Consider the following 57,671-nt stretch of genomic DNA (forward strand, 5'->3'; position numbering starts at 1 on the left):
GACATAAGTTGCCCCATCGGCAATCGCCTTTTCAGCCAATTCCAGTGAGTTTAAGCAGGTACGGCCAATAATCACACCTTTCGGTAAACGTGCAGCAGCATCGCTTATTTCCCCATCGGACTGCCCCAGATGTACACCCAAACCAAATTGTTCAGCCAGCACCAAATCATCATTAATGACGAAAGGAACCTGATGTTGTTCACACAATGCTTTGATCTGCTCTACTTCATGTGGCTGTTCTGCTTTTTCTACTTTCTTACGGCGATATTGCAGAATCGCAATCTGTCCTGTTGCCAAAGCAACATCTAGTTTTTCGAGTAAGAGCTGGATTGGGTCATCATTGGTGATGAGGTAAAGACCGCGCATGAACGTTTCACTATTCACTATAATTACATTAGCTTCAGGGTATATTTTCTTATCTAAAATTTAAAGAGAGGGAGTGTATTTACATCAATAATCGTTATACATCAGAGCAAATAAAAAAGCTGCCCAAGCAGCTTTTTAAATATCAAAACCATTTTAGGATTCAATTTTATCAAACTGACGATCGATCAAACTCAAACGACCACGGGTAATATCCGACAGCATCCGCCAATCAGAAATAAAGCTATAAAGTGGTTGCTTAAAGCTGGCAGGCTTATTATGTTCAAAAAAGAAATGCCCGACCCACGCACAGGCATAACCCGAAACCAAACCATATACCGCATATTTGGCCTGACGCTTACGAATGGCTTTGCTAAAGAAATATAAACCGATTGAGCTGCCCGCTGCATGCAAACGTCGACTGGCAATATTACGGTGTTCAGTTAAATAAAAGCGATAAAATTCATCATAGTTTTTAATTGGTAATGAAAATTCCACTGGCTGGGTGATATTGGCTGGTGCATTCATTTCTAGATCATCCTAATCCTGCAAGACTCTACACACGTTAATGCATTTTTTGTACAAAATAAAGTCATTGTGTACCCTGCTTTCAATCCTTAAAACAACTTTACAATAATTTTTCAGATCAACAGTTTATACTCATTTATATATTTATCATTCTCGCTGGTCAGGAGTCATAACATCATGGAAATAGAGCTAAAATTTCAACTTCCTGAGTCTAAGAAAAAAAATGTTTTACAGGCGTTAAGCAAACAAAAAGCACAAAAAATTCAGTTACAAGCAAAATACTATGACACTGCTGACCGTTTGCTTGCTAAAAATTATGTGGCTATTCGCTTGCGTCAAGAAGGTGAGCATTGGGTGCAAACCTTTAAAGCTGCCAGTAAAAATCATTTACAACGTATCGAAGAAGATATCTATTTAGGAAAATGTGCTCAAGAACCTGAGCTTGATCTGTCCCTCTATAAACATAATCAAACCGTTCAAACTGTACTACGTGAGGTTTTAGGCGAAGCGCCAGCCGAGCTACAATTACAATTCCAGACCAATGTACAACGTACTTTTCATGTGTTTGAGTTTGAAGGTTCACAAATTGAAGTGTGTCTGGATGATGGTGAAATCCGAACTCCAACTGACCACGCCAGAATCTGTGAAGTCGAATTTGAGTTAAAACAAGGTTCAGCACAAGAGCTGATTGATTTTGCCAAGACTTGGGTGGATAAATACCAGCTCTGGCTTGATGTGCGCAGTAAAGCTGAACGCGGCAATTTACTGGCCCAAGGCAAAGTCGTCTCTGCTGCTACCAAAGCGAAATCACTGAATTTGGATAAAGATGTCAGTGCTGAACAGGCCATCAAACAGATTATCGAAAATACGCTCAATCATATCCTCCCAAATACTGCTGCAATCGCCGATGGTGTAGCAGAAGCCGACCATATTCATCAGGCTCGTGTCGGTTTACGCCGTTTGCGTTCAGCTTTAAAGCATTTTTCCAATTGGTCGACACAGATTGATCCAACTTGGGAAAGTCAATTGGCAGAAATCTTTAGAACACTAGGACAATCACGCGATAATGATGCGATTCAAGATTCAGTCATTCCCTTAATCAAGGAAATCTGTGATTTTGATTTTCCCTTCCCTGAAAATGTCGATGCCAATATTGCTGAATTATTAAGTGGCAGCAAAACAACCCAACTGTTTTTATCCTTATTCAGCTTTAGCTACAGTGAGCATCAATCAAAATCCAAACTTTCTAAACAAGCTGCCAAAAGCTTAACCAAGCTGTATCAAAAGATTCTTAAAGATGCAGGTCAATTTTCAAGCTTAGCAGTGGAACAACAGCACTGTACCCGTAAGCGCGTTAAACAATTGCGTTATTGCATCGACTTTATTGCAGGGATTTACCCAGAAAAACAGGTTCAGCAATTTTTGAATAAGCTACAACCGATTCAGGAATACTTAGGTTTCTATAATGACCTATTTGTGGCTGAGCAGATCTTTGAGCAACAAGCTGCTGAGCATCCGCAATTTTTATTTGCTTTAGGTTGGGTTAAGGCTCAGCAACCACATGTGGCAAAAAAAGCAGCGAAAAAGTTACAAGGCTTATCTGCTCAGGACACTTTTTGGGATGAAAAGCGATAGCTCCATTTCCTTAAATCGCTATCGCGCTTGGCGGCATGGATGCCGCCGTTAAGCTGTGGCATCAAGGATGTGCCATCAGCTTAACAAAGGGGTTTTGTTACTTTTGCCCAGTCAAAAGTAAAGAACCACCTATACAAAAGGTATTAGGTTATTCATAATTTTTGAGGTCGTGCTAATCTAAAAGGGAAATGAAAATCAATTCTTTAGCAGGCAGATAATATCTTCATATTGAGCTTAAATCATTTACCGATACTTCCCAAAAATCTTCCACGTTCCATTATCTGCAATCGGATCACTATAGCTATCATTACGCTGCTTACGTGGCTTATCGCGTGCATCCACCAATTTAAAATGTGGCTCAACACTGAGAATCATGCCATTCATATAAAAACGGGTACGGGTATATTCACTCTGCCCATGTTGAAATACGTAAGTCCGTAAATCGATAAATTCTCGATGCGCAACTAAGGCAGCAGTATCATCACTCCCCAACCACTCTTGCATAGCAAAAATCTGATCCGTTTCAAACTGCCCGCATTTTTCCAATAAGGCCGCGACACCACGAAAGGTTTTCGATTCTTTAGCGCGGGTTTTATTTATCCGAATTCGATCCACATGAAAGAAAAATAACGGCAGATTTAAATGACTAGGCAAATGAATCGCATCCACCACTTCATCTTCCATAAAAGGCTGACACAATTGCTGTGCCCTCTCAATCAAAGGCTGCCATTGTCGATAATACTCATCAACCTCATCCTTTAGACCATAATAAATAGGCAAGCCCTCAACATGCTCTAAAGATTGCGGTGGATAGATATGTTGGCGTAGTAAGGCAATATCCGTTTTTAGGCTTTGAATCGCGATCGCATCTTGCATAGTGATTATTCTAATTGCTTAGGCTATTTTAGATTAAGGCAAAGGTTTAGTTTCGACAAGGCTTTGTCTATAATAATGTGTCTTTACTTGTCGCTGGAAAATCTCATGTCTCAAAAAATTAACGCTACCGATGTGACGGAAGAAGAAGCTTTAAATGCCGTATTTTTTGAGCGCGCCGATGAATTTATCAAACTCGCTAATGATTTTTGCCGCCCACCAAAAGGTCAACAAGCTAAACCAGAAGAGTTACGTGGCCAAGTGAGCGCAGCCATGTTATTTGCCACTGCCCGTTTTAACACATGGGTCGCAGCTAATAACTTTAAGGATGGCGAGGAAATGCGTGAGGCAAAAGAACAAGTGATGTCTTATCTGCTGCAACAATTCCAAATGATGCTGGAAGATAATTTTGACGAATATTGCGAACAGTTCGAAAACTACTTACGTTTCCGCAAAAATGAAGATTTTCATGCACACAAACATGATCATTAATGATTAATACAAAAAAGAAAGCCACCGATCAGGTGGCTTTCTTTTTGTTTGCTTATTTCAAGTTTTGAGGCTGACCATACTGATCTGCCATTACTTCGACAAACTGATCAAGTTTGATGTATTTTTTGATTGCTGCATTCACATCTTCTTTGGTCAATTTGGCAAGTTCCTGATCACGTTCAGCGCGATCCAGCAAGGTTTTGTTGCGCTCTAACTGACCTGTCAACATGCCATGAATATTACGTTCATCTTCCAAAGCTGTGACGCGTTTTTTCATGATGTCTGCTTTCGCCGCTTCAACTTCCTGCTCGGTCACGCCTTTGCTTAACAGCTCATTCAAGACTTTATGTACCGATTGTGATACTTGCGCTGAACGCCCTGACGTGTAGTTTGCAGTAATACTTAACGTACCATCATTGATATCTGGATCTAAGTCTAAACCACTACCAAAACCATAAACCAAGGCATTTTTCTCACGTAACTCTTGTGCCAAACGCGATGAAAGCTGCGAGTTACCCAAAATATGGCTCAAGATAATTAACGCTGGTGCATCTGCATGATAAGAACCGACTGGCAGCGCTAACACGCTTTGGTAACTACCAAATTCACGTTGTTCCGATAAAGCATGCACTTTCTGTGCTTTATAAACCGTATATTGACCTGTTACTTTGGTGTAAGGCTGTTTTGCTTTCCAAGAACCAAATGCCTTTTGTAAGGTCTTTTGCATTTTCTTGGCATCAAAATCACCCGTCACTGCAATTTGTGCATGATCAGTCACAAAGAATTGATCATAGAATTGCTTCACTTGCGATTGAGTCACATCACTGATCTGTTTTTTCGTGAAATCAGGTTCGAAGTGATAACGCAAATCGCCGGGTTGGTAGATTTCCAGAATTTTAGAGAGCGTCATTGAAGCCACAACCGCAGGCTCGGTATAAGGACGATCGAGTACAGATAAACTTTGATTTTTGGCAAGATCAAATTCTGTTTGCGAGAATTTTGGCTGCTTCAACACATCGACAATAAAGTTGAAGAAGTCTTCAAACTTGTCTTTTTTCGCCTGAACCACAATAGTAAAACCATTGCCATTTGAGCTAACAGATGCGCCACCACTAGCAGCAATAGCTTTATCGGTAATTTCTTGCAAAGTATGCTTTTCTGAACCGCGCAACATCAGGTAACTGGTTAGGTCCAACGTTACACCCTTACCAAATAACGCTTTTTCATCACCAAAATCCAGACTAATCGTGGCATAGGTTTTATCATCACGGGTTGCTGTTGGGAATAAAGCATAGCGAATGCCATTCTTCAACTCACCACGCTGGATCTTCTGCTCATTTTTCTGCAACTGCTGAGCAGACTGTGCCATAAACTGGGTCACTTCCTGTTTATACACACTTGGATCTTTTAAAGGTTCAGGCTGTTCATTGCTTTGATCTAAAGTTTTTGGCTTCTCTTCAGCCTTCAAAGTCATCGCTTTCTTTTGATCTTCTGGCGTTGGCAAAATATCACCAGAAATACGATGTGAAGCGGTTAAAAATGCTTTGAGTGTTTCATTGGTATCTTTCAGCTTTAATGCTTGAACTGTTTTTAAGTCCTTAAAATATTGATCCCATTGTCCCTGAGAAGAGACGGCGTAGTCACTGAGACGTGAACCTAAAGCCACCGCATCATTGGCAATGGTATCAGCCGTATTCTGGGTAATATTCTTGATACGCTGTAATTCAGCCTCGGTAAATGGCTGGCTATTTTCCACGCCCGTTTTCAAGGCATCATCAACTTTCTTTGGATCATGGCTTGGTGCGTAAACTGCGCCCATAAATACCACGTTAAAGTCCTGATCTAACCATGTTGCAGATTGAACTGCGGTACTGATGCCTGTCTCGACCATATTTTTATATAAAGGCCCGCTAGGCTGCATGGTATAGAGAGAAGGTGCGAGCGCCAAAATCGGTTGTAATTCGGTATTTTTTCCATTCATATAAATATGGAATTTGGCCAGATCACTGCCCTTTTTCACGGTAAATTGACGTTGTTCAATCTTACTCGCATCAAGAACTGGCACTTTCACCTGAGCAGGTACGGCGCGTGCAGGAATTGGACTGAAATACTGATCAATCTTATTCAATACTTCGGTTTTATCAAATTTACCAGAAATGACCATGACCGCATTATTCGGCGCATACCATGTCTTATAGAACTGATTCAGTTCATTCAACTGAATTGATTTTAATTCAGGTAAGTCGCCAATCGGTAATCGACCTAAATACTGGTTGCCATAAGCGGCTTTCCACACCTGATCTATTAAAACTGCAAACGGCTGATCCATACGGATTTCACGCTCACGTTTTACGATTTCAATTTCAGAGGGTACAAATTTTTCTTGTAACACCAATTTATCCATACGCTCAGATTCGAGATACAGGATTTCATTCAGTGCATTTTTTTCAGGACGAACAATGTTTAAGTATTTGGTTGAGTAATAATCCGTACTGGCATTGGTCATCAAGGTATATTGATCTAAACGGCGCTGAAACTCTTCACCTTTAACGTTTTGAGTCCCTTTAAAAGCCAAGTGTTCTAATAGATGTGCCAGCCCACCTTTTCCTTTTGGATCATTCAGTGAACCCGTCAGGTAAACTGTATTTACATAGACTTTATTTTCTTTATCGTTTGGCGCAAGAATAACTCTGAAACCATTATCTAATTTATATTCTTCAATATTTTTTTCACTTTTTACGAGCACTGTCTGAGACCAAGACGTCGCACTCAACCCAATCAAACAAAGCGAGAGAGTAAGCTGCTTAAAGCGCATTAACATAATTTATCCAAGTATTTATGGTGATTTAAATCATACAGACAAGCTATGGTAGAGAATGATTCGCATTTTTAATAGTTACGTTTTGAAAAAAGCTGTTTATTTAAACAGCTTTTATCTTTGTTTTTGCACAAATTAAGCTAAAAATCAGATTGCCAGTTCAGCCTGCATATACAATTTTGCATAACCTGAAATTTCGATCCGTTCGTCAGACTCAATCCCACAGTCTAAAACTCCACCGCGTGCTGACGCCTGAAAAGCCACGAGTCGCGTCTGGTTCAACTTCTCGGCCCATAGCGGCACAATCGCAGTATGAATAGAACCTGTTACAGGGTCTTCATCAATCCCAATTGCAGGTGCAAAGTAACGAGAAACACAATCAAATTTCCCCTCACCTCGCGCTGTAATCGCTACATCAGGTTGAGAGGCTGTAATCGCTGTCCTGACTTTACCTAAACGTTTTAATACTTCCAGATTAGGTTGTTCATCCAATACATCCTGTACCGTTTCATATTCAATAATATAAGCTTGAGGATTGCGATAGACGGCTTTGAATGGTTTTGACAACCCTTCACGTAGTTCTGACGGGTAGTCAGACACTTGCTCTGCTCTACGAATCGGGAAGTTCATTTTGATTTTTCCATCAGCATCTTGGCTAACGATAAAAATACCCAGATCACGTACATGAAATTGAATCGTTGTTGCTTGAGTAAAATCCTTAAAAAGTACAAAAGCACTGGCTAAGGTGGCATGCCCACAAAAAGCAACTTCTTCTAAAGGTGAAAACCAGCGAATCTCGTAATTACTCTCATCGATTGTCTTTACAAAAGCAGTTTCAGAAAGATTATTTTCCATTGCAATATTCTGCATCAACTGCTGATCCAACCATTCATCTACTACGATAACGGCTGCTGGATTTCCTTTAAATAATTCTTGGGTAAAAGCATCAACTTGATACATCTTCATGGCATAACGCTCGCTCTATTTTTCCATCATTTTGAACATCTGCTTGATAAATGATAGATACAGATTTTTCTAAATTTACGATACACCCATTATTTTGTCTTAATAGGCTACTAAATGCCTAAAAAACAAACCTAAATCAGCATCCGCTTGCTAACAGATCAGGCAAAAAGTCCAATGATTTAGCATAATTCAAAATAAGCCATACACAATATTCACAAACAAAAATTCACAGCTCTCTATGGTAGTACGCAGATGAAACTAGCGAGAAAAGAAATGCGTATTCCTGTTAATGCCATTGTATTTGAAGACTTTGAAACCCTCGATATTATGGGGCCTGTCGAACTATTCGGTTTGCTGCAAGAACATTATCAAGTGCAGTTTTATAGCCTGAATGGTGGTCTGATCTCCAACAAACATGGCGTTATACTGCAAACACAGCCATTTAAAGACATGACCGTCAATCAACACAGTATTTTGTTGGTTCCAGGCGGAATTGTCACCTTTGATTTAATCCAGAATCAGCCACTTCTCGATCAACTAAAAACGCTTGCGCTGCACAGTGGACATGTACTGACCATTTGCACAGGAAGTTCTTTACTGGCTGCCACGGGTGTACTAGATGGCGTCCAGGCGACTTCCAATAAAATGGCGTTTGAGTTTGTGCAAAAACTCAATGATAAGGTGCTCTGGCAAGCTCAGGCACGCTGGGTAATTGATGGCAAATTTTACACCTCATCGGGTGTAAGTGCGGGTATGGATATGACCCTTGCTTTTATTCGTGATACACAAGGCGAAAAAATGGCGCAACTTTGTGCCGAAGAGGCTGAATATATCTGGAATTGTAATCCTGAAGTTGATCACTTCTGTAAAGTAAAAGCGGACTGATCAAGCGTAGTTTATGAAGATTTACCTGTTATCACTTGCAGTAGGTATATTGGTGGGTGTGTTGTATTACGTTTTAGATGTCAAAGCGCCTGCACCACCAATTGTTGCTTTACTGGGTTTATTGGGCATCGTGATTGGTGAGCAATTTATCCCTTTTATTCGGCTTTATTTCTCTTAAAGCAGCAATTTTTACTCAATCTCCCCAAACATGAGTGGCTCATAACCACTCATTTTGAGCAAAAAATCATTCAACGATCCTCAGTCAATTCGGACATCAAAACCTAAATTTTCAGCAATCATCAAAGTTTGATCAAGGTTGATAATCGCCTCTTTAATTTGAGTCTCTTTCGGATCTAATGCACTTAAATCACTGCCTCTTAAATCACACTCTGTAAAATCTGCGCTGTGCAACCATGCACCCGATAAGTCGCTCTCTCGAACTGAACTTCCATGACAACGTGCCCCTGTCAAATCGGCCTCTCTTAAACGCGTTCGAAGAAAAGAAGCTTTTTCTAAATCAGCACCCGGCAATCCAACAAAGGCCCAATCACTGTCTTCGACCCGCATATGATGAAACTGGCAATCACTAAACATGCTGCCCACAAACTTACAGTCAGTAAATTTACTATCAAAGAAATTACAGAAGGCAAAGGTACAATTGATAAAAGCACTACTTTGATGAGTTGAACCATTGAAGCGCGCACGGCGAAAAGTACATTCATTAAATACCGCACCAGTACTGTGAGCCTCAGACATGTCTAAATCGACAAATAAAGTGCGCTCATATTTTTGGTTACTGAGCACTTGCTCATACCAATCTAAACTGGCAATGCTATCTGTCGTTTTAGGTGCAGCTTCACCATATTTTCTTTCAGCCATGATGCTCATTTTTTTATTTTAGAAGATTTAAAAATATGCCATGCATTCAGATTTGTACATGCTTTTTTCATCACATCTTTAATTCTTGATTAAATAAAAAGAGCGGAAAAAACCGCTCTTCTTGTGAAAACAAACTATCAATCTTCCATGTGCTCAATAATAGCTTGTGCGAACTCTGAACAGCGTAGCAAAGTTGCATTTGACATGAGACGTTCAAAATCATAGGTCACAGTTTTAGCGGAGATCGCACCTGAAATCCCCGTAATAATTAAATCCGCAGCTTCTGTCCAGCCCATATCACGCAGCATCATTTCCGCAGACAAAATAATCGAACCGGGATTCACTTTATCCTGTCCTGCATATTTGGGTGCAGTCCCATGCGTTGCTTCATATACGGCAATGGCACCACCAATATTGGCACCTGGTGCAATGCCAATCCCTCCTACTTCGGCTGCAAGTGCATCGGAAATATAGTCGCCATTTAGGTTCAGTGTGGCAATGACAGAATAATCTGCTGGACGCATTAAAATTTGCTGTAAGAATGCATCAGCAATCACATCTTTAATAATGATCTCTTTGCCTGTTTTCGGATTTTTAATTTTTACCCAAGGCCCACCATCCAGCAACTGCCCACCAAAACGTTCCATCGCAAGTTCATAGCCCCACTCTTTAAACGCACCTTCGGTGTATTTCATGATGTTGCCTTTATGAACCAAGGTCACAGAAGGTTTATCGTTATCAATCGCGAACTGAATCGCTTTACGAACTAAACGCTGAGAACCTTCTTTAGACACGGGTTTAATCCCGATTCCACACTCTTTGGGGAAACGAATATTGGTTACACCCATTTCTTCCTGTAGGAATTTAATCACTTTTCTCGCTTCAGGAGAGTCCGCTTTCCATTCAATCCCCGCATAGATATCTTCCGAGTTTTCACGGAAGATCACCATATCGGTCAGTTCAGGATGTTGTACTGGAGAAGGCACACCTTTAAACCAGCGAACTGGACGCACACAGACATATAAATCAAGTTCCTGACGCAATGCGACATTTAAAGAACGAATTCCACCACCTACAGGTGTGGTTAAAGGGCCTTTTATTGATATAATAAACTCGCGTAAAGCATCAAAAGTTTCTTCGGGCATATAGCTGCCGTAAATTTTGTCTGCTTTTTCACCGCAGTAGACTTCCATCCATTCGATCGAACGTTTGCCACCATAAGCTTTTAGCACGGCGGCATCTACTACTGCTTTCATTGCTGGTGTAATATCCACACCAATACCATCACCTTCAATAAAAGGAATGATCGGACGATTTGGAACATTCAGTGACAGGTCTGCATTTACTGTGATTTTGTCTCCGTCTGCAGGAACCACGATCTTCTGATAACCCATTTTGCAGGTTCTCCCTCATGTATTTAATGATTATGTCTATGCCTTCTATGGCATGCTTTTCGTTTTTTATTACATGAAACAGTTTAGTTCAAAACTGGTTTTTTTGAGATTTATACGGGAAATAACAACATTTTCCCATTAAATAAAAACCTTTATTGTTATGATGCCGCCCATAGCCAAAGCAGTATACAGATATGAAAATAGTCGTATTTAATAAACCTTATGACGTTTTGTCACAATTCCGTGAGGATTCCGCTCACCTCACCTTTTCGCACTTTATCCATGATCCTGATTTACGTCTTGCGGGCCGACTTGATCTCGATTCAGAAGGCTTAACCTTCCTGACGGATCACGGCGGTCTGAATCAATACATTACCAATCCAGCCAATAAGAAATTTAAAACCTATCTTGCGCAAGTCGATGGCGATGTGACTGAAGAAGCATTAGAGCAACTTCGTAAAGGTGTGGAACTGGCTGATGGTATGACTTTACCAGCAAAAGCGCTGAAAGTAGACCAACCAGAATGGTTATGGGAACGTGATCCACCAGTACGTTACCGCGCCAATATCCCGACCAGCTGGATTGAGCTACAAATTTGTGAAGGCCGTAACCGTCAGGTGCGTCGTATGACTGCTGCTGTGGGTTTCCCAACACTACGTTTGATCCGTACTAAAATTGGTGCAATCGATCTGATTCGTCTGGGCTTACAACCCGGTGAGCAAACTGAAATTGAACCATTGCTTTATCCTGATTTTAAAGACCTGCCTGAAGATAAACCTTATCGCTCTCGCTCTTATGTGAAAAAACCAGGTGGTACGGGCGGTAAGCCGATGCACCAGAAAAAGAAAGAAGGTGATAAAAAAGACGGCGACAAGAAAAAATCAGGCACTAAACGTATCTGGCAAATGGATGAAAGCGAAAAACCACGTCGTAAGACCAATGGTACGACGCGTCCAAATACCAAAGCACCGCGCGGTCGTAGCCGTAATGGTCGTTAATCTTTAGAGATGATTTTAAAGCCCACAGAAGTGGGCTTTTTTATAGGAACCATCTAAGTCCTCATACACAAAAAAGCCGATGCTTTCGCATCGGCTTTTTTCACTACCAACAAAACTGTCAGTAATATTTAAACTTAAGCTGTTTCAAGTGTTGCATTAAGCGTAGCACTTGGACGCATCACTGCGTTTACTTTTGCAGGATCAATTGCATAGTAACCACCGATATCAGCAGATTGACCTTGTACTTGAGCAAGCTCAGCAACGATCTTCTCTTCATTTTCAGCAAGTGCTTTTGCAAGAGGCGCAAACTTCTCTTTTAACTCAGCATCTTCGTCTTGAGCAGCCAATGCTTGAGCCCAATACAATGCCAAATAGTAGTGACTACCGCGGTTATCAAGCTCACCTGTACGACGTGATGGAGACTTGTCGTTATCAAGAAGTTTACCTGTTGCCTGATCAAGTGTCTTCGCAAGCAATTTCGCGCGGTTATTGTCTTCTTTAAGACCAAGTTCTTCTAAAGAAACAGCTAACGCAAGGAACTCACCAAGAGAATCCCAACGCAAGTGGTTTTCTTCTACCAACTGCTGAACATGTTTCGGCGCTGAACCACCCGCACCTGTTTCATACATGCCGCCACCCGCCATTAACGGCACGATTGACAACATTTTCGCTGAAGTACCCAATTCCATGATCGGGAACAAGTCAGTTAAGTAATCACGTAAGATGTTACCAGTCACAGAAATGGTATCTAAACCACGTGCTACACGCTCAAGCGTATAACGCATTGCACGTACTTGTGACATGATCTGGATATCAAGACCTGCTGTGTCATGATCTTTCAAGTATTTTTCAACTTTCTTGATCAATTCATTTTCGTGTGGACGGTATGGGTCTAACCAGAAGATTGCTGGCATGCCAGAGTTACGTGCACGTGTTACTGCAAGTTTCACCCAGTCACGAATCGGTGCGTCTTTCACCTGACACATACGCCAGATGTCGCCTTCTTCCACATTTTGGCTCATCAACACTTCGCCAGTGTCTAGATCTGTGATGTTGGCAACGCCTGCTTCTGAAATTTCGAAAGTCTTGTCGTGTGAACCGTATTCTTCTGCTTTCTGCGCCATCAAACCAACGTTAGGCACTGTACCCATTGTACGTGGGTCGAAATTACCATTCCACTTACAGAAATTGATCATTTCCTGATAGATACGCGCGAAAGTTGATTCAGGCATAACTGCTTTACAGTCGTAAGGTTTGCCATCAGCACCCCACATTTTACCGCCACCACGGATCATTGCAGGCATTGAAGCATCTACAATCACGTCATTTGGTGAGTGGAAGTTCGTGATGCCTTTTGCAGAATCAACCATTGCAAGTGCAGGACGGTGTTCTTGGCAAGCATGTAAATCTTCGATAATTTCTTCACGAAGTGAAGTCGGTAAAGTTTCGATCTTCTCGTAAAGACCCGCCATACCGTTATTTACGTTGATGCCTAACTCGTCAAATAATTTGCCGTGTTTTTCGAAAGCATCTTTGTAGTAAATTTTCACACAGTGACCGAATACGATCGGGTGTGATACTTTCATCATGGTTGCTTTTACGTGTAACGAGAACAGGATGCCCGCTTCACGACAGTCTTCAAGTTCTTTCTCATAGAAATCGCAAAGCGCTTTCTTGCTCATGAACATTGAATCGATGATTTCACCATCCTGAAGTGCAACTTTTGGCTTAAGCACAATCGTTTCACCAGACTTGGTGATGAGCTCCATTTTCACATTACGCGCACGGTCTAAAGTCATTGATTTTTCACCGTGGTAGAAGTCGCCTTCATCCATGTGAGAAACGTGAGTTTGTGACCATTGTTTCCACTCGCTCATTGAGTGCGGGTGTTTTTTCGCATAGTTTTTCACAGCAGCTGGTGCACGGCGGTCAGAGTTACCTTCACGCAATACTGGGTTTACTGCTGAACCAAGGCATTTACCATAACGCGCCTTAAGTTCTTTCTCTTCTTCAGTTGCTGGATTTTCTGGATAATCAGGAATCGCATAGCCCTTCGACTGGAGCTCTTTGATACATGCGGTTAACTGAGCAACAGAAGCACTGATGTTTGGAAGTTTAATGATGTTTGTATCTGGGTCTTGCGTAAGACGACCTAACTCCGCAAGGTTGTTGTTTACCTTTTGTTCATCTTTAAGGTAATCTGAAAATTCTGCAAGTACACGTGCTGCAACTGAGATATCACTTTTCACAATCTCGATGCCAGCAGGCTTGGTAAAGGTCTCAATGATCGGTAGCAATGAATAGGTCGCCAATAACGGCGCCTCATCAGTCAGTGTATAAATGATTTTTGACTTTCCACCAGCCATATATAGCCCCTTGTGTTGGATTGAGTTATGGAAAACTGCGCTTGTGGCCCAGCTCCTAGAACCGATTTGCTTAAAACAAACTTGAGAGTATCAGTCTTCATAGCATACTAGTCAACGCCCTATCCCGTGATAACGACATTTCGCTAAAAAATACTACAATTTTATATAATAGATACTGTTAGTTCATATAATTTGGGCCAAATGTTGCCTTTTCAACTACCAAAGCGTTAGCGACCTGAAAATGCCCAGCAAACTGATCATTTAGCAAACAAATAGGTGTTTACCTACAAATGTGCCTTATTTTGTCAGAATTTTATGAACCTTAGGTTAATTCTTTAGTGGTAGTCTCAACATAAATGCCACACCTGCTGTCTGATTTTCAACTTCAGCACAACCACCATGCAACTGCATGATGGATTGAACAATCGCGAGTCCCAGCCCACCTGTTTGTGCTCTCTTATGTCGACTCTCATCAATTTGATAAAAACGGTCAAAGAGATAAGGCAAATGTTTTTCTTCGATCCAGATGTCATGCGTCACAATACGAATGACACAATCAGTCTGTTCCCGTTTTACCTCTAAAGTAATTCGTCCCTTTTCTACACCATAGACAACCGCGTTACTGATTAAATTCGCAATCGCACGCTGGATAAGGGCTTCATTCACTCTCAAATTCATTTCATCAGGAAGTTGAAGCATCAAGCTCATCTGCCGTTCTTCGATCAGATAATCAAAATAATCCGTCACATCCCGAATCAATTGCAGAATATCTACGCTGCTTTTTTCAAGCCCTGCTTCCGTATATTCAGAACGTGCAATAAATAGCATGCTCTCAATCATTTTGGTCAATCGCTCGTATTCTTCCAAGTGCGAGTACAGGAGATTTTCCAGTTCCTCAATTTGACGAGGTTGAGACAGCAAAATCTGTGTTTGGCCCATCAAATTATTGAGCGGCGTTCTCAATTCATGCGCAATATCTTCCGAAAACTGCGCCAGCTTTTGATAATCCTGCTGAATCTTATCCAGCATCTCATTCATGGCATGGCTGAGTTGTTGTACCTCCGTATTTGTGGTCTCGATCTGAATGCGGTGATTAAGTTTTTGCACGTTGATTTTACTGGTTTCTGCAATCAATGCCCGCATCGAACGGAACATGTAATGGCCCACCATAAAACCTAATAAACTCGACAATAAGATGCCCAGCCCAGTATAAAAGGCGATTTTCCAAAAATATTGCTTCAGGGTTTGATTCGCGGCATACCATTGTTGACCTGCAATCAATTGATAATGCTGATCGCCATGTTGTACCGATTGAAATGCAAGCCGTGTCGTTGGCTGTTCAGGGCTATTATTCGTAAACTGGATTTTACTGGAATAATTTAAGCTCGGGATTTTGATGTTTAACGGATTGATTCGAATCAGGTCTTTACCGGCCTCTTTGACAATAAAAATACTGTCCTCATGCCCCACCATATTTTCATAAAGTTTAGGATATTTGCCCAAGATCTGAACGGTATAGGCATCCGTCAAAAACACTTCCATGCGCTTAATTCGTGCGGCAAGTGCTTTGTCTTGCTGGATATAGACCATTTCACGAAAACTTTGATAAGACAATGTCCCAATACTGATAAAAACCACACATGAAATCAGGCTGAATGCGATTCTCAGACGCGAAGCCAAAGACAATCTATTCATCAGCATAGTCTTCTTTTAAATCAACTTTATAGCCCATCCCCCGAATCGTATAAATCAGCTTGGGAGAAAAATGGTCATCAATTTTTGCACGTAGACGACGTATCGCGACATCGACCACATTGGTGTCAGTATCAAAATTAATATTCCAGACCATAGAGGCAATTTGTGTGCGGGTTAACACCTCACCACGATGCTGTATCAATAATTGCAACAGCACAAACTCTTTGGCGGTTAAATCGATCTTGATCTCTGCACGATGGACTTCCCGACTTAAACGATTCAGGCTGAGATTGGCAATGCTATAAATTTCTTGTTCAACCTTGGGAACACGGCGTAATAGGCTTTTGATGCGTGCCAATAATTCAATATATGAAAATGGCTTAACCAGATAGTCATCTGCTCCCAATTCCAGACCTTTCACCCGATCCATGACCTGATCTTTAGCCGTGAGCATGAGCACAGGGATTTTTGAAAATGTACGAAGCGTCTGCAACACTTGCCAGCCATCCAGTTTCGGCAACATCACATCCAAAATTAATAAATCAAAAGTTTCATCTTGCAACCGTGACAAAGCCTCCATACCATCTTTTGCGATCGCACTGGTATAGCCTGATTCATTTAATCCTTTTGCCAAAAACTGCGCAATTTTGGATTCATCTTCGACAATTAAAATATGCATCCCACATCTTAACCTTTTTTATTCAGCGCAAAGATTACAAATCGGTAATTCAATTGTCATCATGACCAGATGCATTTCTTCCTACCATGTGCTGAGGAAATAAAGATTTTTATCACCAAACACTCCTTCACGAATTTTGGAAAATTGTATATGGACAAAGGATTTACCCGCTTCGCTATTGGCTCTGTTTTACTTGTGACTGGCTCATTAAGCTATGCTCAAGATGCTGCTCTTTCTGGCTATTATCTCTCAGCAAAAGTCGCAGCAGCCCAACTCAAAGCTGACAATATGGAAACCAGCTTACGCCCAGGGATTGGCAAATTTATCGCAGGTGACGATCAAAAAGATCTAACCAATGCATCACTAGGGTTCGGTTATGACTTTGGCAATGGCTGGCGTACCGAAGGAGAATATACCTTTAAAAATGATGCAGAATTTACCAGCGGTTCAACTAACTTTCCAACCAGTCTCAACCATCATAAAGTCGAGACGCAGCGCCTGATGCTGAATGCTTATCGTGATTTTGAAGTCATGCAAAATGTCGCTGTATACGGCAATCTGGGATTAGGTGTTGCACGTACAGAATCTTCAGGCTGGCAAGGTAATGCTTCTCGCCAATATCTTTCAAATACCGAAACCCAACTGGTGTATAGCGTAGGTGCTGGTGCAAGTTATAAAGCAATTGATAACCTAAACCTTGATTTAGGCTATCGTTATGTCGACTTGGGCAAAGCCGATAGCGGTTTAAATAACTTCACCAATGCACGTAACTTGCAAGATGAGCAGATGAAAGCACATCTTTATTCAAGTGAGTTCTATCTCGGTGCAAGATACTCATTCTAAATTTGAAAGGCACTGATCAGCAGTGCCTTTTTTTGCGCTCGTATCCCATGTATTGCCCTCACAACAACTGATGGCAATACATACCAAAACATTAATCAAGAAAGGTAGAATATTGCGATGTATAAAAATCTATTCGCCATCGCCGCACTATCGGCTTCAAGCAGCTTATTCGCAGCGACAAACCCATTAAGTGTACATGTTCTCAATCAGCAAAATGGTCTACCTGCTACTGATGTCACCGTTGTGCTCGAAGCACAACAAAAAAATCAATGGGTAAAAATCAATCAGACCAAAACTGATCAGAATGGACGAATTACAGCGCTTTATCCGACGCAACAACAATTAAAGTCAGGTGTTTATAAAGTAACTTTTAAAACAGGTGACTGGTATAAAGCACAAAAGCAAAGCAGTTTTTTCCCTGAAATTCCGGTTATTTTTGAAGTTGACGGCACTTTACCGCACTATCACATTCCATTACTGCTCAGCCCTTATGGTTATTCGACTTATCGTGGCAGCTAATAAAAAGGACGCTTGTCGCGTCCTTTTTATCTATTCTTAACCCTTCAACCAGCGATCAACTTTTTGCTGGTCTTCAACTTTTAATTCAACCGTGGTCAATTTACTTTCACCCGCTTGAAGTTCAAATTGTAAAAGCTCATCACGACGGAATGCATAAACCGTAAATGTGCCTTGTTGTTTTGCATACTTGGCTAAAAGCTTCTCGGAAGCCTTCACACCATTAATCGCAAGGATCACATCATTTGCAGATAAACCTGCTTGAGCGGCTGCGCTGTCACGACGCACTTGCTGTACCACCACACCTTCTGCTTTATCTACCACTTTCAAACCAAAAGCCAGAGCCTTGTCATTTTTAAGCGTGTAACTCAATCCAAACTCTGGCAACAACTGATCGAGTGGTAATTCATCGGTGGTGTTGATCAAGTGATTGATTTGCTCAATCCAGTTATCGCCCGTCAGTTCATTACATAATTCAAAAATGGTTCGTTCATTGACCTGAATACCCTGTTGGGTATTTTCATATAAACGACGCATTAAGGCATCAAGATTTGAACCACGTAAACGTAAGCCCAAATCTAAACAAAGTGCCACTAAACTGCCTTTGTTATAGTAACTAGTGCCTGCATTATTTGAGTTTTCATCCTGGCGGTAGAACTTGATCCAAGCATCAAAACTCGACTCTGAAACCGATTGAATCAAACGGCCCGGATTCTGCAAATAACGATCAAGCTGTGCTTTTAAGAGATCTAGATAAGACTTCTGTGAAATCACACCGCTGCGCAATAAAATCAGGTCATCATAATAAGAGGTGAAACCCTCAAAGATCCACAATAAGCTGGTATATCCCTCTTTATGTAAATCATAATTGGCAAAGTTTTCAGGGCGAATAAATTTAACTAACCATGAATGGAAATACTCATGGCTACATAAACCCAAGAAACGTTGATAATCTTTAGAAGGTTCTTCGGCTTCATCTGCTTTTGGTAAATCGTCGCGTGGCGTGATTAAACTGGTGCTATTACAATGTTCCAGACCACCATAACTATTTCCAGTCGCCATGGTCATAAAGGTATAGTTCTGGAATGGCGCAGAACCGAACATATCAATTTCAGTCTGACAGATCTTTTTAATATCCGCTTCTAAACGGCTCATATTAGTCGTGTGTTTGCCCGAAATCACAAACTCATGAGGAATCCCGTTCGCATCAAAGCTGAAACGACTCTGCTCTGCCAGTTCAAACGGACTATCAATCAATTGATCATAGTTGTCTGCTTTTAGAGTAAAGCGTCCTTTAACCAGACTTTTAGTAGCCAGACCTGTTGCGATCTGGAAATGTTTTAATTCATCTGGCAGGAAAATTTCAACTTCACAAGGTGCCTGTTCCTGATCTTGCAAGCCCAAACAGATACATGCGGGATTAACATAGAAACGGGTCTGATCGACATAGGCACCACGCACCGATAAATCATAGGCATAAACGTCATATTCAACAGTAATCAGTTCATGATCGGTATTGAATAAACGCCAGCGATTCTTCTCGGTTTTTTTAATATTCAGTAAACGCCCTGCTTCATCAGAGGCTTTCACCGACTCAATATGCTTGGAAAATTCCCGAATCAGATAGCTTCCAGGAATCCAGGTTGGTAACCACAACTCTTGATTGGGATTGGCTAGAAAACGTAGGGTGACATGAATCAGGTGCTGGCGATAATCGTCGAACTCAATTTGATAGTGCAACATAATTTCTAATCATGAAAATGGGAATAACTTCACACAGCTTAGCATTTTTTTACAAAGTCATGCGCAGATGTCGTAATTGTCAGCAAAAGTTGCTGGATTCTTCAACAAAAAAGTCATAGCATTCTCCTCTCACATTTAAGGCCACTGGATCGGCAATACAAGGTATGCACGTGAAATTTCTCCTCTCTCTCTTTACGTTGTTTAGTCTCGTTTGTGCAAATCTCGCACATGCAAACCTACTTAACATTGCCCCTGAAACAGTTGAAGCTGAAGCATGGTCAATCATCGATGCCCAGTCTGGACAAATCATTGCTGAACATAACAGCCATGTTCAGCGCGCCCCAGCTTCACTCACCAAAATGATGGTGGCTTATATCGCTTTAAAAGATATTGAAGCAGGTAAATTACGCAAAGAAGAAGTCCTGACTGCAACGCCTGTAGTCAGCACAGTGATGTGGGATGAATCACAAATGTACTTAAAAGCAGGTGAACAGATTTCTGTTGATCAGCTTTTAGCAGGTCTGATCGTGATGTCTGCCAATGATGCTGCTGTGACGCTTGCTGAAAAAATTTCTGGCAGCGTGCCACAATTCGTCGCGCGGATGAATCAGGAAGCACAGGCATTGGGAATGAAGGATACGCATTTCAGCAATCCAGCTGGAATCACCATGACCGATCATTACTCTACAGCTGCCGACCTGAGCCTGTTAGCCAAAGCCATTGTGAAAGAAACGCCTGAATATTTGTATTATTCAAAAATGCCAAGCTTTAGCTACAACCAGCGTTTTCACCATGCCACTAACCTTGCCTTGAAAATGGATCCGACATCCGACGGTCTGAAAACTGGTTATACCAAGGCGGCGGGCTATAACCTTGCCCTGACAGCTGAACGTCCAACATTCAATCCACATGTCGAAAAACGTCGTCTGATTGTGGTGGTATTGGGAACACCAAGTGCAGTAAAACGTGCAGAAGTTGCACATAAACTGATGAATCTGGCCTATACCTATACTCGTGATGAAGAAGTGATTCCAAAGCAGAGACTGATTGCAGAATTGCCTGTGATTAAATCAACCTTGAAAATGTTTAAAGTCGAAACTCAGCAACCGACAATCGTGACCACATCGTTATATGGTCAGTCTGTTCCGATTGATTTGAATAGCTTTGATTTACTAACACAACGTATCCATGTAACTGATGCGAACCAGCAAGTTACGACTGTTGAGCCATTACAAACCACCAATACTCGCATCAATATTGAACTGAATGAACAGCATTTGACTGCGCCTTTGACTCAGGCAATGAATCTGGCAACAGTTTCGATTTATCAAAATAACCAGTTGATTCGCAGCTTACAGATTGAAAATGATGTACAGATTGAAGAAGCCAATATTTTCCAGAAAATTATGATCTGGTTCTCAAATCTGTTTTCATTCTTTTCGACCAGCGATAGCAAAACTGCCAAACTTTATCCTTTAAATCAAGGATAAAAAACCTACTATTTTTATCAAGATTAAACATACATTATTGAAAAAAGGATGGCATAATCCAGCCATCCTTTCACAAAAATAATTAGGTTAATCATGAGCAAAACCTTACATCATATCGTGATTGTGGGCGGTGGTGCAGGTGGTTTGGAACTTGCGACACAGCTAGGTGAACGTTTTGGCAGACGAGAGAAAGCCCGAATAACCCTAGTCGATCAAAATCTCACACACATATGGAAACCTCTCCTCCACGAAATCGCAGCTGGCTCGCTGAATCCTCACGAAGAACAAACCAATTATTTTGCCCATGCAGAAAAACATCATTTTGAGTTCGTGCTCGGCACACTTGTTGGTGTGAATAAAGATCAAAAACAAATTAACCTTTTTCCCCCGCAGCTTTCTAAAGAACACACCCCACAAACTCAAACACTCAGCTACGACACTCTAGTGCTGGCCGTGGGTTCTGTTTCAAATGACTTTGGTACAGAAGGCGTGCGTGAACACTGTCATTTTCTGGATAGCCGTCAACAAGCCGATATTTTCCAGCAGGATTTATTTCACCTCTATATCGAGGCACAAAATCAGTCAAATGAGCGCGCTTTGAATATTGGCATCGTCGGGGCTGGTGCAACAGGTGTTGAACTGGCAGCAGAATTGATTGAAACCACCAAGAACTTCTATCGCTATGGATTAAAGAAAATTAATCCGAAGCAAGTCAAAATCACCCTCATTGAAGCATCTGACCGCATCTTGCCTGCCCTAAATGAAAAAACAGCAGCGCATAGCACCAAGCAGCTTAAGAAAATGGGGATTGAGATTCTGACTCAGCATAAAGTCCAGAAAGTCGATGAAACCAATGTCTATTTCAGTAATGGAAATGTCATTCACTCAGATATTACGGTGTGGGCGGCAGGTGTTAAAGCGCCGAAAGTTTTAGAGTCATTCACTGATTTTAAACGGGATAAAATCAATCGCCTGATGGTGTACGCGACCCTGCAAACCTATTCTGATCCGAATGTTTTTGCTTTTGGTGATTGTGCAAATTGTCAGTTAGATGCACGCCAGCCACCGTTAGGTCCTCGTGCACAAGTGGCGAGTCAGCAAGCCACCTTCCTTGTCGATGCGATGGCAGCACGTTTATCAGGTTCTCCACAACCGATGTTCACATTTAATGACAAAGGTTCACTGGTTTCACTGAGTCGTAATCAGGCCGTAGGAGAATTGTTAGGCGATGTTAGCGTACAAGGCTTCATTGCCAAAACCATGTATGTTTCACTTTATCGAATGCATCAGGCCAATATCCATGGTTACACCCAAGCAGGTATGCTCACCATGAAAGATTTCCTGACGCGTCGTGTCCGTCCAAAAATTAAACTTTATTGAGTTGAAATTTGATATTTCGTCTCAATATTTAACTAAATCGTTTCAAAAAGTGGAAAATAGTCAACAAAAACTGTTTTTCACTTTATGATATACAGCTAAAACTATTGATGACATGGATTCAAAACATGACTGCTATTGCAAATAACCACGTGGTTTCATTCCACTACACTTTAACAAACGCTGAGGGTGAAACACTTGATCAATCTCAAGGTGAACCACTTGCATATTTGCACGGCGCGGGCAACATCATTCCTGGTTTAGAAAATGCACTTACAGGTAAAACTGTTGGCGAAAAATTCACTGTAAACGTTCCAGCTGCTGAAGGTTATGGCGAATATAACCCTGAACTTGTTCAAGAAGTTCCAGCTCAAATGTTCCAAGGTGTGGACAACATCCAGCCTGGTATGCAATTCCAAGCTCAAACTGATGACGGCGTACAAATCGTAACTGTTAAAGCGATTGAAGGCGACAACATCATCGTTGATGCAAACTTCCCGCTTGCTGGTCAAGACCTTACTTTCGAAGTAGAAATCGTTGAAATCCGTGATGCTTCTCAAGAAGAATTAGATCACGGTCACGTTCACGGTGCAGGTGGTCACCACCACTAATTCATTTTTGAATTAGATGAAAAAAGCAAAGCTTCGGCTTTGCTTTTTTATTACCGCTACTTTTATAAAATAAAAAAATCGCTTATGGTCATGTCAATTTCTTTAAAATAAAACAGAATTATGTCGACTGCTTATCAACTGATTTGGTTTCGCCAAGATTTGAGAATTCAGGATCATGCTGCGCTCTGGCATGCGACTCAGGCTGGTCCCACGATTGCCGTCGTCATTTTATCTCCTGAACAGTGGCAATTACACGATGATGCACCGATTAAAACTGAATTCTATCTCAGACAACTGCAAAGCTTAAAAGACGGACTTGCGAGTCTGAATATTCCCTTACTGATACAAACGACTCCGCTCTGGAAAGATGTACCTGAGTATTTCGCAACGTTAATGCAGCAACTGCCGATTCAAAATGTATATGCCAATATTGAACTGGGGATAAATGAATTAAAACGCGATCAAGCTGTACAAAAACTTTTAAATCAGCAAGCTAAGGAACTGGTGCTTTTTCATGATCGCACCTTATTTCCTGTCGGCTCGATCCGTAACCAGTCCAATTTACCCTATCAGGTTTTTGGCGCGTTTAAAAAAACCTGCTATCAGCGTTTACAACCTGCACTACCGCAATGTTATCCAACACCTGCCCCCCAACAAGTAATTACGGATTTAAAGTCGAGCTCACAAACCGATCTCGAGACACTGCAACTTAAATATAAACAACAGATCAAACATACACAGGATCTCGAATGGCAGATCGGCGAAGCCTATGCCTTGAAGCAACTTGACCAGTTTGTTGAGGAACAGCTCAATGACTACACCACTGGACGGGACTTCCCTGCACGCTCTGGCACCAGTCAGCTTTCAACCTACTTAAATATCGGGATCATTTCGATTCGTCAGTGTCTTCAAGCGCTATTCAGACAACAGCAGGGCCATTTTGAAATTCAATCCGATGGACAACAAAGCTGGTTAGACGAATTGTTGTGGCGGGAATTTTACCAACATATTCTGTTTGATTTTCCCCGTGTCTCACGGCATTTACCCTTTAAGCAATCGACTCAGAATATTCCTTGGCGTGATGACCCAGTCGCTTTAGAAAAATGGCAGCAGGGTCAGACAGGCATTCCGATCATTGATGCAGGCATGCGACAAATGTTGGCAACAGGCTGGATGCATAATCGGGTAAGAATGATCTGCGCCATGTTCCTGAGCAAAAACCTGCTGATTGATTGGCGTAAAGGTGAGCAATGGTTTATGCGGCATTTGATTGATGGTGATCTTGCAGCCAACAATGGCGGATGGCAATGGTGTGCCTCGACAGGCACAGATTCAGTACCTTATTTCCGGATATTTAATCCGATTAGCCAATCACAAAAGTTCGATCCTGAGGGTGAATATATTCGAAAATGGGTTCCTGAGCTGGCCCAAATTGATAAAAAAATAATTCATGAACCTTATGCAAAAAACCATTCTTTAACACTAGATTATCCGCATCCAATGGTCGATTTAAAGCTCAGTCGTACCCGTGCAATTGAAGCGTTTAAAGCCCATTTACCTTAGTTACATAAAATAAAATTTATTTAAAATACAAAGCTTTTCAATAAACAGTTAGACAGACTATACTGTATGTTACTGTTTATAAAATTATTTTACACAATCCATAACAGAAAGTTTATCGTCAAAACCGTAAAATAATGTTACCTTCATCACAAAAGACATTTATTAAAACTAAAAAATTATGCAGAAAAATCCGGCTTCAGCACTCGTCTTGTGGATTATCTCAGCCCATGTTTTTATGGGCATCGTCGCGTATGAGTGGTTACCAGCAAGTTATCGTGGCAGTTGGGTTTTCCTTCTCATCCTTTTGATCGCGGGTGCATTTTTAAATGTCGGTCTGGCCATCATCCTCGGGTTAATCACCTTCATTGGAGTTGCAGTTTACTTCCTGCTCGACTTAGCCAATCAAACTTATGTCGAGCGTCAGCTGCTGTTATTGTTTGTACTGCCCATCACTCCGATTTTTTTAAGCGCCATTCGTCACAATATTCAGAACGCACTGAAAACCTTCCGCGCAATTCAAAGTTATGATCGTAATTATCAACATGATATTTTGCCGCTAACTGCGTTAAAACACTTTCAGGGTGAGTTAAAGAAGCTGCTTAAACTCACGCACAAAGATCACTACAAGATTATTACCACCCAGATCGACAATACCGTACTGATTCGGGAAATGCTTGGTGAAGATATCTGGAAAGAAACTCAGAATAAAATTATGGCGATTCTCTCGACTGAAAGAGATAGCGTCATTTACCATTTTATTAATGAAGAGCTGAGCCAGATTAAGAGTATCGTCATTCATGAACCTGTTGTTGAAGAAAATCAGATCTATCCTGTATTTATTCAGCAGCTTCAGGAACTCACTGTATTAAAGCTCAAAATTGAACAACATACTGAATATTTGAGCCCTCAAGATCAAGAGGTGCCTTAATGTCAGTACTGCTTAATATTTGTGGTTTGCTGGTGAGCACTGCAAATTTTCCAGATACCACCTTACAACAATTTTATCAGCAGTATTATCACTGTTCGATCCAGCCTGCACAAAATCAGGTCAACCCTCAAACTGAAACACCCAGAAATATAGCGGCCCTGTTCCCCCAACCGGCCACATGGTGGCCCGTGTTCACCTCAGATCAGCTTGAATCTGAAAGTTTTAAACGCCTCATTGATAAGGGAATAAAACCCGGCGTTATCCTGCCCAATGAATATTTTAGTGCGGTTAAATATTATAAAATCAAAAAAGCGGTGGATGAAGGTGCAATTCCTGTTGCCTTTTACCAAATGCAACATTCGAAATATTTTGCTGCCAAAGCCACCTTTTCAACAGCATTGGGATTAAGACCCCTCGCCGCCCTGATTGAAACTGGCTGGGATGAAAACCTGATTTCACAACCTGCGGGCAGCTATATCATCCAGTCCGATAGCCCGAATGAGCTACGTATCCCTGCACGTAAAATTCAACATCATCAACATTATTTTTATCAGGCCATTAAAGATCCCTCACAAGCTTCGGGTTATCAGGTGGTGATTAACCCTCCAGCAGATATGCCTGTCAATAATATTGAATATCCACATCTAGGCATCTCATGGGACATCAATAATATTCAATACACCAGTACAGCAGACGGTGTAGAAACAAATATTTTTGGTTATTTACTGATTGCGTTGAGTACAGTCGTGATCCCATTAGACTATGTCTACTCAGCACAGTATCCAAGTTTGCTCAGTACCTTCGGTAGCTCTATTTCCTGGATCTCATTATTACTTGGCGGCGGATTGCTCCTGATTTTGATCATTTCCATCATTCGCAGGAGAAGAATAAATGCCCGCAATTGATATTCTTTTCCTGTTCGGTTTTCTAGGCATCTGGATTCCTCAAGCCTTCTGGGCATGGCTCAGTTATCAAGCCTGGAAATATTCGAAAAATGCAGCCAAAGAACTGGAGAATATGCCAGTTCCAGAACACTGGCCTGTATTAAGTGTCTTAATTCCAGCCTATAACGAAGGTGTGGTCATTGAAGATACCTTACATGCCATTGCACAACAGGATTATCCAGCCCATGCTTATGAAGTTTTACTCATTAATGACGGTTCCAAAGACAATACTTTAGAAATTGCGGAACGCATGGCAGAGATTTACCCTTGCATTAAAATCGTCAATGTACCCAAAGGAATAGGCGGAAAAGGAAAATCGCGCACACTGAATAATGGTTTGCCGCATGCCAAGGGTGAATTAATTGTGGTCTATGATGCAGACAGTACGCCCGAACCCGACTGTGTGCGTTTATTGGCGCAAACATTACTGGCAGATAAAAAACTGGTTGCCGTCAACGGTAAAGTACGCACGCGTAACTGGCGTGACAGTATTCTGACCCGTTTCATCGCGATTGAATTTATTTTCTTTCAATGGATTTTCCAAGGTGGACGCTGGCAGCGTTTCGAGCTTTCTACCCTGATGGGAACCAATTATGTGATCTGGCGTGATGCGCTGGAAACACTGGGTGGTTTTGACGAAAAATCGCTGGTCGATGATACCGAAATGAGTTTCCGAATTTTTCTGGGTCAACGCCGGATTAAATGGGTACCTTATGCCGTCGGCTGGCAACAAGATCCGCCATCCTTAAGTGTCTTTGTTAAGCAACGTTCTCGTTGGACACAAGGAAACTTTTACGTCACCAGTAAATATTTACCGATTGCGTTAAGAAAACCGTTCCCGATCGGGATCGAAATTTTTAACAATATTATGTGTTATGTCCTGTTTGTGCCCGCACTGATCTGGAGTCACATTACGTTAACCCTTGGTTTACTGGGTATTGCCGGGATCACTGTTCCTGGCCCATTTACCTTACTTTGGGGCTTATCGTTCTGTCTATACGTCGCACAAATGTGGTTTACCTTATCCCTAGAAAGAGCCAAACCTCAACTATATTTCTTCTCGGTTTTATCTTATGTCACCTATTCACAGGTCTTTCTATTTATCGTGTTTAAAGCTGCCTACGACATGCTGAAAAATAAGATACAGGGAAATTCATTGCAGTGGTACAAAACTGAGCGCAGCAAGGAGAAAAAATAAATGAAAAAGAATCCATTACATCATCAGATTTTTAAAATACTGGTCGCAAGTGCAGCGCTTTCCTTGCCCGTGTTGGGCTCTGCTGACACACTGAATACCTGGACATTTGATAATATCAATACCTCCAATAAATACACGATTGAGCCGCATTTCTTTTATGTGGGCAAAGGCTCAGAATGGCAAAACATTCAGTTTAGCAGTGAATATTCGACTGAACATTTCACCACTTTACTGGTGAAATTTGATGACAAACTGATTTATAACACCACTTTGAATGGTGATGGAACGCTGAACTTTAATATACCAGCGACCACGAGTGGTTTTCACCGCTTAGATTTCATCTTGCAACAATACTCGCCAACGACATCACCTGCGGCTGATCGCACCACCTTCTGTAGTGAAGATGTGGATCAAGTGACTTATCTTAGTAATTCAAAAATTGATTACCAGCGCCATCGGCCAATTTATCGTTTAAAAGATTTACCTGATGCCTTGTTTAACCCACAAGTGGTACGCCCTACACCATTCGTCGGGGTCTTAAAATACAATCGAGCCAATATCAATGAAGCCTCTATGCTGGGGCGTTTAATCAGTGCATGGGGCTCAGTCACCCCGATCCAGTGGTATGAACAAAATGCACCAGAGAATCAGCCAGCCAACTTTTTTATTGAAATTGCAAAATCTGCAACGCCTTTACCCAACGGTACTTTAGTTCAAATCAGTGCTGAGAATGAGGTTCCGACTTTACGTATTCAATATGACAATCCGGAAAAGCTGGTTTCCGCTATTAACGGTTTATTAAATCCAAATTATTTACAACAGCTCGATACCTCATCCACCTATCTGCCCAATAAACTGGCTGCGCCTGCTTGGGCACAGATCAAGCAAATCAAAACCCTTGCTGACTTAGGTATCAGTGATTTCCGTTTAAATCAGGCTGAAAAGAATCTATTCTTAAACTTCCCTGCGGTCTGGCAACCGACCGATATTCTACAAGGACAAATTGCCTTACGTGTCCAAAGTGGATTACTCGAAGGCTCAAACATTACTACATGGATTGATGGTGGCTTGGCGGGTAGCTTAAAAACGGCAGAGCTAGATTCTGATCCAGTGAACCGACAATTTAACTATTTCGCTAAAACCATTTCCAATAACACCAACTTTAGCCTCAAGCTGGAAAACTCGGTCATTGTAAACTCACAATGTCTGCCAACCGCCAAAGGTTCACTCTGGATTGATACACAAAAATCAACCGTGAAACTGCCGCACAAACTCAAAAATGGGGTTGCTTCACTTTCCATGAGTTTTGCCACACATCCAACCATTGCGATTGATGAAAATCCGGGCAGTCTGGAAATTGCCATGACCATGAGTCAGGTGGCTAAAAAAATGCTGATGACCAATGATCCGATTCCTTTGAATCTGGTCAAGTTTGATCCAGCCAAACCTGAACTTTTAAATGTGCAAGTCAACCCGAATATATATCGTCAACAGGTATTGATGCATAAAGATATTCTTTATGCTCCAGCAACTGCACGTGGTTTTCTGGTAAGTTTCCACGACCAACGTTTCAATGTCATCACAGACTCGATTGCGGGCGCGCAGAACTTCACCAAGCTTTGGGATAAAATCCAGACAAATATTCCAAATAATGCCAGCAAAATCTTGGTGGCAGAAAATGGGCAAGTGTTTATTTTACAAAAAATTATTGTGGGTAATCAGAAAGCACCTTTAGTCCAGCAGTCATCATTCTTTATCTTGGTTGTTATAATCTCTGCTATCATGATTCTTGCAATTTTGCTCTGGTACTGGCGTAAACGACCGAATGCTAAAAATAAGGCAGATTAAATTTATACTTTTAAAAATTATTACGTTATCCGCCTTATTCAGTTTAGGGGGTTGCATGCACTTCTTTCAGGCAGACGTGCAACCTCCCCAGATTGAAGGAATTTTTTGGCAACCCGATTTAGCCACCACCCCGCCTTCAGGTAACTGGAATTTACTTGGCGTTTCAACCTTTGTCCCGCAGTGGTCCACTGTACAATCCAAAGCTTGGTTTGATCATGACATGGGTTTTGAAAAATGGGATAAAACCCTCAACTTAAAACAGCTCAATCAGCAACCGTGGTCTCAACATATTATTTTGGGGCTGGCGGGTGAATATGATGAAAAGCTTGCCCGTTCAAATGTTCTGCAACTGGCAGAAAACTCGAAACAGATCATTGAGAAAACCAAATCAATTCCATTAAAAGGTTATTACTTTCCTGTGGAAGCAGATCCGACATGGTTAGGTGTAGGTGTATTGGCACAAGCTTTAGCGACCTTACCTCAACCCGTCTGGGTCAGTATTTATAGTGCAGAGCAGTCTCCTGAACATCTGGATTCTTGGCTGAAAAGCTGGTTACCGCACAATACCGATGTATTTTTTCAAGATGGCGTCGGTGTAGGAACCCGCTCTCCCCAGCAGGCAAAAACTATTCTGGAAGATCTTCAAAAAGAGTTCGGTAAAGATAAGGTCGTGATTGTTTTAGAAGCTTTCCGTCCAGTAAAAGCAGGCCAGTTCCGCTCAGCTTATCCGTGGGAAGTGATTGAGCAGCTTAAAGCCTATGAAGGACAGAAAGTTTATATTTTTGATGGCCCGCATTATATGAACCGTATCACCGTTTATGCCGTGGCTTTATGGTATAAACTGAAATACGGCTCAACTACCTGACCCTATTTATAAGTGCGATTAGAAGCTCTTATAAAATACCAATTCAGTGCGCGTGTTGTTATAGGTATCTGTTCCATCAGCTAAAGCATCTTTGAAATAACGTCCATATAAACGCTCAACACGTAGCTTTACTGGAACATAGTTAAAAGGCTGCCATGCAACACCCGCACCATATTCAAATAAGTTATTGTAATTTTCACCTTCTGAATCGGCCAAAGTATGTAGCTTGCCATAAGCTTGTACGGTACCCGCTTCACCACGATAGACATTAAAACCAGAGCGCAATCGTAAATCCGCAATAACGTTATAGTCTTCTCGTGAGTAACTCGCGACATTACCGTATAAATCAGTGAAATAATCATTCCAGATGGTACGCTGTTCCACCGCGGGATTGGCATACCATTCCTGATATCCCGTTACACCACCGACCACACTTTCACGGAATTTATCTCGATTACGATCAATCAGATCATAGCTGCCGCCCACTTCCAAATAAGCACGAACAGGAATCGACTGCCACGGCTGATAATTTGCACCAACACCAACAGTTACTGCATTTTCGTCGATAATCTCAGGACGTACCCCACCTTTCGATTTGGTATCACGGTTCAGGTTCACAAAGCCATATACCTGCGCCCGACCATTATCCAGATTTTTACCATATCGCATTTTCAATGGGAAAATGAAATCGTCATAACGCGACTCATAAGAAGGCGCAAAGTAGACATCTTTAAAAGTTGATGGTACAGCTGAAACACTGAGATTCTGAACCGCTTGTTGTGCCTTGTTCGCCATTTCCGGGTCAGATGAAGCCGATAAATCTTTAAAGATCACTAAAGCTTCTTTATTTCTTTTTTGCTGGTTGAGTAAATAAGCTTCTTGCAATTTCAGTTGTTCATCCTGCGGTGCAAGCTGTTCTGCTTTACGCACACTCTGGATCGCTTCATTTTGCTTGTTCAAACGAATTTGTAAATAGGTCAGGCTCTTCCAGACTTTAATATCTTGTGGTGTGAGTTGTCCCAATTCAATCAGGATTTTTTCAGCTTCTTCTTGCTGGCTTTGTTCAATTTTATAAAATTTATCCCAACGGTCATAAATCGGATTACCGGGTTTATATGCCGCATCCCCTTCTTTCACAAAATCAGGCTCAGCACTCACCGCCTGTTGTACAGGTACGATTAGACCTAAAAGTAATAGTGTATGACTCAGCAGCTTATTTTTGGAATTGTTCATCGCAAATCTCAACTAAAAATATTCACAATATGGTCTATGGCGAGAAGGCTTAATTAGCATTTAAAATGTTAAATTGTTCACATATTATAACTAAATCATCGTTATGCTATCGTTAAAATAAGTTAATTTATAATAGATTAAGTTTATGAATCATCAATAGAATTTTACAAGCAATTGAACTGTTATAGAACTAGACACGAACAAATTAAATTGATTTAAAAGAGCAAAATTATGTCTTTTTCACAACATGCAGAACCACATGTGATACAACGTTCAGGCTGGCTCCGTGCGGCTGTGTTAGGTGCCAATGATGGCATTATTTCTGTTACCAGCCTGCTTATGGGGATGGCGGCTAGTGGGGCAAGTTCTCACACCTTATTGATTACCTGCATCGCTGGGCTAATTTCGGGCGCAACGTCTATGGCCGCAGGTGAATATATCTCAGTCAAGTCTCAAGAAGATATTGAAAAATCGGACCTGAGATTTGAAGCACGCGAACTGGAAAAAAATCCGCATGCCGAATTAACAGAACTGACCCAAATCTATATCTCACGGGGTTTAAATCCTGAACTTGCTCATGAAGTTGCCAAACAACTCACTGCACATGATGCACTTGGTGCGCATGCACGAGATGAAATCGGCATTCATGAAAATACTACCGCCAATCCTGTTCAGGCCGCACTGTCTTCTGCCGCCTCTTTCTCTTGTGGTGCAGCCTTGCCTATGTTGGCAATCTTGCTCAGTCCAGACACATGGATCGCACAGGCTGTGTTAATCACAGGAATTATTTCACTGGCTTTATTGGGTGCATTGTCGAGTTACTTTGCGCATACCTCAATGCTCAAAGGCAGCCTGCGCATTACCATATGGGGCATCTTGGCAATGGTATTTTCCAGCTGGGTGGGTTCCTTATTTAATGTGACTCCGATTTAGGCCAATATGCTGTCATTTTGAAAATAGCGTCTATATTCAATAATTAAATAGCGATTATTATTTGCAAGCCTTTTTGTTTTTACGTTAAGGTAATTAAAAATGCAGTGAGTCATCCACCATGTCAATTTTAGAATTATTAGAAATAAAACATCCGATTTTACTTGCGCCCATGGCTGGGGTTTCTACACCTGAACTTGCTGCTCAAGTGTCAAATCAAGGTGCATTCGGTTCTTTAGGTCTCGGTGCCAATACGCCTGAAGCAGCCAAAGCACAAATCTTAAAGACACAAGAACTAACTGATCATCCCTTTCAGGTGAACTTCTTTTGTCATCAATCAGAACAGCTCAACCCTGAAACTGCCCAACAATGGATTGAGTATCTTCGTCCCCAATTTGAAAAATTTTCTGCAAAAACCCCGACCCAGCTCAACTGTATTTATCCCAGCTTTTTAGACAATGATGACTTTCTCAATGTGGTGCTTGAAACACGTCCCAAAGCAGTCAGTTTTCATTTTGGTATCCCACACCCACATCAGATTCAGGCTTTAAAAGAAGCTGGCATCATGACCATGGTATCTGCAACCAATTTACTTGAAGCCCAAGCAATTGAAGCGGCAGGTATTGATATTATTATCGCGCAAGGCATTGAGGCGGGTGGGCATCGCGGGATTTTCAATCAGCATTTTGATGCTGCGATTAAAACCATTGATCTGGTGCAACTCATTACAAAACACTGCAACCTCCCCGTAATTGCAGCAGGCGGCATCATGAATGGTGAACATGCCAAAGACATGCTCAAACACGGCGCTGCAGCAGTACAATTAGGGACAGCGTTTGTACAATGTAAAAGTTCCAGTGCCAATGCTGCCTACCGCAAGGCATTATTTAATCAAACGATCACTCAGATTAGTGCTAGTCTTTCAGGCCGACCCGCACGTGGTTTAATTGGCACATGGCATACACAGATCGATACTCCAAATCGTCCTAATGTGCCTGCCTATCCATATACCTATGATCTGGCGAAGCAATTGATGAGTATCGCCAGTGCGCAAAATGACTTTAGTTATGGTGCTTTCTGGGCAGGCAGCAATGTCAGTCAAATTCGAGAGCTGGAAGCGGCCGATTTAGTCAATCAACTGGTACTGGAAATAAAAACCAATTAAATTTTGCGCGTAAAAAAGCCGACCATAATCGGTCGGCTTTTTGGTAGATCACTTTATTTAATCGCCTCAAGTAAAGTATGTTGAGCATTATGTGGTGCTTCACCTTCCATCGGTCGCGCACGTTCCCATACACCATCCCCTTGTAGCAACCAAGCTTGCTGATTGTCTTTGAGGTAATTCAATAAACCCAGTTGGTAAATACGCTTTTTCAAGGCTGGATCTTCAATTGGGAAACATGCTTCAACACGGTTAAACAGATTACGATCCATCCAGTCAGCGCTTGAACCGTATATACGTGGGTTACCATTATTGCTGAAATAATAAACCCGTGTATGTTCAAGGAAACGTCCAACGATCGAACGCACACGAATATTTTCTGACAAGTTTGGTAAGCCCGGACGTAAACAGCAAATTGAACGAATAATCAGATCAACCTGCACGCCCGCTTGCGAAGCTTCATACAGTTTATTAATCAGTTGAACTTCCGTTAAAGCATTCACTTTAATAATAATTTGTGCAGGTTTACCAGCTTTGGCATTGGCAATTTCGTCATCAATATAATTGATCAACTGGGCATGCAAGGTGAATGGTGCATGAAGCAACTTTTTCGGCTTCGCCATTTTGCCCATACCTGTCAATTCCTGAAAGATACGATGTACATCTTCACACAGGTCTTTATCGGTGGTCATGAGGCCATAATCTGTATAAATACGTGCGTTGGTGGCGTGGTAGTTCCCCGTACCTAAATGCACATAACGCACCAGTTTATTATTTTCACGACGTACCACCAGAATCATTTTGGCATGCGTTTTATAACCCACGATACCATATACCACTACGGCGCCTGCTTCTTGCAATACGTTCGCCACTTCAATATTAGATTCTTCATCAAAACGGGCACGTAACTCAATTACTGCCGTGACTTCCTTACCATTACGTGCAGCTTCGGCAAGCACTTGCACGATTTCTGAATCGGCTCCACTACGATAAAGCGTTTGCTTGATGGCCAGCACTTGCGGATCACGTGCAGCCTCACGCAACAACTGAATCACAGGCGCAAAAGATTCAAATGGATGATGCAATAAAATGTCCTGTTTCTGCATTGCTGCAAAAATACTTTCAGACTTTTTAAAAGCTTTTGGAATCACAGGTGTGTGTGAGTCATAACGTAAATGAGGACGTTTGAAATTTGATAATAAACGTGCCAGATTTACAGGACCATCTACGCGATAGAGTTGTTCTTCATTTAGATCAAACTCATTGAGCAGATATTCATAAATATGTTTTGGACAGTTATGGGTTACTTCCAGACGGACTGCACGGCCAAATCGACGAGAACTCAACTCACCTTTTAACGCTTTTGCCAGATCTTCAACATCTTCGTTTAGCGCTAAATCGGCATTACGGGTGACACGGAATTGATAGCAGCCTGTTGCGGTCATACCAGGGAACAGATCAGAGATATGTTCATGGATAATTGCCGAGAGCATGACATGGTGTTCTTTACCATCGGTTAATTCATCTGGCAAACGCACTACACGCGGTAATGAACGCGGTGCAGGGACAACCGCTAAATCAATCTGACGACCAAAGGCATCTTTCCCTTCTAAGGTCACAATAAAGTTCAGGCTTTTATTCACCAGTCGTGGAAATGGATGTGCAGGATCCAGACTGATTGGCGTAAGCACAGGTGCCACCTGTTCATGAAAATATTTCTTGATCCATGCCGATTGTGCAGGCGTCAATTCACCACGACGTAAGAAGCAAATGTCTTCTTCACGTAATTTCGGCAAAATTTCTTCATTTAAAATTCGGTACTGACGTTCGATTGCAGCATGTGTTGTTTTTGAAATCTGCTCTAAAACCTGCTTAGGCGTCAAACCATCTGGAGTGCGGCTTTCATTGCCCAACGTCAGTTGTTCCATCATTCCCGCAACACGGATCTCAAAGAATTCGTCCAGATTACGTGAAAAGATCAGAAGGAAGTTCATCCGCTCTAATAATGGATGAAGTGGATCGACAGCCTGTTCCAGTACGCGTAGATGAAAATCGAGAATCGAAAGCTCTCGATTTATATAACGATCGTTGTAACTGTATTCTATTGGCGTTGTTGTCGTCACTGCAGTATTCATACCCAACCTTGTTGCTTTATCATTCATCAAGTGATGATTTAAGTATGCTGCAAAATTATGTCAATTTGGTAAAAAAGCCCAAAATATTGGGCTTTTTTTTGAAATTTAGCGAATTATTGCGGAAGTTGTATCCCATTCATATATTTTAAGATCACCCGCTTGCGATATTGCAGTTTACGGTCATTGCGGTTGTCTTGATAATACTTTGGATTTGGCAACAATGCGGCTAAAAATGCAGCCTGCTCTCGGGTGAGACTTTTAGAACTTTTTCCATAATAAAATTGAGCTGCTGCTTCAACACCATAAATGTTCTGACCAAACTCAACCGAGTTCATATAGACTTCCAGAATGCGTCGTTTTGACCACATCCGCTCCATCATCCATGTCGCTACAGCTTCCTGCCCCTTGCGGATGAAAGAACGTTTATTATAAAGAAACAGGTTTTTTGCCAGCTGTTGTGAAACCGTTGAACCACCCGCGACCAGTTCACCTTTTTTGCTATTGCGCTCCAGTGCAAACTGGATCCCCGCCCAGTCAAAACCATGATGATGAATAAACTTGGCATCTTCGCCCGCTAAAATTGCGCGTTTAAAGTTATCACTAATATTGTCATAGTCACGCCATTCCTGTTTGATCGGTTTAAAGTCGGTAAAGTAATCCCAACGCATAAACATGGTCGTATTCACTGGATGGGTTCTCCACCAGACCAGACTACTAAAAATCCAGAGCTGGATCAGTAGAATGACGCCAATAATCAACATTACTGCGCGTGCTAAAAAGGCTTTCATTAAAGTGCATCACTCCATCATGCAATGAATTCATGCTAAGCTATTTTTTATATCAATAACTAGCGTAAACATATGACTGAAACGACTCCACCACAAATCAATCAAAAATTGCAAATACAAACATGGTGGTTTACTGCATTGTTAATCGCAGTCAATGTCGGATTATTTGGCTGGCAAATTCTTTCAGGGGTGAATATTACCGACCCTGCCCCTGTTGATGCAATCGCTTGGGGAGCAGATTTTACACCGCTCACCTTTACTGGGCAGGCAGAACGCTTGTTCACCAGCATGTTTTTTCACTTTGGCCTGATCCATTTAATGCTAAATATGTGGGCGCTGTATATCTTTGGCAGTGTGGCAGAACAATTATTTGGTCGAAGCTATTATATCGGTTTGTATTTTCTGGCTGGCCTCATGGGCAGTGTCTTGTCCAGTTATCTGAGCATCCGTGATGGCTACGAACTTTTACAACATTTTGATCCGAAATTACTCCCGCATATCAGTGCAGGCGCCTCGGGTGCCGTGATGGGACTGGGTGCGGCACTCACCGTCATTTCCCTGTTTCCACCTTTGCCACAGCAACGCTTCTTGCTGGATAAAAAATCATTATTAATGATTATGGCAATTAACCTTGTCTTCGGTTTTACCGTTTCAGGGATTAATAATGCCGCACATATTGGTGGCATGATCATGGGTGCATTGCTAGCCGTGACATGGTATTTCAGCCAGAAAACGCCAAGAAATGCACTGGCTCAAGTCATTGCCTTGATGATGGGTGCCTTACTGCTCAGCGCATTCTATTTTTATTGCACAGAATTAAGCACAGGACTCAATCCTCTCTGGAATGAAATCCTGCGTCAGAACCAGCTTACTTTTTAAGACTGGTTCATTTCTCTTAAACTTTGTAAGGGCGGAATATCGCATAAGTAACTTAAGCGATAACGCCCGATCAAGGTACAAATCAACATCATACTCAACGGTAGAATCAACCAGATCTCAGCATGCCACTGAATGGCCATTTGCATCTTGTAACTGGCAATCGCGCTGATCACCTCTGCAAACAGACAGGCCACGACACCCGCCAACAGACCGATAAAACCAATCTCCAGACTGAGCATACGTTTTAATTTATTCTTGGCAACGCCAAATGAACGCAATAAAGCCACCTCTTTACGGCGCTCATCCATTAGTACATTTAAACAGGCAATCAGTACCAGTACACCCGACAAACCGACCAGCATGGCTAGAACCGTGACAATCTGCACCAGTACATTGACCAGACGTTTCACCTCTTCCAGAATACGCCCGACATCAATAAATACCGTGTTGGAAAATTGCTGAATCAATTGCACCATTTTCGGCTGATCCGCTGGCGGCACATAGAAGCTTCCTAAATAACTGCCCGCATTCTCATCCATGGTTTGTGGTGAAAAAATAAAGAAGAAATTAGGACTAAAACTTTCCCATTCCACGCTACGCAGATTGATGACGGTCGCATTCATTGGCCCTTCGGGTAAGCTAAAACTGAGTTGATCCCCAATCTTGATCCCAAGTTCAGTGGCTAATTTTTCTTCCACAGACACCTGACCAGTCTGGGTAAAATGAGGATTACCCTGCGTAATCACATTATCTTTCGGATACACTGCGGCTTGAGTCAGATTCAATTCACGACGCAACGAATTATTTTGTTTTACCAGTTCTGCTGCAAAAGGCTGACCATTTTTGGCCACCAGTCGGCCCCGAATATTCGGATAAAGCGGAGTGGACTGCCATTTATTTTGCTCAAGCTGCTGTTTCAACTGAGGCATATCAAACGGCGGTAGGCCATAAACAAATTGATTCGGTGTCCCTTCTGGCAATTGTTGCTGCCAACGCTCCAATAAATCTGTTCTTAATACACTCAATACCGTAATCAAGCTCAGGCCCAAAGCGAGGGCTGTAATCTGTAAAGCAGTTTGATGTGGAATCCGTACATAGGCTGATACAGGATGTTTGAGCTGTTTGATCGCTTTTAACAGCAACCAGATCACGGCAAAAAGCGTCACACACAAAATCAAGATCGCGGCTAAGACCGATAGGCTTAACTGTAAATTATCACTGAGCACCAAACTAAAAATCACCAGACTGGCGATACCGACTGCGAACATGGCGAAATACGACTTACGTGAACGCTCCTGCTGACGGATCACACGAATCGGCGGTGTATTTAATAACTCCCAGATACTTGGCAAGATAAAACCAATCAGCACCATCACACTGGTAAAAATGGCGACTGGCAAGGCAAACAGCAAATCAGCCAGCGCAAAGCTTAATTGTAATTGTGGAATCAGCTGCAACATCAACTGCAATAAACCATAACCTAATGCAATACCGATCAGACTACCCAGCACAATCGATAAAGCACTGACAATTCCAAGCAAGGCCAGATAAGCCAGCAAAATCTGTCTCTTACTTGCTCCCAAACAACGCATCAGGGCAATATGGTCCTGATTCTGTTGCACATAACGTTGACTGGTCAATGCTATCGCAATACCACACAGCAAAATGGTTAACAAATTGGCAAGCTGTAAAAAAGTATCCAGATTTTCAATCGGTTTCATTAAACGCGTATTGGATTGGCTGGCATCGCGTAATTTCAACGAACCTTGCTCACCCTCGCCCAACTGCTGATCACTCGGTTGATCAAGCGTTTGTTCATGCTGTGTTTGCTGCCTGAAGATTTTTTTAAATGCCTTGATCTGTTCAGGCGGCCCTGCCATCAATAACCGATACTCAATCCGGCTACCGACTTGAACGGCATTGGTTTTGGCAATATCTGCCTGATGGATAATCACTGTCGGTGAAAATCCTGAAAAGCCAAGCTCCTGATTAGAATCATGTTCGATGATCCCCGTCACTTTAAACTGCCCATCCGCAATCGCAACCTGATCCCCCACTTTCGCCTGTAGAAGATCAGCTGCACGAGGACTCAGCCAGACCTGTCCAGTTTGAATACCTTGTGACTTGGGCTGAATTTCCAGTTCTCCCCGTAATGGAAAATGCGCATCAACCGCTTTGACATTGACCATCACAAACTGATCCGAGGTATGCGCCATCGAACTAAACACGGTCACAGCGGCCTGTTGCAAATCCAGTTTTTGTGCTTGCTGTAACCATTCGGTCTGAATTGGATCTTGATCGTATAACACCAGATCCGCAGCCAACATTTCAGCGGCCTGTAGGGTCACGGCATTTTGTACTTGGGTATTACTGAACTTAAGTGCTGTGGTCGCACTAATTGCTAAAGAAAGTGCAATGATTAATAAATATAACCCACCCGTACGGAAACTTTGCAGCAACAGCGGCTTGAGAACTGAACTCATAAGCCCACCTCGAGCTTTACAATTTCCTGAATCTGACCATCAGCCAGTTTGACATGACGTTGACACAAAGCAGCCAGATTCTGATCATGCGTCACCAGAACCAAGGTTGTTCCTAATTCTTTATTGAGCTCAAATAATAGCTGTTCAATTTCTTCAGCCGTTTGTCCATCCAGATTACCCGTGGGCTCATCGGCAAAAATAATTTTTGGCTCTGCAATCAATGCTCTGGCAATCGCAACACGCTGCTGCTCCCCACCAGAAAGCACTTTCGGTGTTTGCTGAGCCTGACGTACCAGCCCAACTCGCTCTAACCATGCCAATGCTTTTTGTTCTGCCTGCTTGAAATTAAAGTCAGGTTGTAAGCGTAATGGCAACATGACATTTTCCAGTGCACTGAGCTGCGGCAATAGCTGAAAAGACTGAAATACAAAGCCGATATTTTCCAGACGAACCTGCGCGCGCTGTTCTTCCGACAAACTATGCACCGCCTGTCCACATACCCATAACTCCCCAGCACTGGGACGATCAAGTGTTGCCAGAATACCCAACAAGGTCGATTTTCCTGAACCTGATCGACCTGTAATAGCAATCTGTTCACCTTGATAAATTTCCAAATTGATATCTTTTAAAATCGTTAAACTTTGCTGATTAATTTGAATATTTTGTGTAACTTTTTGGGCAGAAATAATCGGTTGTGGCATGATGTCACGTATCCTTTAGGACAAATTTGAAGTGCAATGCAAATATCTAAAGTTATCTTGTCAGTATCTAAAACGCTTGCAATGATCAGTGTCTGTTTGATCCCGACACTGGTTTCAGCAAAGACTATTTTGATTTTGGGTGATAGCCTGAGCGCAGGTTATGGCATAGATGCAAAACAAGGTTGGGTTCACTTATTACAACAACGTTTAGACCAACAGTATCCGAAACAGCACAAGGTGGTCAATGCAAGTGTCAGTGGAGAAACCACCAGTGGTGCGCTGGCAAGACTGCCAAAATTATTGCAAACCTATCGACCAGAAGTGGTAGTGATTGAACTGGGTGGCAATGATGGCTTACGCGGTCAGCCCCCACAAATGATCCAAAAAAATCTTGCCCAACTGGTGCAGCTGAGTCAGAAGCAGAAAGCCCATGTTTTACTGTTTGGGATGAAAATACCGCCTAACTACGGCACAGCCTATAGCAAGGCTTTTGAAAATAATTACAAGGTGATCAGCCAGCAATATAAAGTGAAATTACTGCCTTTCTTTCTTGAGGGCGTTGCGGGACAAAAACACTTGATCCAGAACGATCAGATTCATCCAAATGCGAAAGCACAGCCAATGATGCTGAATCTGGCGTATCCTTATATTAAAGGTGCGTTATAAACTGCGCCTTCAACTCAATAGACGATTTCAACTGATCTTTTTTTTAAAATAAACCACACGTTCGGTTTCCTGAAAACCCAGCGCGCGATGCATGGCATGACTGATCGTATTATCAATTGCTGCGTCTGAGGCAAATTCGGTGCAGGAAAATTGCTTTGCCCAGTCTTCTACTTGCTGCACCAAAGTGGTAGCAACACCTGAACGTCGATATTCAGGCAAGACATAAATGCCTTCCAGAAAAGCCACAGGTGAGGTTTGTGTGCCATTTACATATTCATATCGAATCGACGCTTCCAGCATGGCAATTGCTTGCTGCTGATCGTTATAACTTAATACTTGCAAAGTATGTGGTTGTTCGAGTAGCTGCCGCATTTCCAGTAAATGTGCATCTTCATCATCAGGCCAGAGCAATATTCTTAATTGCAGCCAGTCGGCCAATAACGACTCGGTTACAGGCATGATCTTCATATCGATTCTGCCCTTTTGCTTCACTTATATTTCTAATTCAATAAAAAATTTAAATTTATGCTTCAAACAGCGAAATTAAGGCGAGTTAAAACTCGCCCTGATTCTTAGAAATCAAAAAAAGAAACTTCACCTGTTTCTAGCGAATATTCTGCCCCAACAACAATCATTTTGCCCTTTTCAATCAGGCTTTCCAGCACAGCAGAGCCATGACGGAGCTGATTCACAGAAGCAAATACATTTGAACGTACCGCATGCGCAGACAATTTTTTCAAATCATTTTTGAGTTCGGTTTGCATCAAGATTTCAACCGACGGACGGACACGGTTTACGATTGACATTAAATTCGATGAAGGCGGCTGATCAGGGTTCATCAAGGTATCAATCGTGGCTTGAATCGCACCACAATGACTATGACCCAGTACCACCACAACAGCACAATCATAACGCTCTGCTGCAAATTCAACACTGCCGACCTGTGAAGGCGCCACAATATTGCCTGCCACACGAATCACGAACAAGTCACCCAAGCCTTGGTCAAAAACCATTTCAGCAGGTACACGTGAATCAGAACAGCCTAAAACAATTGCAAAAGGATTTTGATCACTTGCCATCTCGGCACGTTCTTGATGAGATAACAATCTTTGTTGAACTGCCTCTCCTTTTACAAAACGGGCATTACCAGCTTTTAAACGTTCTAATGCTTCTTGTGCGGTGAGCATGTGTGTATCCATGTGTGATTGACCTAAGGCAACAGTTTAATGTGCGCCCGTTTGAAAGTCACTGACAAAAATAGAAACGATCAGCATACTTGCTAATCTTTTGAACCGTAAAATAGCGGAAAATTGCTGATTTCATTGGCAAGAATTTCCATACATCTGTAGATTATGCAAATGACTCGCGTCGTCTCTTCCTCAATAATCAATTGGTTTAAAAATAGATCAAGGATTGAACAACGATGATAAATACCCGACTTACCCAACCTTTTCGTAAGGCTTTTGGCGCTGCTTTGCTGGTCTGTAGCTTAAGTACACTAGCAGTGAGTACAACTCAAGCGGCCGAAATAGAAATGAATTTTCAAAACCTGTTGCAACAAGAGCGTGCATGGGCTGGCTTACAAACCAAGACCTTAAAAGTAGGTGACATCACTTGGTCGTATAGTGAAGGCGGTCAAGCGGGTAAGCCAATCGTCATTTTAATTCATGGTCTTGCAGGCAGTCGTGACAACTGGAACCGTGTTGCACGCGCCCTCACGGCAAACTACCACGTCATCATTCCTGACTTACCAGCCAGCGGTGAAACATTAGTACCTAAAGATTTTGACTATTCTGTTCCGAATGTCACAGAGAAATTACGCCGTTTTGTAGAAGCTGCCAATCTGACAGGCCCAGCGCATGTTGCCGGTCATTCACTGGGTGGTTCTATTGCCATGCTCTATGCAGGCCAATATCCTTTTGAAACCAAAAGCCTGTTCCTGATTGATGCGGCGGGTGTCTATAAGGCAGCGACCACGCCTTATTTAAAAGATCCAAATCAGGTGAAAAACATGATTGTGAGCAAGAAAGGAGATTTCAATTTCCTGATGCAACAAGCCATGTTTACTCCGCCATTCATTCCAAAGGAAATTGCTCAGGCGCAAGAAAAAATGATGATTGGTCAGGTTGAGCAAACCCAGAAAATGGTCGATCAGGTGATTGCCTTAAATAAGCTCTATACGCCTGATTCATTTGCCTTACTGGCAAGATCAATTGACGCACCGACCCTGATTTTATGGGGTAAGCAAGATAAAATCGTCAATGTTGAAGTCGTCCCTGAGTTAAAAGCATTACTAAAAAATGCCCAGACACCGGTTATTCTGGACAATGTCGGTCATATGCCGATTCTAGAAGCAGATCAACTGGTGGTTCAGCAGTATCTACCTTTCCTCAGCAAGATTCAGGCACAAAAATCTGCTGCGGCTCCAGCGCAATAAACTTAATTTAGCGATTTGAGAATATATGTCTAAACATCCAATGATAGAACAACTGATTGATGCACAGCTCGACTTTCTTGAGCATGAGTTTGCACAACCAGACACCATTCAATCTGAATTTAAACAGTTCTATCATTGGTTGCGTTTACAGCCGTTACAGCAGATCTGGTCTTTTGAACAAATTTTTAACCTGATCGAAAAACAGATTCTTGCGACACCCGTAAGTGCATTTCTGGTTGAACAGATTGCAGAACATATTCGTTTTGCCCTGATTCACCCGATTAATGACCAGACCACGATTGAAGATGTTATTCCTGTTCTTACCGTCGATTCGATTGCCCAGTATGTTGCCAGTAAAAGTGGGCACCGCCAGCGTTTAATTAAAACCGTGGTGAATAATCCCGCGTTCTCAGCATTGATTACCCAGTTAATCCAGCACTCGATTCAGGATTATCTGGATAATTCCGTCATGTCGAAACGCGTCCCAGGTGTCGGACATTTTATGAAAATGGGAAAATCTGTTTTAGAAACAGTAACGGATTCCAATCTGAATGAAACCATTGCGCATTATTTACAAAAGAATATTTTAAAAATCAGTCAAATGAGTGAAAGAGTGCTGAATCAGCATTTTAATGATGACAAGCTCTATCATTTTCAGGCCAATCTCTGGCATAAAATTAAAGTCATGCCCTTATCGGTCTTGCGTAATTATGTAGAAGTACAGGACTTACCAAAAACCGTCGAGATGGGACATGAGATTTGGGATCATATTCGTCAAACGCCCTATCTAAAACAACAAGTACATGATGGTGTGTATGCATGGTATGCACGTAATCAGGAACGGACTTTTGATCTTTTATTACGTGATCTGAATATTGATGAAGCCCTGATTGAAAATGAACTCAGCCATTTACTTGCGCCTGTACTGCAACAGGTGATCGAAACAGGTTATTTGCGTGAGCGTGCTCGCGTATATTTAGAGAAGTTTTATTATTCGGAACAAGTGGCGCATATCTTAAAAGTAGAAGGATAAGGCTTTGCAACCCTACCCTTCAATTTCAATTGATGTCTTAGAAACTATAAGTCACACCAAGATTATAACGGCGACCATCTAACACATAGTTATAGGTCGCAGTATCAATCTCCTTATCAAATAGATTGTAGATCCCTGCGGCAACTGCAATATTTTGCGTTGGCTTATAATTTACCCCAACATCTACCATCGTATAAGCAGGTTTACCTTTTGCCATAGCAGTACGGCTTAAGTAATCCGATGTCTTACTACGGTAATTCACACGTCCCCAGCTTGAGAACTGATCGTTAATTTCCCAGTCTGCGGTTGTATTGAACATATGTTTAGGCATTTCATTTAAAGGCTTGCCTTTATTCGCGCCACTCTTTTGTTCAGTATCCGTGAAGGTGTAATTCGCACTCAAGTTCACATTTGGTAAGACTTTCCAGCCAAATGTTGCTTCTGCACCACGCATATTGGCTTTATCAACGTTCTCACGAAGGCTGACAAAGTCAAACTTCTCACCCAACCAGTCACAGCCCATTGACCCAGATGCCCCCTGACAGGTTCTGATTTCAGTGATCTTGTCTTTAAACTCACTATTGAATAGCGTAAGGCCCGCAGTCAGGTTATCTAAATTGTCCCAGTTAAAGGACATTTCATAGTTCACACTTTTTTCAGGTTTTAAATCAGGATTACCGACAATCACACCGTTACTTTGTCCACCACCTGTTGCCTGCCCCCATTCAGCAACGGTCGCACGCAGTGCTGGTGTTTTATAACCCGTTGAAACACCACCTTTAATGACCCAATTATCATTTAAGCCCCATACTCCGTACACTTTCGGGCTCCAGTGATCACCAAATTTTTCATCTTTATCTAAACGTAGTGAACTGGTTAAAGTGAAGTCATCGACAATATTCCATGCATTTTCAGCGAATAATGCCCAGCTATAACGGTCAAGATTGGAAACAGGTTTCGCTCCACCGACACTTAACTGGTTACCTTTGTCATCTAATTCTTCTTTGAGGTACATCCCGCCAAAACTCAGACTCTGACGACCAAAGTTAATTTTATTGATGGTATTAAATGTGGTGTTGGTCGCTTCCATATTACGTGACGGGTTTTCGTTTTCTTCACGCTGAATATAAGAATGTGTTTCTACTGCACCAATTTTGCCACGATGCGTCAAACTATACTCTGTACGATAGTAATCTGTGAGTGAGTTTGCTGGTGGGTTTCTGCCCGTTTGTATGGGTGAAATACTCTTACCAACAGTTGCATCACGGTTTTGAATCGAACGTTGATATTCCAGATCAATGGTGTGATCATCATTTGGGGTCAGACTAAAGGCAGCTCCGCCCGCACGAATTTTTTGCTTACTATAGCCACCATAGATTTCATCTTCATCACGTTGAGAATATAAGCCATTGGCTTTAAACGATAAAAGATTGGCGATCAAAGGCCCTGCAATGTAAGCATTGGTTTGATATTGATTACCTGAATCAGAATTTTCCTGCAACGTGGTATCAAGCTTAATGGAACCCGTCCATTCAGTTACATTTTTCTTGGTAATAATGTTGATGACACCGCCCATTGCATCTGAACCATATAAGCCAGACATTGGTCCACGGATCACTTCAATACGTTCAATGGCGCCAATATTCGGTAACCAGCCTTGTTCAATACCCGAGTTGTCGCTATTTGGGCGTACCGAACGTGTATTTACTTTTTTGCCATCGACCATAATGACCGTATACGCACTGCCCATACCGCGGATACTGATATCACTTGAACTACCGCCCCCTGTTACGACCACGCCAGGTACATCTTTTAAAGCATCGGTTACATCACGATATGCTTTTTTATTAATTTCTTCTTGTGTGAGCACAGATATAGATGCTGCTGCTTTTTTAATGTCCTGTTCAAATCCACTTGCTGTAACAACAATCTTTTCCAGTTGTACAGCCTCTTTATTCGCTTGAATTTCTGCTGCGTGTGCAAGCGCCATCATACCGCCCAATACGGAAATAGTGAGGAGTGATTGACGTGCTATTTTGTTGGACATATTCCCACCCGATTCAGAGATATCTTAAAGATTGCTTAAAATTTATGGGAATTCTAACAAAAAACAAATAAAACTCAATACAAATGATAATTATTATTATTTATAAATTCATTTTTCATTCACATTGTTTGCTTATCAGTTTAGGAAAACAAGTTTAACTTTTTAATTTTCAGTCAAAAACAATTCTCTCAATCCATTAATTTTATTTAAGAATAATATGAAATTCTTATATAAAAATATGAAGATTAAGCTTACATGATTTTGTCATTCTTATTGCAATCATCAACTGAATAAAGATATTCAAATTTTTAGGCATTTTATGCTTTAGATGATCTCTTTAAAATTATGATACTTTTCTAGTAATTTTTTATAATTGTTACATCCATTCGTTGCTTGAGCAAGTTGAAAAGATCTACAGATGTATAGACTCTGTTTCAACTTGCTTACAGCATCGTTACTTAAGCTGGAATTTGCTGGGTAATACAGTGAATATTTCCACCACCCAGTAAGATTTCTCGCGCTGGTACTCCTGTGATGAGATAGTCTGGATACATCTGCTGGAACAATGCTTTTGCCTGTTCATCGGTACGTTCATCCAATAATGGGAAAATAATCTGCTGATTACTAATCAGATAGTTCACATAAGAACCCGCCAAACGATTTCCTTCAAAACGTTCAATCGCATTGCCCTTATCAACATCAATCGTCTCATTTCCACTGGCATAGAGTGGGCCCGGTGATGGTAACTTCCATACTTTCAATTGGCGGCCTTTCGCATCTTTCGTATTTTCAAGCACTTTCAATGCGGCTTGTGAACGTGCGTATTGCGGATCATCGATATCATCTGTCCAGTGCAATGCAACTTCACCCGAACGAACGAAACAGCACATATTGTCGACATGCCCATCGGTTTCATCATTAAATACACCTTGAGGCAGCCAGATAAAAGTCGTTACCCCGAGACATTCTTGCAGAATATTTTCAATCTGAGTCTGAGACAGATGTGGATTTCGATTTGGATTGAGCAAGCATTCTGCTGTAGTCAATAACGTTCCTTCTCCATCGACATGAATTGCGCCGCCCTCTAAGATCAGCGGAGTCGAGTACGTCTCAATGTCATGCTGAGTAGCGATTTTGCCTGCAATCAGTTGATCTTGATCCCATGGGAAATACAATCCACCATTTTCCCCGCCCCAAGCATTAAACACCCAATTAATGGCTTTTTTCTGGCCTTGTGCATTCTTGACAATGGTTGGCCCCGTATCGCGTGTCCATGCATCATCACTTTCCATTTCAACCAGAGTCACCTGTGCAGGCATAATCTGACGTGCTTTTTCCATTTCAGCTTGAGGAACCGCCATAAATACTGGCGTTTTCTGAGCAATTGCAGCAGCAACCTGTGCAAAAGCCTGTTGTGCAGGCGCACCATTTCCACGCCAGTTATCTGTACGATAAGGCCAGACCATCCATACAGCTTCTTGTGCAGACCACTCGCCGGGCATGCTAAAACCTTGCTGATTTGGGGTTGTCGCATTCTGTTCCATATATTTTGTCTCCATATTTTCAAATTTTTAGAAATCAAATCTTCAATGATCAAATCAATTGATTAAAACGGTTTAAGTCGTGGCCCCGAACGAAAGTGGCTGTTTGCGGATACGCTTATAAAGCAACAGTAAAACGCCAGCCAATAACCACACGCCACCAAATTCCAGCGCTGATTTTTCCAGATGTACCCACAAACCTAATAAGCACAACACTGAAGCCAGTGGTAGTAATAGATTGGAGAAAATATTTTTTAAACCTGCGCGCTCTTTACGTATCACAAAGAATTTCATGAATACAGAAAAGTTCACCATAGTGAAGGCAATCAAGGCACCAAAACTCACCAGACTCACCACGGTTGCCAGATCAACGGTAATCGCTAACAGAGAAATCAAGCCGACGAAGAAGATCGAATATAACGGCGTACCTAATCTGTGATTTACATAACCGAATATTTTTTGGTTAAACACGCCATCACGTCCCATGATATAAAGCAAACGCGAAGCGCTGGCATGAGAAGCCAAACCAGAGGCAAATGCATTCATGATCTGTACGGTAAGTAAAGCTGACTGAAAAAATACGCCCCCGACAAAGAGTGCAATTTCAGGTAAGGCTTCATCTGGATTTTTAAACTGTTCCAATGTCGGAAAGGACAATTGAACAAACCAGGAAACCGTAATAAAAATAAGGCCGCCTAATAATGTTGTGAGCATAATTGCCCGAGGAATGGTCTTGGTCGGATTGCGGCTTTCATGGGCTAAGGTCGATACTGCATCAAAACCTAAATAAGAGAAACATACCAATGACACGCCTGTCAGCAAGGTTAGATATTCAGGATTGCCATTAAATAATGGTGTCATTGTCGCTAGGCTTTGATATCCCTGTGAATGCCCCATTCCAGTAACCACCAGAAAAATAAACACCAGCATCATTGAAATCGTGGCTGCAATAAAGATAAAGCTGAAGTTCGCCAGAATATTGATACGAAAGCTGTTGATTAGCGTAATGATCCCGACCATGATCACCACCCATGTGGTATAGGCAATGTCAGGCATCAATGCATGGAGATAAAAGGACGCGAGTAAAACATTAACCAGCGGAATAAGTAGATAATCAATAAGCGAACACCAGCCCACAAAAAAACCCGCTGTCTTGCCGCATGTTTCAGTGGTGTAGGTATACGCTGACCCTGATTTTGGTGTCAGTTTACTAAAGCGTGCATAGCTAAATGCCGTCAATAGCATTGCAAACAAGGCCAAGATATAAGCCAGAGGAACCCGTCCCTCAGTGACTCTTGAAATAATACCAAAGGTATCAAATACGGTTGCTGGAGCCATATAAGCCACACCAATGACAACGACTTGCCATAGTGAGAGCCCTTTTCGTTTGTTTTCGCTTTCCATGCACGTTTCTCCTGCATCAATGCAAATATTTTCGCAGTACTTTTTTATTCATCTTGGATGGTGCTATTGAACAGAGAAGTCCCTTTCCCGATTCAATCAGCAGTTGGAAAAATTAGAGCGTAATCACGTTTTCTTCGAGATAACTTTGCATCCCCGACTGCCCTAGTTCTCGCCCAATGCCACTCTTTTTGAAACCACCCCATAACGAGCCAGGTTGAATCATTTGATGGGAATTAATCCAGATATGACCAGAGCGAAGTCGCTTGGCAATTTTTTTACCATGCTCCAAAGACCCTGTGATGATGGTTGCAGCCAGACCAAACTCAGAGTCATTGGCGAGGCGAATAGCTTCTTCTTCAGTTTCAAAGCTTCGACAGCAAATCACAGGGCCAAAGATTTCCTCTTTCCACAATCGACTGTCAGTCGGAACATTGACAAAAACATGAGGCTGAATGAAAAAGCCTTTTTCAGGCACAGCAATTTGCTCGAAATCAATTAAAGTTTGAAGTTTTTCGTCTTTCGCAATACTTAAATACTCACGAACTTTCTGGAATTGCTTTTGTGTGGTCATCGGCCCCATTGCAAATGGACCGCCCAGATCAGAACCCAAAGTGATTGATTCCACCGCAGCTTTAAACTTCTGGTAAAAGCGTTCAGCAATCGATTGATGCACCAGTAAACGTGAGGTCGCAGAACACATTTGACCACTGTTATAGAACATGCCGCCGAGTGCTTTATCGACTGCTTCATCCAGATCTGCATCTTCAAAAATAAGGATCGGCGATTTTCCGCCGAGCTCTAATGTGACGCGTTTAACCGAACGGGCTGCGGCCTGCATCACATGAATGCCTACCTCTGTGCTACCAGTGAAAGAGACTTTATTCACCTCTGGATGTGTCACCAAATGCTGCGCAGCAAATGCATCTCCCAAAATCAGGTTAAATACACCCTGAGGAAACTGGATCTGATCCAACAGCTGAGTAAATGCATATTCAGGCAAAGGCACCAACTCGGAAGGTTTAAAGATGAGCGTGCAACCTGCAGCAAGGGCCGGTGCGATTTTCCATGCGCTGGTGATTAACGGGAAATTCCACGGCGTAATTAAAGCAACCACACCGACGGGATTTTGCTGATGCGTCAGTTCAATACCACCGTCACATTCAGTCACCTGACTAAATGCAAAGTTTTTGACTAAATTGGCATAATAGCGGTAGCACTTAATGCTGTTGTCGACATCGACTTGTGCTTGTTCCGAAGATTTACCATTGTTACGGTGGGAAAGTTCAATCAAGGTATTTTTTGCTGCTTCAATCGCATCGGCAATTTTATTTAGCCAATTCGCGCGTTCCGCAGGGCTTGTCAAACTCCAGCTTTCCAGCGCCTGTTGCGCAGCAGCCACGGCAGCATCTACATCCTGTGGGGAAGCCGTAGTAAATCGGATTAATTCCTCTTCACTGCCAGGATTGACCACCGTAATCTGGGATGTTCCTGTCGTGTTTTCCCATTTTCCATTGATATAATTCTTCATCTGCTTGCTCTCATACGGGTACTAAAACGGATTCATCGTGACTGCCCACAGGATTTCAGCCTGCTTCATGTCAATCATTTCCGCTTTATTCCTCATTCATTCCATCGACATCATCTGTTGCTCTCCCGCTACTTCTATCGATCAGCGAGACTCAACTCACCCCGCAAGGCAAGTTGATTTTTCATTGGGAAACAAAGAGATTCGGCTTATAAATGACCTTCAGCTTTTAATTCCTGAATCGTATTCTGAATCGCATGACGTAAGGTTTTCACAGCAAAGTCAATTTGATCACGTGTCAGGATTAATGGTGGAGACAAGACATTCATGTGACCCACTGGACGAACAATCAAACCGAGTTTTTGGCAATGGTTCGCAATACGTTTACCGACGCCAACAGAACGGTCAAACAGTTCTTTGGTTTCTTTATTACGTAAGTTTTCGATACACATCATGAATTTTTTGCCGCGTACTTCACCGACAATTTCCAGATCCGCAAGCGTCTTTAATTGCTCTTCAAAGTAAACGCCCATGTCTTGAACATGTTCACAAATCTTTTCTTTTTCCAGAATTTCAATATTCTTCAGTGCAGCAACACAACTCACTGGATGGCCTGAATAGGTAAAGCCATGCGTCAGCAAACCACCTTCATGATGCGGCTTGCTGATGGCGTCATAAATCTCATCAGAAATAATGGTTGCACCTAAAGGTAAGTAGCCTGAAGAAAGCCCTTTTGCACAGGTAATAATGTCAGGAACAATGCCAAACACGGCTTCTGAAGCAAACATATGACCTAAGCGACCAAATGCAGTGACCACCTCATCAGACACATACAGAACATTGTATTTCTTACATACTGCCAAAGTTTTGGCATGGTAGCCTTCTGGTGGAACAATCACCCCGCCCGCACCCATGATTGGCTCGGCAAAGAAAGCAGCCACATTATCTGGGCCAAGTTTCAGAATCGTATCTTCCAGTTCCTGAACCTTTTCATTACAGAAATCTTCCATCGACTGCGATGCAGGCTTGCGGTATGGATTTGGGCATGACACATGGTGAACCAGTTCGTTGTGAATTTCGAAACCGACATGATCGGCTTCAATTCCCGTCAGGGTCATACTGATGTAGGTACTACCGTGATAAGCATCTTTACGGGCAATCAATTTTTTCTTGGACGGCTTACCAATCTGATAGAAATAGTGGTGAATTAAACGTACCGCCGTATCATTCGCCACCGAACCGCCACAACCATAAAACACATGATTCAGATTACCCGGTGCCAACTCAGCAAGTTTAGCGGCCAACTTGGCTGCTGGTGCTGTGGTTTGATGACCAAAAGGCGAAAAGTAAGGTAATTCCATGATCTGTTCAGCAACAGCATCCGCAATTTCTTTACGACCATAACCGACATTGACACACCACAGGCCGCCAATACCATCTAGATATTTATTACCTTGTGCATCATACACATAGACATTTTCACCTTTAGACATAATTAAAGAACCTTCGTCTTTAAATGTCGAAAAATCGGTCCAAGGGTGAATCACATGATCCTTATCTTTTTGCCAGATATCCTGAATATCTACTTCTACTGGTAATTTTGAGTTCATCTTCTATCCATCCATCTTTATTACAATGCTCCATTCCAGCAGCATGCATGTCTTACACATTGTTAATTTGTTGATAATTAAACTGTTGCTGTATTGTTTTGAGCGACTTGTGCGGCTGACTGTGCGTCATAATTTAAAATGGCATTCAGCAGCACATCGGCACCTTGAGCGGCATCTTGCATATAAATATCTTCTGCCTCGTTATGGCTTAAACCATCAATACAAGGAATAAAGATCATGGTCGTTGGACAATGTTTTGCGATATTGATTGCATCATGTCCTGCACCACTCACTATTGTCTGGTTGCTATATCCCAAGCTATTTACCGCGTCTTGAACTGTTGCAACGCAAGTCGAATCAAAATAAGTCGCTGGACTCAGCCAATGTTGAGATACGCGAACTTCCAGATCTCGTTCCATCGCTAGACGAGATAAGATTGCTGTTGTTTCGATTTCCATTGCTTTCAGTGCTGCATCATCTGGATGACGTAGATCAATGGTCCACTGAATCTGTCCTGGGATGGTATTTCGTGATGAATTGGCGACCTGCATTTCACCAAACGTCACCAAGCCTTGTGGGAATTTCTCAAGAATGCATTTTTCAATCGCGACAATCATTTCTGCCGTGCCGACCATAGTATCTTTACGCATATTCATCGGAGTCGTACCAGCATGCGCAGCTTTACCTTGGGTTTCGACATCTAACCAGAGAATGGCTTGACCACCTGTCACCACGCCAATCGAGATCTGGTTTCTTTCCAGTACTGGTCCTTGTTCAATGTGCGCTTCGTAATAAGCCTGAAATGGACGAGCCAGTGGGTAATCGCCCATTTGCCCTGTACGAACCAGCTCCGAATAAACAGAAATACCGTTTTTATCCTTGGTGTCATAGACTTGCTGTTTAGGTAATACGCCAGCGAATGCTGCGGAACCCATCATTGCAGGAGTGAAACGTGCACCCTCTTCATTCATCCACACCACCAATTCAAGTGGATGGTCAGTAACAATATTCTGTTCTTCTAAGCGCTGTAACACTTCCATGCCAGCCAGCACACCATAAATTCCGTCAAAGCGACCACCCTTTGGCTGGGTATCTAAATGGCTGCCCATAGCGATAGGTAATGCGGTTTGGTTTTGCCCTGAACGGCGTAAAATCAGGTTACCAACTTCATCATAATGAATAGAAAGATTAATCTGCTTGGCCCACTCAAGCAGTAAAGCCCGGCCTGAAATATCTTCATCCGTGAGCGCCAATCGTGTATTTCCGCCTTTCGTAGTCGCACCGATCTTCGCCATATCCATGAGCATCTGCCATAAGCGCTCTGCATTCACTCTCATTGTTTTAACATCCCTTTTATCGATATATTTTAAATATCACTTTATTCACGCTACTTTGATTAATTCTTCAATTAAAAACGAGTGCCAATTCTTCCAAAAAAACAGGTACCAATTTAAGTATGAATGAATAAAAAACAATTCCTTTTGTTTTTCAAACAAATAACCAGAGCATTAAACTAATCTTATTTTGAGAAAAATCAATTTATTTTTATTAATTTTTTAGTCTTTTCCAGCACCACCTAAACCCGAACACAAAACAGCCAAAATGTTTTATATATAAAACATTTTGGCTATAGATCCACCTCAACTACATTTAAAACATAAATAATTACATACTAACCAATAGCATCTTATTTAATAATACAAAGCTTCATTTTTAAATTAAAAAAGTTTAGTTAAACTAAAAACCACCGTCTTATCCGCACTTGGTAGATCTTTATTAATATTTGCATTGGCATAATAAAGATCCAAGATAAAATCATGATAGTTAAAATCCAGCCCTATTTTATAATCATAAAAATGACTTTTCTCATCAGTTCCCCAAAGCACGGCATAGGCATTTTTATTTGCGAACTGGTTATAGGCCACTTGAGTATATATATTCCATTGTTCCGCGACGGGATAACGATAGCCAGCCTCATAACGCAGCATTTTACCTGTTTCAAAGGTATAATCAGGTGTGTAATAAAAAGACAGGTTGAGCTCATCCTGAGCATTGAGTAAATTTGAAGTCATCAATCCAATTGAGTATTCCTCAAAATCGACACGAGGCAGCGTCTTATCTTCATCAGGATAGTTCACATCCAGATATTGCAAATTCAGCTTTAGATCATTATTTATTTGATAATTATAGCCAATATAATAATCCAGCTCTAAACTACTTCCTATATCTAGCTGAATATTCGATGCAAAAAGTTGCGTATAAAATCCAGAATCATGATCGAGCCTTAATATTCCTTGAACAGCAGGTTTTCCTTTGGTTTGCGTCGTCCCTCGCCAATAATACTCTGTTAAAAATGCAAGCGAACCACTGACTAAAAAACTGTCCTTATTATCACCCTGATCATGATCAGTTGATTTTGCATTTACTGGTGATATTAACATAGATGCAATTACCGCTAAAATCCATTTTTTATTGATCATCCATTTATTCCATTAGCATATGATTATTTTGAATCTTGATTATGTTGTGCACATTTTATAAATCGAGAACCAATTTTCAAAAAATCAGAAGAGCCATTTATTATTTTATTTAAAATACAAACAATTAAATAAAAGTAAAAAAAAGAAAGCCATCAGACTTTCTTTTTTAAATACATTTATTTATTTTTACTTAATTTACCATTATATACCTGTTTTCCAGCGAACCAGGTTTCGGCAACTTTCCAGTCCTTAATGTCTTTGTTGAGTGGTGTTTTCAAAGCATCCTGTAAGACCACAAAATCAGCCCATTTCCCGACACTGATACTGCCAATCTCATCGCCCCACCCTGCAACATTGGCAGGTGCTTGGGTATAGGCATATAAAGCTTCATCCAGACTCAAAGCGTTGTCGCTATAACGGGTTTTACCCTGATACTCACGAAATACCACATCGCTGAGCTGCAACATTGGATTTTCAGATGCCGTAGGCCAGTCACTTCCCAAGACCATGGTAGCGCCACTACTGAGCAAAGATTGCCAAGCATAACTATATGGCGTACGCGCCTTACCCAAACGGGATTCCTGATAATTACCTGTAATAGCATGATCAGGCTGCATCGAAGCCACAACACCTAGCTCCGTAAAACGTGGAATAGCGTCTTTAGATAGAACCTCAATATGTTCAATTCGATTAGCAAATTGGCGATGTTTAGGGCTATTTTCAATCGCATTCAGGGCCATATCCACACTCTTATCGCCAATCGCATGAATCGCGACAGGGAACCCGACTTCATTGGCATTTTTCACTGAATTATTCAGATCTGCCTGTGACGTAATTGGGGCAATATTAAAATGATGACGATCTGCATATGGCTCATTCAGTGCAGCGGTATAATTCATCAATGTGCCATCGACAAAATATTTCATATACGCAAAACGGAACTGTGGTCCTTTTTTCCACTGCTGTTCTTTTTGTATAAATTGCTGATTCAGTTCATCACGTTGCTTCGCATAACGCTGGAAATCAGCGGGCGTTACCTGATCATCACCCGCCATTAATCCAAAACGGATACGCATTGGTAATTCCTGTTTCGACTCCAGTAAAGCAGGATAAACCGTATCTAACTCAGTCCACATATCATGTACAGAGGTAATGCCTAAGCTATTAAAATGCGCAATGATCTTTTCAACGACTGGCAGTGCCGCTTTTCCTGACAGTAAGGCACTGGTATATTTAGGATTTCCTAGAATCAGTTGAGTACCCGCAGTTTCTTTAAAAATCCCGGTCGGCTCACCTGTCTGTGGATCTTTGACAATCTCGCCACCCTCTGGTGATTTGGTATTTTTATCAATTCCCAGCACTTGCATCGCCTTGGTATTGACCCAGACTGTGTGATAATCAATATCCTGTAACACCACAGGACGATCTGGAGCAATCGCATCCAGCTCCTGACGGGTTGGCATATGATCATCTTTCAGGCCCGTGATGTCCCAGCGCCCTCCCATTAACCAAGCGCCTTTCGGTAATTCTTTATCTCTTTTGGCAATTAATTTAAGCCATTCCTGACGATCCGTGATTCCGAATAGATCAACACCGTCCCATAATTCCAGACCGCCCAACAAATGGGTATGTGCATCGGTTAATCCTGGAAGGACTGTTTTACCTTTTACATCGATAACTTGTGTCTGCTTGGTCGCCATATTCTGGATATAGGTATTATTGCCGACAGCCACAAACTTTCCATCTTTCACGGCAAATGCCTGTGCTTTTGGCTTGGCTGGATTTGAGGTTCGAACATCGGCATTTAACACAATCACATCCACTTGTGGCGTTTGCGCATAGCTTGCCAAGCTCATGACACCGATACTGATACCTAACACTAATTTCTTATTCATAAATCCCTTACGTCCTTATCCAAAATTATTTTTGTGCTTTTTTATTCTCTTTGCTTTCTTTATAAAACCTAGAACCAATTTAGCTAAAAATGCAGGAACCATTTCCATTCAATTCCTCAATACATTGAACATGCTACCCCTAGTTATAATTAATAAAAAATTTAATTAATTTAAATATATAGATCTAAAAACCAGTATTTTTTCTACGAATAAAAACTTGGATTT

General features: G+C 41.8%; 48 protein-coding genes (1 of these 48 only partly in view). 22 read left to right on the top strand and 26 right to left on the bottom strand.

Translation table 11 applies throughout. The features are described from left to right. On the bottom strand, positions 1–366 hold the 5' portion of the coding sequence (gene thiE, locus AWW72_RS03810; protein WP_062846497.1) for a thiamine phosphate synthase. The gene continues 246 nt to the left of window position 1, outside the view; the window shows 366 of its 612 coding nt (coding positions 1–366); the start codon lies at positions 364–366; the stop codon falls past the left edge of the window. Positions 367–519: 153 nt separating this feature from the next. Continuing rightward, positions 520–891, bottom strand: a complete 372-nt coding sequence (locus AWW72_RS03815; RefSeq protein ID WP_062846498.1) for an Mpo1-like protein — start codon at positions 889–891, stop codon at positions 520–522. Positions 892–1,068: 177 nt separating this feature from the next. On the opposite strand from AWW72_RS03815, the gene AWW72_RS03820 reads away from it, so the two are divergent. Then, positions 1,069–2,526: a CYTH and CHAD domain-containing protein gene (locus AWW72_RS03820; RefSeq protein ID WP_062846499.1), complete on the top strand. Its 1,458-nt coding sequence runs from the start codon at positions 1,069–1,071 to the stop codon at positions 2,524–2,526. 243 nt (positions 2,527–2,769) lie between these two features. On the opposite strand, the gene AWW72_RS03825 is transcribed toward AWW72_RS03820, so the two are convergent. After that, positions 2,770–3,402: a hypothetical protein gene (locus AWW72_RS03825; RefSeq protein ID WP_004770278.1), complete on the bottom strand. Its 633-nt coding sequence runs from the start codon at positions 3,400–3,402 to the stop codon at positions 2,770–2,772. 105 nt (positions 3,403–3,507) lie between these two features. Between AWW72_RS03825 and AWW72_RS03830 the strand changes: the two genes are divergently transcribed. Continuing rightward, positions 3,508–3,891 carry a DUF3144 domain-containing protein gene (locus AWW72_RS03830; protein ID WP_004770279.1) on the top strand — a complete coding sequence of 128 codons (384 nt, stop codon included), beginning with the start codon at positions 3,508–3,510 and terminating at the stop codon, positions 3,889–3,891. Positions 3,892–3,943: 52 nt separating this feature from the next. Here AWW72_RS03830 and AWW72_RS03835 read toward each other — a convergent pair whose 3' ends face one another. After that, complete coding sequence (locus AWW72_RS03835) at positions 3,944–6,712, bottom strand: M16 family metallopeptidase (RefSeq protein WP_062846500.1); 2,769 nt, start codon at positions 6,710–6,712, stop codon at positions 3,944–3,946. A 144-nt stretch (positions 6,713–6,856) separates the two neighbouring features. Then, positions 6,857–7,675 (bottom strand): PhzF family phenazine biosynthesis protein, encoded by an 819-nt coding sequence (locus AWW72_RS03840; protein WP_062846501.1) that lies wholly within the window; start codon positions 7,673–7,675, stop codon positions 6,857–6,859. Positions 7,676–7,948: 273 nt separating this feature from the next. On the opposite strand from AWW72_RS03840, the gene AWW72_RS03845 reads away from it, so the two are divergent. After that, positions 7,949–8,560, top strand: coding sequence for a DJ-1/PfpI family protein (locus tag AWW72_RS03845; protein ID WP_062846548.1), 612 nt, complete (start codon positions 7,949–7,951; stop codon positions 8,558–8,560). 13 nt (positions 8,561–8,573) lie between these two features. Beyond that, on the top strand, positions 8,574–8,738 hold the full coding sequence (locus AWW72_RS19010) for a DUF1427 family protein (RefSeq protein WP_081402415.1): 165 nt from the start codon (positions 8,574–8,576) through the stop codon (positions 8,736–8,738). An 80-nt stretch (positions 8,739–8,818) separates the two neighbouring features. Here AWW72_RS19010 and AWW72_RS03850 read toward each other — a convergent pair whose 3' ends face one another. Both AWW72_RS03850 and icd read right to left on the bottom strand, forming a co-directional pair. After that, positions 8,819–9,439 carry a pentapeptide repeat-containing protein gene (locus AWW72_RS03850; RefSeq protein WP_005258991.1) on the bottom strand — a complete coding sequence of 207 codons (621 nt, stop codon included), beginning with the start codon at positions 9,437–9,439 and terminating at the stop codon, positions 8,819–8,821. Between the two features lie 137 nt (positions 9,440–9,576). Then, complete coding sequence (gene icd / locus AWW72_RS03855) at positions 9,577–10,833, bottom strand: NADP-dependent isocitrate dehydrogenase (protein ID WP_062846502.1); 1,257 nt, start codon at positions 10,831–10,833, stop codon at positions 9,577–9,579. 194 nt (positions 10,834–11,027) lie between these two features. Between icd and AWW72_RS03860 the strand changes: the two genes are divergently transcribed. After that, complete coding sequence (locus tag AWW72_RS03860; protein ID WP_004770289.1) at positions 11,028–11,831, top strand: pseudouridine synthase; 804 nt, start codon at positions 11,028–11,030, stop codon at positions 11,829–11,831. Between the two features lie 134 nt (positions 11,832–11,965). Here AWW72_RS03860 and AWW72_RS03865 read toward each other — a convergent pair whose 3' ends face one another. From AWW72_RS03865 to AWW72_RS03875, 3 genes are all read right to left on the bottom strand, one after another. After that, on the bottom strand, positions 11,966–14,197 hold the full coding sequence (locus tag AWW72_RS03865; RefSeq protein ID WP_062846503.1) for an NADP-dependent isocitrate dehydrogenase: 2,232 nt from the start codon (positions 14,195–14,197) through the stop codon (positions 11,966–11,968). A gap of 327 nt (positions 14,198–14,524) precedes the next feature. Then, positions 14,525–15,892: a heavy metal sensor histidine kinase gene (locus tag AWW72_RS03870; protein WP_062846504.1), complete on the bottom strand. Its 1,368-nt coding sequence runs from the start codon at positions 15,890–15,892 to the stop codon at positions 14,525–14,527. Next, a complete protein-coding gene (locus AWW72_RS03875) occupies positions 15,885–16,571 on the bottom strand; it encodes a heavy metal response regulator transcription factor (protein WP_062846505.1) in 687 nt (228 codons plus the stop codon). The genes AWW72_RS03870 and AWW72_RS03875 overlap by 8 nt, the downstream gene beginning before the upstream one ends. Positions 16,572–16,721: 150 nt before the next feature. Here AWW72_RS03875 and AWW72_RS03880 point away from each other — a divergent pair, with 150 nt between their 5' ends. Together AWW72_RS03880 and uraH are read left to right on the top strand one after the other, a co-directional pair. After that, positions 16,722–17,414 carry an outer membrane protein gene (locus AWW72_RS03880; protein ID WP_062846506.1) on the top strand — a complete coding sequence of 231 codons (693 nt, stop codon included), beginning with the start codon at positions 16,722–16,724 and terminating at the stop codon, positions 17,412–17,414. A 117-nt stretch (positions 17,415–17,531) separates the two neighbouring features. Further along, complete coding sequence (gene uraH / locus AWW72_RS03885; protein WP_062846507.1) at positions 17,532–17,933, top strand: hydroxyisourate hydrolase; 402 nt, start codon at positions 17,532–17,534, stop codon at positions 17,931–17,933. A 36-nt stretch (positions 17,934–17,969) separates the two neighbouring features. On the opposite strand, the gene AWW72_RS03890 is transcribed toward uraH, so the two are convergent. Next, positions 17,970–19,673 carry a M61 family metallopeptidase gene (locus AWW72_RS03890; RefSeq protein WP_062846508.1) on the bottom strand — a complete coding sequence of 568 codons (1,704 nt, stop codon included), beginning with the start codon at positions 19,671–19,673 and terminating at the stop codon, positions 17,970–17,972. Between the two features lie 170 nt (positions 19,674–19,843). On the opposite strand from AWW72_RS03890, the gene AWW72_RS03895 reads away from it, so the two are divergent. The 9 genes from AWW72_RS03895 (at position 19,844) to AWW72_RS03935 (ending at position 30,497) form a co-directional block, all read left to right on the top strand. Beyond that, the gene (locus AWW72_RS03895) at positions 19,844–21,163 is read left to right on the top strand and encodes a D-alanyl-D-alanine carboxypeptidase PBP6B (protein WP_062846549.1); all 1,320 of its coding nucleotides are present in this window, start codon (positions 19,844–19,846) and stop codon (positions 21,161–21,163) included. A 93-nt stretch (positions 21,164–21,256) separates the two neighbouring features. Then, positions 21,257–22,543: an NAD(P)/FAD-dependent oxidoreductase gene (locus AWW72_RS03900; RefSeq protein WP_062846509.1), complete on the top strand. Its 1,287-nt coding sequence runs from the start codon at positions 21,257–21,259 to the stop codon at positions 22,541–22,543. 125 nt (positions 22,544–22,668) lie between these two features. Continuing rightward, positions 22,669–23,151 carry an FKBP-type peptidyl-prolyl cis-trans isomerase gene (locus tag AWW72_RS03905; RefSeq protein ID WP_004770302.1) on the top strand — a complete coding sequence of 161 codons (483 nt, stop codon included), beginning with the start codon at positions 22,669–22,671 and terminating at the stop codon, positions 23,149–23,151. A 120-nt stretch (positions 23,152–23,271) separates the two neighbouring features. After that, positions 23,272–24,714, top strand: coding sequence for a cryptochrome/photolyase family protein (locus AWW72_RS03910; protein ID WP_062846510.1), 1,443 nt, complete (start codon positions 23,272–23,274; stop codon positions 24,712–24,714). Between the two features lie 178 nt (positions 24,715–24,892). Beyond that, entirely contained in the window at positions 24,893–25,642 is a 750-nt protein-coding gene (locus tag AWW72_RS03915; RefSeq protein WP_062846511.1) for a hypothetical protein, read from the top strand. Continuing rightward, positions 25,642–26,547, top strand: a complete 906-nt coding sequence (locus AWW72_RS03920; protein ID WP_062846512.1) for a hypothetical protein — start codon at positions 25,642–25,644, stop codon at positions 26,545–26,547. The genes AWW72_RS03915 and AWW72_RS03920 overlap by 1 nt, the downstream gene beginning before the upstream one ends. Further along, entirely contained in the window at positions 26,534–27,784 is a 1,251-nt protein-coding gene (locus AWW72_RS03925) for a glycosyltransferase family 2 protein (protein WP_062846513.1), read from the top strand. Before AWW72_RS03920 ends, AWW72_RS03925 begins: the two co-directional genes overlap by 14 nt. Next, entirely contained in the window at positions 27,785–29,632 is a 1,848-nt protein-coding gene (locus tag AWW72_RS03930) for a hypothetical protein (protein WP_062846514.1), read from the top strand. After that, the gene (locus AWW72_RS03935) at positions 29,610–30,497 is read left to right on the top strand and encodes an alpha-amylase family protein (protein WP_171254673.1); all 888 of its coding nucleotides are present in this window, start codon (positions 29,610–29,612) and stop codon (positions 30,495–30,497) included. The genes AWW72_RS03930 and AWW72_RS03935 overlap by 23 nt, the downstream gene beginning before the upstream one ends. Before the next feature lie 18 nt (positions 30,498–30,515). Here the strand turns inward: AWW72_RS03935 and AWW72_RS03940 are convergent, their stop codons facing one another. Beyond that, entirely contained in the window at positions 30,516–31,730 is a 1,215-nt protein-coding gene (locus AWW72_RS03940) for a tetratricopeptide repeat protein (protein WP_062846516.1), read from the bottom strand. A 231-nt stretch (positions 31,731–31,961) separates the two neighbouring features. Here AWW72_RS03940 and AWW72_RS03945 point away from each other — a divergent pair, with 231 nt between their 5' ends. Continuing rightward, a complete protein-coding gene (locus AWW72_RS03945; protein WP_062846517.1) occupies positions 31,962–32,663 on the top strand; it encodes a VIT1/CCC1 transporter family protein in 702 nt (233 codons plus the stop codon). Between the two features lie 118 nt (positions 32,664–32,781). After that, positions 32,782–33,825 carry an NAD(P)H-dependent flavin oxidoreductase gene (locus AWW72_RS03950; RefSeq protein WP_062846518.1) on the top strand — a complete coding sequence of 348 codons (1,044 nt, stop codon included), beginning with the start codon at positions 32,782–32,784 and terminating at the stop codon, positions 33,823–33,825. 53 nt (positions 33,826–33,878) lie between these two features. Here AWW72_RS03950 and ppk1 read toward each other — a convergent pair whose 3' ends face one another. Together ppk1 and mtgA are read right to left on the bottom strand one after the other, a co-directional pair. After that, positions 33,879–35,957 carry a polyphosphate kinase 1 gene (gene ppk1, locus AWW72_RS03955; RefSeq protein WP_062846519.1) on the bottom strand — a complete coding sequence of 693 codons (2,079 nt, stop codon included), beginning with the start codon at positions 35,955–35,957 and terminating at the stop codon, positions 33,879–33,881. A gap of 113 nt (positions 35,958–36,070) precedes the next feature. Then, positions 36,071–36,745, bottom strand: a complete 675-nt coding sequence (gene mtgA / locus AWW72_RS03960; RefSeq protein WP_004770313.1) for a monofunctional biosynthetic peptidoglycan transglycosylase — start codon at positions 36,743–36,745, stop codon at positions 36,071–36,073. A gap of 72 nt (positions 36,746–36,817) precedes the next feature. On the opposite strand from mtgA, the gene AWW72_RS03965 reads away from it, so the two are divergent. After that, positions 36,818–37,624, top strand: coding sequence for a rhomboid family intramembrane serine protease (locus tag AWW72_RS03965; protein ID WP_062846520.1), 807 nt, complete (start codon positions 36,818–36,820; stop codon positions 37,622–37,624). Here AWW72_RS03965 and AWW72_RS03970 read toward each other — a convergent pair. Then, the gene (locus AWW72_RS03970) at positions 37,621–40,107 is read right to left on the bottom strand and encodes an ABC transporter permease (RefSeq protein ID WP_062846521.1); all 2,487 of its coding nucleotides are present in this window, start codon (positions 40,105–40,107) and stop codon (positions 37,621–37,623) included. The two genes, AWW72_RS03965 and AWW72_RS03970, sit on opposite strands and share 4 nt — an antisense overlap. Then, positions 40,104–40,808 carry an ABC transporter ATP-binding protein gene (locus tag AWW72_RS03975; protein ID WP_005259040.1) on the bottom strand — a complete coding sequence of 235 codons (705 nt, stop codon included), beginning with the start codon at positions 40,806–40,808 and terminating at the stop codon, positions 40,104–40,106. Before AWW72_RS03975 ends, AWW72_RS03970 begins: the two co-directional genes overlap by 4 nt. 42 nt (positions 40,809–40,850) lie before the next feature. Between AWW72_RS03975 and AWW72_RS03980 the strand changes: the two genes are divergently transcribed. Then, a complete protein-coding gene (locus AWW72_RS03980) occupies positions 40,851–41,474 on the top strand; it encodes an arylesterase (RefSeq protein WP_171066973.1) in 624 nt (207 codons plus the stop codon). Between the two features lie 27 nt (positions 41,475–41,501). On the opposite strand, the gene aac(6')-I is transcribed toward AWW72_RS03980, so the two are convergent. Continuing rightward, positions 41,502–41,942, bottom strand: coding sequence for an AAC(6')-Ighjkrstuvwx family aminoglycoside N-acetyltransferase (gene aac(6')-I / locus AWW72_RS03985; protein WP_062846522.1), 441 nt, complete (start codon positions 41,940–41,942; stop codon positions 41,502–41,504). A 104-nt stretch (positions 41,943–42,046) separates the two neighbouring features. Further along, positions 42,047–42,661 (bottom strand): carbonic anhydrase, encoded by a 615-nt coding sequence (locus AWW72_RS03990; RefSeq protein ID WP_032810306.1) that lies wholly within the window; start codon positions 42,659–42,661, stop codon positions 42,047–42,049. 236 nt (positions 42,662–42,897) lie between these two features. Here AWW72_RS03990 and AWW72_RS03995 point away from each other — a divergent pair, with 236 nt between their 5' ends. Together AWW72_RS03995 and AWW72_RS04000 are read left to right on the top strand one after the other, a co-directional pair. Beyond that, the gene (locus tag AWW72_RS03995) at positions 42,898–43,911 is read left to right on the top strand and encodes an alpha/beta fold hydrolase (RefSeq protein WP_062846523.1); all 1,014 of its coding nucleotides are present in this window, start codon (positions 42,898–42,900) and stop codon (positions 43,909–43,911) included. A 25-nt stretch (positions 43,912–43,936) separates the two neighbouring features. Then, entirely contained in the window at positions 43,937–44,944 is a 1,008-nt protein-coding gene (locus AWW72_RS04000) for a hypothetical protein (RefSeq protein WP_062846524.1), read from the top strand. A gap of 37 nt (positions 44,945–44,981) precedes the next feature. Here the strand turns inward: AWW72_RS04000 and AWW72_RS04005 are convergent, their stop codons facing one another. From AWW72_RS04005 to AWW72_RS04040, 8 genes are all read right to left on the bottom strand, one after another. Then, a complete protein-coding gene (locus AWW72_RS04005; protein WP_062846525.1) occupies positions 44,982–46,991 on the bottom strand; it encodes a ligand-gated channel protein in 2,010 nt (669 codons plus the stop codon). A gap of 458 nt (positions 46,992–47,449) precedes the next feature. Continuing rightward, complete coding sequence (aguA, locus tag AWW72_RS04010; protein ID WP_062846526.1) at positions 47,450–48,535, bottom strand: agmatine deiminase; 1,086 nt, start codon at positions 48,533–48,535, stop codon at positions 47,450–47,452. Positions 48,536–48,607: 72 nt separating this feature from the next. After that, positions 48,608–49,936 carry an APC family permease gene (locus AWW72_RS04015; RefSeq protein ID WP_062846527.1) on the bottom strand — a complete coding sequence of 443 codons (1,329 nt, stop codon included), beginning with the start codon at positions 49,934–49,936 and terminating at the stop codon, positions 48,608–48,610. A gap of 112 nt (positions 49,937–50,048) precedes the next feature. Then, positions 50,049–51,464 (bottom strand): aldehyde dehydrogenase family protein, encoded by a 1,416-nt coding sequence (locus AWW72_RS04020; RefSeq protein WP_062846528.1) that lies wholly within the window; start codon positions 51,462–51,464, stop codon positions 50,049–50,051. 206 nt (positions 51,465–51,670) lie between these two features. Further along, a complete protein-coding gene (locus AWW72_RS04025) occupies positions 51,671–53,071 on the bottom strand; it encodes an aminotransferase (RefSeq protein ID WP_004770335.1) in 1,401 nt (466 codons plus the stop codon). A gap of 77 nt (positions 53,072–53,148) precedes the next feature. Beyond that, the gene (locus tag AWW72_RS04030) at positions 53,149–54,408 is read right to left on the bottom strand and encodes a Zn-dependent hydrolase (RefSeq protein ID WP_062846529.1); all 1,260 of its coding nucleotides are present in this window, start codon (positions 54,406–54,408) and stop codon (positions 53,149–53,151) included. 381 nt (positions 54,409–54,789) lie between these two features. Continuing rightward, a complete protein-coding gene (locus AWW72_RS04035) occupies positions 54,790–55,551 on the bottom strand; it encodes a TorF family putative porin (RefSeq protein ID WP_062846530.1) in 762 nt (253 codons plus the stop codon). Between the two features lie 176 nt (positions 55,552–55,727). Beyond that, positions 55,728–57,446, bottom strand: coding sequence for an amidohydrolase (locus tag AWW72_RS04040; protein WP_062846531.1), 1,719 nt, complete (start codon positions 57,444–57,446; stop codon positions 55,728–55,730). Between the last annotated feature and the right edge of the window lie 225 nt (positions 57,447–57,671).

The organism is Acinetobacter sp. NRRL B-65365, from assembly GCF_001605865.1.
In the GTDB taxonomy this organism is placed as follows: domain Bacteria; phylum Pseudomonadota; class Gammaproteobacteria; order Pseudomonadales; family Moraxellaceae; genus Acinetobacter; species Acinetobacter vivianii.

Coding starts and splice junctions, on each gene's coding strand:
- uraH (WP_062846507.1), top strand. CDS start 17,532: ATGTATAAAAATCTATTCGCCATCGCCGCACTATCGGCTTCAAGCAGC.
- AWW72_RS03950 (WP_062846518.1), top strand. CDS start 32,782: ATGTCAATTTTAGAATTATTAGAAATAAAACATCCGATTTTACTTGCG.
- AWW72_RS04005 (WP_062846525.1), bottom strand. CDS start 46,991: ATGTCCAACAAAATAGCACGTCAATCACTCCTCACTATTTCCGTATTG.
- AWW72_RS03930 (WP_062846514.1), top strand. CDS start 27,785: ATGAAAAAGAATCCATTACATCATCAGATTTTTAAAATACTGGTCGCA.
- AWW72_RS04025 (WP_004770335.1), bottom strand. CDS start 53,071: ATGAACTCAAAATTACCAGTAGAAGTAGATATTCAGGATATCTGGCAA.
- AWW72_RS03890 (WP_062846508.1), bottom strand. CDS start 19,673: ATGTTGCACTATCAAATTGAGTTCGACGATTATCGCCAGCACCTGATT.
- AWW72_RS19010 (WP_081402415.1), top strand. CDS start 8,574: ATGAAGATTTACCTGTTATCACTTGCAGTAGGTATATTGGTGGGTGTG.
- AWW72_RS03840 (WP_062846501.1), bottom strand. CDS start 7,675: ATGAAGATGTATCAAGTTGATGCTTTTACCCAAGAATTATTTAAAGGA.
- AWW72_RS04035 (WP_062846530.1), bottom strand. CDS start 55,551: ATGATCAATAAAAAATGGATTTTAGCGGTAATTGCATCTATGTTAATA.
- AWW72_RS03815 (WP_062846498.1), bottom strand. CDS start 891: ATGAATGCACCAGCCAATATCACCCAGCCAGTGGAATTTTCATTACCA.
- AWW72_RS03945 (WP_062846517.1), top strand. CDS start 31,962: ATGTCTTTTTCACAACATGCAGAACCACATGTGATACAACGTTCAGGC.
- AWW72_RS03995 (WP_062846523.1), top strand. CDS start 42,898: ATGATAAATACCCGACTTACCCAACCTTTTCGTAAGGCTTTTGGCGCT.
- AWW72_RS03925 (WP_062846513.1), top strand. CDS start 26,534: ATGCCCGCAATTGATATTCTTTTCCTGTTCGGTTTTCTAGGCATCTGG.
- AWW72_RS03845 (WP_062846548.1), top strand. CDS start 7,949: ATGCGTATTCCTGTTAATGCCATTGTATTTGAAGACTTTGAAACCCTC.
- AWW72_RS03970 (WP_062846521.1), bottom strand. CDS start 40,107: ATGAGTTCAGTTCTCAAGCCGCTGTTGCTGCAAAGTTTCCGTACGGGT.
- AWW72_RS03905 (WP_004770302.1), top strand. CDS start 22,669: ATGACTGCTATTGCAAATAACCACGTGGTTTCATTCCACTACACTTTA.
- AWW72_RS03830 (WP_004770279.1), top strand. CDS start 3,508: ATGTCTCAAAAAATTAACGCTACCGATGTGACGGAAGAAGAAGCTTTA.
- AWW72_RS03910 (WP_062846510.1), top strand. CDS start 23,272: ATGTCGACTGCTTATCAACTGATTTGGTTTCGCCAAGATTTGAGAATT.
- AWW72_RS03915 (WP_062846511.1), top strand. CDS start 24,893: ATGCAGAAAAATCCGGCTTCAGCACTCGTCTTGTGGATTATCTCAGCC.
- AWW72_RS03860 (WP_004770289.1), top strand. CDS start 11,028: ATGAAAATAGTCGTATTTAATAAACCTTATGACGTTTTGTCACAATTC.
- AWW72_RS03920 (WP_062846512.1), top strand. CDS start 25,642: ATGTCAGTACTGCTTAATATTTGTGGTTTGCTGGTGAGCACTGCAAAT.
- AWW72_RS03820 (WP_062846499.1), top strand. CDS start 1,069: ATGGAAATAGAGCTAAAATTTCAACTTCCTGAGTCTAAGAAAAAAAAT.
- AWW72_RS03835 (WP_062846500.1), bottom strand. CDS start 6,712: ATGTTAATGCGCTTTAAGCAGCTTACTCTCTCGCTTTGTTTGATTGGG.
- AWW72_RS03825 (WP_004770278.1), bottom strand. CDS start 3,402: ATGCAAGATGCGATCGCGATTCAAAGCCTAAAAACGGATATTGCCTTA.
- AWW72_RS03965 (WP_062846520.1), top strand. CDS start 36,818: ATGACTGAAACGACTCCACCACAAATCAATCAAAAATTGCAAATACAA.
- AWW72_RS04040 (WP_062846531.1), bottom strand. CDS start 57,446: ATGAATAAGAAATTAGTGTTAGGTATCAGTATCGGTGTCATGAGCTTG.
- AWW72_RS04015 (WP_062846527.1), bottom strand. CDS start 49,936: ATGGAAAGCGAAAACAAACGAAAAGGGCTCTCACTATGGCAAGTCGTT.
- AWW72_RS03865 (WP_062846503.1), bottom strand. CDS start 14,197: ATGGCTGGTGGAAAGTCAAAAATCATTTATACACTGACTGATGAGGCG.
- AWW72_RS03935 (WP_171254673.1), top strand. CDS start 29,610: ATGCTAAAAATAAGGCAGATTAAATTTATACTTTTAAAAATTATTACG.
- AWW72_RS03940 (WP_062846516.1), bottom strand. CDS start 31,730: ATGAACAATTCCAAAAATAAGCTGCTGAGTCATACACTATTACTTTTA.
- aguA (WP_062846526.1), bottom strand. CDS start 48,535: ATGGAACAGAATGCGACAACCCCAAATCAGCAAGGTTTTAGCATGCCC.
- AWW72_RS03990 (WP_032810306.1), bottom strand. CDS start 42,661: ATGCTCACCGCACAAGAAGCATTAGAACGTTTAAAAGCTGGTAATGCC.
- AWW72_RS03975 (WP_005259040.1), bottom strand. CDS start 40,808: ATGCCACAACCGATTATTTCTGCCCAAAAAGTTACACAAAATATTCAA.
- ppk1 (WP_062846519.1), bottom strand. CDS start 35,957: ATGAATACTGCAGTGACGACAACAACGCCAATAGAATACAGTTACAAC.
- AWW72_RS04020 (WP_062846528.1), bottom strand. CDS start 51,464: ATGAAGAATTATATCAATGGAAAATGGGAAAACACGACAGGAACATCC.
- AWW72_RS03880 (WP_062846506.1), top strand. CDS start 16,722: ATGGACAAAGGATTTACCCGCTTCGCTATTGGCTCTGTTTTACTTGTG.
- mtgA (WP_004770313.1), bottom strand. CDS start 36,745: ATGAAAGCCTTTTTAGCACGCGCAGTAATGTTGATTATTGGCGTCATT.
- AWW72_RS03900 (WP_062846509.1), top strand. CDS start 21,257: ATGAGCAAAACCTTACATCATATCGTGATTGTGGGCGGTGGTGCAGGT.
- AWW72_RS04000 (WP_062846524.1), top strand. CDS start 43,937: ATGTCTAAACATCCAATGATAGAACAACTGATTGATGCACAGCTCGAC.
- AWW72_RS03870 (WP_062846504.1), bottom strand. CDS start 15,892: ATGAATAGATTGTCTTTGGCTTCGCGTCTGAGAATCGCATTCAGCCTG.
- AWW72_RS04030 (WP_062846529.1), bottom strand. CDS start 54,408: ATGAGAGTGAATGCAGAGCGCTTATGGCAGATGCTCATGGATATGGCG.
- AWW72_RS03850 (WP_005258991.1), bottom strand. CDS start 9,439: ATGGCTGAAAGAAAATATGGTGAAGCTGCACCTAAAACGACAGATAGC.
- icd (WP_062846502.1), bottom strand. CDS start 10,833: ATGGGTTATCAGAAGATCGTGGTTCCTGCAGACGGAGACAAAATCACA.
- AWW72_RS03875 (WP_062846505.1), bottom strand. CDS start 16,571: ATGCATATTTTAATTGTCGAAGATGAATCCAAAATTGCGCAGTTTTTG.